This window comes from Pseudomonas sp. GD03903 (genome assembly GCF_029840045.1).
Taxonomy (GTDB): Bacteria; Pseudomonadota; Gammaproteobacteria; order Pseudomonadales; family Pseudomonadaceae; genus Pseudomonas; species Pseudomonas pseudonitroreducens.
Genome location: NZ_JAOCBT010000013.1, coordinates 57672 through 109757 on the forward strand (window position 1 = coordinate 57672; position 52086 = coordinate 109757).

Genomic DNA, 52086 nt, shown 5'->3' on the forward strand with positions numbered 1-52086 from the left:
CCGGCCTGGGCACGCCGCCCGGTGGAAGAGCGCATCGCCGTGCTGGAGCGCTTCGCTGCTGCGCTGAAAGGCCGTTCCGAGGAACTGGCCCGCGCCATCGGCGAGGAAACCGGCAAGCCGCTGTGGGAAGCTGCCACCGAAGTGACCAGCATGGTCAACAAGGTCGCCATCTCGGTCCAGGCCTTCCGTGAGCGCACCGGCGAGAAGAGCGGGCCGCTGGCCGACGCTACCGCCGTGCTGCGCCACAAGCCGCACGGCGTGGTCGCCGTGTTCGGCCCGTACAACTTCCCTGGTCACCTGCCCAACGGCCATATCGTGCCGGCGCTGCTGGCGGGCAACGCCGTGGTGTTCAAGCCCAGCGAGCTGACTCCGAAAGTCGCCGAGCTGACCCTGCAGGCCTGGGTCGAAGCGGGGGTTCCCGCTGGCGTGATCAACCTGGTCCAGGGCGCCCGCGATACCGGCGTGGCGCTGGCGAGCAACGACGATATCGACGGCCTGTTCTTCACCGGTTCCAGCCGTACCGGCAACCTGCTGCACAGCCAGTTCGGCGGCCGCCCGCAGAAGATCCTCGCGCTGGAGATGGGCGGCAACAACCCGCTGGTTATCGACGAAGTGAAGGACGTCGACGCCGCCGTCTACACCATCATCCAGTCCGCCTTCATTTCCGCCGGCCAGCGTTGCACCTGTGCGCGCCGCCTGCTGGTGCCGCAGGGCGCCTGGGGTGACGCGCTGCTGGAGCGCCTGGTGGCCGTGGCCTCGACCATCAAGGTCGGCCGCTTCGACGAGCAGCCGGCGCCCTTCATGGGCTCGGTGATCTCGCTCGCCGCCGCCGAACACCTGATCAAGGCCCAGGACACTCTGCTGGCCAAGGGCGCCAAGCCGTTGCTGGCGATGACCCAGCCGTTGGCCACTGCCGCGCTGCTGACCCCCGGCATCCTCGATGTGACTGCCGTGGCCGAGCGCCCGGACGAAGAATTCTTCGGCCCGCTGCTGCAGGTGATCCGCTACGCCGATTTCGATGCCGCCGTGCGTGAAGCCAACGCTACCCAATACGGCCTGGCCGCCGGTTTGCTGTCGGATTCCCGCGAGCGCTATGAGGACTTCCTCATCGAAAGCCGCGCCGGCATCGTCAACTGGAACAAGCAACTGACCGGCGCCGCCAGCAGCGCGCCGTTCGGCGGCATCGGCGCCTCTGGCAACCATCGCCCGAGCGCCTACTACGCCGCCGACTACTGCGCGTACCCGGTCGCCTCGCTGGAAAGCGACAGCCTGAGCCTGCCTGCAACCCTGACTCCGGGAGTGAGCCTGTGAAGACCGCCTATGAAATGAACTTTGACGGCCTGGTCGGACCGACGCACAACTACGGTGGCCTGTCCTACGGCAACGTCGCTTCGCAGAGCAACAGCCAGGCGGCGTCCAACCCGCGCGAAGCGGCGAAGCAGGGCCTGTCGAAGATGAAGGCGCTGATGGAACTGGGCTTCAAGCAGGGTGTGTTCGCCCCGCAGGAGCGCCCGGCCGTTGCCTCGCTGCGCGCCCTGGGCTTCTCCGGCACTGACGCGGAAGTCATCGCCAAGGCGGCCAAGGAGGCCATGCCGCTGCTGGCCGCGGTCAGCTCGGCGTCCTGCATGTGGACCGCCAACGCCGCCACCGTCAGCCCCAGTGCCGACACCGCCGATGGCCGCGTGCACTTCACCGCCGCCAACCTGAACTGCAAGTTCCACCGTTCCATCGAGCATCCGCAGACCAGCCGCATCCTTGCGGCGATGTTCAATGACGAACAGCGCTTCGCCCACCACGCCGCGTTGCCGGCGGTCGCCCAGTTCGGCGACGAGGGCGCGGCCAACCACACTCGCTTCTGCAAGTCCTACGGCGAAGCCGGCGTGGAGTTCTTCGTGTTCGGCCGCAGTGCCTTCGACAGCCGCTTCCCGGCGCCGCAGCGCTACCCGGCGCGGCAGACCCTGGAAGCCTGCCAGGCGGTCGCCCGCCTGCACGGCCTGAGCGATGACGGCGTGGTCTATGCCCAGCAGAACCCGGCGGTGATCGACCAGGGCGTGTTCCACAATGATGTGATCGCCGTGGGCAACGGCGAGGTGCTGTTCCACCACGAAGACGCCTTCCTCGATACCGAGCGCGTCCTCGCCGAACTGCACGACAAGCTGGGCCGCCGTGGCGGCCGCTTCCGCGCCGTGTGCGTGCCGCGCGACCAGGTCACGGTCGAGGACGCGGTGAAGTCCTACCTGTTCAACAGCCAGCTGCTCACCCGCGCCGACGGCAACATGCTGCTGATCGTCCCGGAGGAATGCCGCAAGAACGAGCGCGTGTGGAACTACCTGTCGCGCCTGACCGCCGAGGACGGCCCGATCCGCGAGGTGAAGGTGTTCGACCTCAAGCAGAGCATGCAGAACGGCGGCGGCCCCGCCTGCCTGCGCCTGCGCGTAGCGCTGAACGACGCCGAGCTGGCGGCGGTCAATCCCGGCGTGATCATGACCCCGACCCTGCACGACACCCTGGTCAGCTGGGTCGACAATCACTACCGCGATCGCCTGGCCGAGTCCGACCTGGCCGACCCGCAACTGCTCGTCGAGTGCCGGACGGCGTTGGATGAATTGACTCAGATCCTTAAACTGGGCTCGGTTTATCCCTTCCAGCTGAACTGAGTGAATGACATGACCGAAAGCCTCCCGCTGATTCTTGAAGACAACAAGGGCGAACGCCGCGAGACCCACACCGCGCGCCTGGCCATCCGCCTGGAAGGGCGCGAGCTGTGGCTGGAGGCCGACGGCAAGGGCGGCCTGGTGATCTACGCCGACTCCCATGAGGACGACGCCGAGATCCCGCTGCTGGTGGTGCGCCCGCAGGCGGTGAACCAGTTGGGCCTGAGCCTCGAGCTGGAAGCCGCCGAAGTCCACGAACATGGTCCAGACTGTGGATGTGACCATCACCACTGATCGCGGAGTCCGCAGCCGCTCCGGCCGCGGGGAATGATGGAGGCGTCCGCATGCTAGCTCTGGGCAAACTGCTCGAACTGACCCTCGCCGGCCGTGAGCCGACGGAAAAGATTCAGCTCACCGCAGACGGCACCCGTTTGCACTGGCTGGCCGAAGGCGCCCTTGAAATCACTCCGCCGGTAGCGCGGGACAATGGCCGCGACCTGCTGCTTTCGGCGGGTATCCATGGCAACGAGACCGCGCCCATCGAGTTGCTCGACCGCCTGGTGCACCGCATCGCCCGTGGCGAGTTGAAGCCGGCGGCGCGGGTGCTGTTCCTGCTCGGCAACCCCGAGGCCATGCGCCGCGGCGAGCGCTACCTGGAACAGGACATCAATCGCCTGTTCTGCGGTCGCCACGAAGAAGGCAGCGGCAATGAAGCGCTGCGTGCTGCGGAGCTGGAGCGTCTGGCCGCGGCGTTCTTCGCCCGTGACGGCCGCCCGCGCCTGCATTACGACCTGCACACCGCCATTCGTGGCTCGAAGATCGAGCAGTTCGCACTGTATCCCTGGGCCAGCGGCCGCGAGCACTCCCGCGAAGAGCTGGCGCGCCTGCGCAGTGCCGGCATCGACGCCGTGCTGTTGCAAAGCAAGCCGGGCATCACCTTCAGTGCCTACACCTACAGTCACCTGGGAGCCGAGGCTTTTACCCTCGAATTGGGCAAGGCCAGGCCGTTCGGGCAGAACCAGTCGGTGAACCTGGACCGCCTGGAAGCCATGCTCGAAGGCGTGATCACCGGCCAGGAGGCAGATAGTGCGCAACTCGATGGTCTGCAGCTGTTCGCCGTTTCCCGCGAAGTGATCAAGCACAGCGACCATTTCCGCCTGCACCTGGACGACGCGGTGGACAACTTCACCGAGCTGGACCATGGCTTCCTGCTCGCCGAAGACATCGGCGGCACCCGCTGGATCGTGGAAGAGCAGGGCGCGCGGATCATCTTCCCCAACCCGCGGGTGAAGAACGGCCTGCGCGCCGGCATCCTGGTAGTCCCCACCGAACTCTGAACTTTTGTAGGAGCGAGCTTGCTCGCGAACCGCCCGCCGCTGAAGTCCCCGGAAAGATGCGTTCGCGAGCAAGGGCTGGGCGCCCCCCTCGATCCTACAGTCACTCCGCCCTTGTTCCACCTCCGGCGAGCGCTTAGCATCGGCCCTTTCCGCCTGATGCCCGAGGAGCCTTGCCATGTCCATCATCGACCTTCGCAGCGACACCGTGACCCTGCCCACCGCCGGCATGCGCGAGGCGATGGCGCGGGCCGAGCTGGGCGATGACGTCTACGGCGAAGACCCGACGGTGAACCGCCTGGAAGTGACCCTGGCCGAGCGCCTGGGGTTCGCTGCCGCGCTGTTCGTGCCCACCGGCACCATGAGCAACCTGCTCGGCCTGATGGCCCATTGCGGCCGCGGCGACGAATACATCGTCGGCCAGCAGGCACACACCTATAAATATGAAGGTGGTGGCGCCGCCGTGCTGGGCTCGATCCAGCCGCAGCCCATCGACGGCGAAGCCGACGGCTCGCTGGACCTGGCCAAGGTCGAGGCAGCGATCAAGCAGGACGATTTCCACTTTGCCCGCACGCGCCTGCTGGCGCTGGAAAACACCATGCAGGGCAAGGTCCTGCCGCTGACCTACCTGGCGGCTGCGCGGGAGATGACCCGCCGTCGCGGCCTGGCGCTGCACCTGGACGGCGCGCGCCTGTACAACGCGGCGGTGAAGCTGGGGGTGGATGCCCGTGAGATCACCCGCCACTTCGATTCCGTCTCTGTGTGCCTGTCCAAGGGCCTGGGTGCGCCGGTGGGTTCGGTGCTCTGCGGCGATGCCGAGCTGATCGGCCGCGCGCGTCGGCTGCGCAAGATGGTCGGCGGCGGCATGCGCCAGGCCGGTGGCCTGGCAGCGGCGGCGCTGTATGCGCTGGATCAGCAGGTCGAGCGCCTGGCCGAAGACCATGCCAATGCCGAAGCGCTGGGCCGTGGCCTCGCCGAGTTGGGCTACAGCATCGAGCCGGTACAGACCAACATGGTCTACGTCGACCTTGGCGAGCAGGCCGGCGCGCTGGGCGAGCACCTGGCCGAGCGCGGCATCCGCGTCAGCCCGGCGGCGCGCCTGCGCCTGGTCACCCACCTCGACGTGAAAAGCGCGGATATTCCTCGAATCGTCGAAGCATTCGCCGCCTTTCGTCGTTCCTGACAGAAATTATTGCGCGATAGGCGTTAACTATCGCGCAAAGACACTACAACCTTGATGCGGGGCCGATATAATGCGGCCCTTTGCCGGCGATTCGTGGCCGCATTTTTCCGTGGAAGAACCTATGAAAAGCGCTGAAATCCGTGAAGCCTTCCTCCGCTTCTTCGAAGAGAAGGGGCACACCCGCGTAGCGTCCAGCTCGCTGATCCCCGCGAACGACCCGACCCTGCTGTTCACCAACGCAGGCATGAACCAGTTCAAGGACTGCTTCCTGGGCCTGGAGAAACGCGCCTACACCCGCGCTACCACCAGCCAGAAGTGCGTGCGTGCCGGCGGCAAGCACAACGACCTGGAAAACGTCGGCTACACCGCGCGCCACCACACCTTCTTCGAAATGCTGGGCAACTTCAGCTTCGGCGACTATTTCAAGCGCGATGCCATTACCTATGCCTGGGAATTCCTCACCTCGGACAAGTGGCTGAACCTGCCCAAGGACAAGCTCTGGGTCACCGTCTACGCCACCGATGACGAGGCCTACGACATCTGGACCAAGGAAGTCGGCATTCCCGCCGAGCGCATGGTCCGTATCGGCGACAACAAGGGCGCGCCTTACGCTTCCGACAACTTCTGGGCGATGGGCGACACCGGTCCCTGCGGCCCGTGCACCGAGATCTTCTTCGACCACGGCGCCGACATCTGGGGCGGCCCGCCCGGCTCGCCGGAAGAAGACGGCGACCGCTACATCGAGATCTGGAACAACGTCTTCATGCAGTTCAACCGCACCGCGGACGGCGTGATGCACGCGCTGCCGGCGCCGAGCGTGGACACTGGCATGGGCCTGGAGCGCATCAGCGCCGTGCTGCAGCACGTCCACTCGAACTACGAGATCGACCTGTTCCAGAGCCTGCTGAAGGCTTCGGCCGACGCCATCGGCTGCGCCAACGATGACGCTCCGTCGCTGAAAGTGGTCGCCGACCACATCCGTTCCTGCGGCTTCCTGATTGCCGACGGCGTGCTGCCGTCCAACGAAGGCCGTGGCTACGTATTGCGCCGCATCATCCGTCGCGCCTGCCGCCACGGTAACAAGCTGGGCGCCAAGGGCACCTTCTTCCACAAGATCGTCGCCGCGCTGGTCGGCGAGATGGGCGAAGCCTTCCCCGAGCTCAAGCAGCAGCAGGCGCACATCGAGCGCGTGCTGAAAACCGAGGAAGAGCAGTTCGCCAAGACCCTGGAGCAGGGCCTGAAGATCCTCGAGCAGGACCTGTCCGAGCTCAAGGGCAGCGTCATCCCCGGCAACGTGGTGTTCAAGCTGTACGACACCTACGGCTTCCCGGTCGACCTGACCAATGATATCGCCCGCGAGCGCAGCCTGACCCTCGACGAGGAAGGCTTCGAGCGCGAGATGGAGGCGCAGCGCGAGCGTGCCCGCTCCGCCAGCGCCTTCGGCATGGATTACAACAGCCTGGTGAAAGTGGATGGCGACACCCGCTTCCTCGGCTACCAGGGTGTTTCCGGCGCCGGCCAGATCATTGCCCTGTTCAAGGATGGCAAGGCCGTCGAGCAACTGAGCGAAGGCGAGGAGGGCGTCGTCGTCCTCGACCAGACTCCGTTCTACGCCGAGTCCGGCGGCCAGGTCGGTGACAGCGGCTACCTGCAGGGTGCCGGCGTGCGCTTCGACGTGCGCGACACCACCAAGGCCGGCGGCGCGCACCTGCACCACGGCGTGGTTGCCCAGGGCAGCCTGAGCGTTGGCGCGGCGGTCAAGGCCGAAGTCGACGCCTCCGTGCGCCAGGCCACTGCGCTGAACCACTCCGCTACCCACCTGCTGCACGCCGCGCTGCGCCAGGTGCTGGGCGATCACGTCCAGCAGAAGGGCTCGCTGGTCGACAGCCAGCGCCTGCGCTTCGACTTCAGCCATTTCGAGGCGATCAAGCCCGAGCAACTGAAGCAGCTGGAAGACATCGTCAACAGCGAGATTCGCAAGAACTCCGAGGTGGAGACCGAAGAGACCGACATCGAATCCGCCAAGAACAAGGGCGCCATGGCGCTGTTCGGCGAGAAGTACGGTGACCAGGTGCGCGTGCTGAGCATGGGCGGCAGCTTCTCCGTCGAGCTGTGCGGCGGCACCCACGTGTCCCGTACCGGCGACATCGGCCTGTTCAAGATCACCAGCGAAGGCGGTGTGGCTTCCGGCGTGCGTCGTATCGAAGCAGTCACCGGCGCTGCTGCGCTGGCGTACCTGAACGGCGCCGAAGAGCAACTCAAGGAAGCGGCCGGTCTGGTCAAGGGCAGCCGCGACAACCTGCTGGACAAGCTCTCCGGTCTGATCGAGCGCAACCGTCAGCTGGAAAAGGAGCTGGAACAGCTCAAGGCCAAGGCCGCCAGCGCGGCCGGCGACGACCTGGCGGGTTCCGCTGTCGACGTTGCTGGCGTGAAGGTGCTGTCTTCCCGTCTCGATGGCCTCGACGGCAAGGCGCTGCTGGCGCTGGTCGACCAACTGAAGAACAAGCTGGGCAGCGGCGTGATCCTGCTGGGCGGCGTGTTCGAGGAGAAGGTCGTGCTGGTGGCCGGCGTGACCCAGGACCTGACCGCCAAGCTGAAAGCTGGCGATCTGATGAAGCAGGCCGCTGCGGCCGTGGGCGGGAAGGGCGGTGGTCGCCCGGACATGGCCCAGGGCGGTGGTGTCGATGCCGGCAAGCTGGACGAGGCTCTGGCACTGGCACTCAAGTTTGTCGAACAGGGCCTCTAAAGGCCCTGAAATACGGGGCCCGCAGCGCGTCCGGCGGGCCTTGGCAGCATGCGGTGATGCATGTTTAATGGGCGCCCTTCAGGAATCAGGCGGCTTTTGAAATGGCTTTGATCGTACAGAAGTTTGGAGGGACCTCCGTCGGCACCGTCGAGAGAATCGAGCAGGTAGCCGAGAAGGTGAAGAAATTCCGTGAAGCGGGCGACGACATCGTCGTAGTGGTGTCCGCCATGAGCGGCGAGACCAACCGCCTGATTGGTCTGGCGAAACAGATCATGGACCAGCCGATTCCGCGTGAGCTGGACGTGATGGTCTCCACCGGCGAGCAGGTGACCATTGCCCTGCTTAGCATGGCGCTGATGAAGCGCGGCGTGCCGGCGGTTTCCTACACCGGTAACCAGGTCCGTATCCTGACCGACAGTTCCCACACCAAGGCGCGTATCCTGAGCATCGATGATGCGAACATTCGCGCAGATCTGAAGGCTGGCCGCGTGGTCGTGGTCGCCGGCTTCCAGGGCGTGGACGAGCACGGCAATATCACCACCCTCGGCCGCGGCGGCTCCGACACCACGGGCGTGGCCCTGGCTGCGGCGCTGAAGGCCGACGAGTGCCAGATCTACACTGACGTCGATGGCGTCTACACCACCGATCCGCGCGTCGTGCCGCAAGCGCGCCGCCTGGACAAGATCACCTTCGAAGAGATGCTGGAAATGGCCAGCCTCGGCTCCAAGGTGCTGCAGATCCGTTCGGTGGAATTCGCCGGCAAGTACAACGTCCCGCTGCGCGTGCTGCACAGCTTCCAGGAGGGTCCGGGCACCCTCATTACCCTTGATGAAGAGGAATCCATGGAACAGCCGATCATCTCCGGCATCGCCTTCAACCGCGACGAAGCCAAGCTGACCATCCGTGGCGTACCGGATACCCCCGGCGTTGCTTTCAAGATTCTCGGCCCGATCAGTGCCGCCAATGTAGAAGTCGACATGATCGTGCAGAACGTCGCGCACGATAACACCACCGACTTCACCTTCACCGTGCACCGCAACGACTACCAGGCCGCCCTGGAAATCCTCAAGCAGACCGCCACCAGCATCGGTGCGCGCGAAGCCACCGGTGACACCAACATCGCCAAGGTTTCCATCGTTGGCGTGGGCATGCGTTCCCACGCCGGCGTCGCCAGCCGCATGTTCGAAGCACTGGCCAAGGAAACCATCAACATCCAGATGATCTCCACTTCGGAAATCAAGGTTTCCGTGGTGATCGAAGAGAAGTACCTCGAGTTGGCGGTCCGTGCCCTGCACACCGCTTTCGAACTCGACGCCCCGGCCCGACAGGGCGAGTAAGGCGAGAACTACCGAAAGGCGCGGCTACCCCGCGCCTTTTGTCGTTTTTGACTGTCTGACAGGAACTTTCTTTCCGGCAGGACTGGTCAATACTTGGGTGAAGGATTCGTGCACTTGATCTATACGAATCTGCCACCATTTCTTTTTTTGCAGACTGCTTATCCCGTAACACGTAAGGAGAAAGGAATGCTGATTCTGACTCGCCGGGTCGGAGAGACCCTGATGGTCGGTGATGACGTCACCGTGACTGTACTGGGCGTCAAAGGAAACCAGGTGCGTATCGGTGTGAATGCGCCGAAGGAAGTTGCTGTGCACCGTGAGGAAATCTACCAGCGCATCCAGAAAGAGAAAGACCAAGAACCAAACCATTAATTTTTCTAAAATTTTTCTTTGCAAACGGGGAAAACATGGATATCATGCGCCCCGTGTTGCGGAGAGGTGGCCGAGTGGCCGAAGGCGCTCCCCTGCTAAGGGAGTACACCTCAAAAGGGTGTCGGGGGTTCGAATCCCCCCCTCTCCGCCATTGCATCCTCTGGTGCGATGAGTTGTCCGGTTACGTAAGTGACTGAAAAGATTGAAAAATCTTGTTGACAGGTCAGAAAAATCGCACTAGAATTTGCGCCCTCATCAGCGCACTCATAGCTCAGCTGGATAGAGTACTCGGCTACGAACCGAGCGGTCGGAGGTTCGAATCCTCCTGAGTGCGCCATATGCGAGGCAACGCGAAGGCGGGGCTTCAGTGGCGAAAGGGCTGAACAGCCATTAGCTGCAACCAGTTGGTGAATCTGGTTAAACTTTACCGACGACGCACTCATAGCTCAGCTGGATAGAGTACTCGGCTACGAACCGAGCGGTCGGAGGTTCGAATCCTCCTGAGTGCGCCATATACGAAAGGGCCTGCAGAAATGCAGGCCCTTTTTCTTTGCCTTCGAAAAAGCAGGATGGCGTAGTCAGCGCTTTGCCTTGCCCATCACGCAGCCATCCTCGTCGAAGGTCACGCTGCGCGCGCCGCGCTTCTTGTCCGCCTCGTAGTGATAGCGCAGCGTTTCGTTGTGCTGGCTGATTCTGTCCGGCCTGCCCAGGGCGCTCTCCACATCTCCTCGGGTCATTCCTGTCTTCACGCGGCCCTCGATGATTGCCTTGCGCCGGATACTGCCGGTGATGCGGTTGCCGCAGCCGTTCTGCTGTTCGCCAACGACCACGACCGACTCCTGCTCGGCTTCCTTGCCATGGTTCTTGCTGCGCGCCACGGGCTTCTGCGCGGTGGATTCCTTCGCTGTCGCCATCGCTACCGGTTCGCCGCTGCCCGGCGTGGGGTTGTTTGCTTGCTGGATTTCCTCCTGTCGCTCCGCAGGGCAGCCATACTGACTGAACAGCACGCTGCCGTCGCTTGCGGTACAGCGGAACACCGAGGCAGCCTCGCTGGTCGGTAGCAGTGAAGTCAGGAGTGAACAGAACAGGGCAGGCAGGCGCATGGTTTGCTCCAGGTTGGCGGGCCTGCCTGGAGCCTAGGAGTCAACGTTGTCAGTCGTAGCCGGGTGTCCTGTGGGAGCTTTCGGGCGTCGAACCGGGCAGTGATTCGGCAGTGAACTTTCGCCCGCAAGCGATTGTTCTGGCCGCCATTTTGTAACGCCTAATGCACCTTGGAGTGTTATCATTTCCCGCATCTGCCCTCGATGGGCGCATGGGACACCACCATGGACTTACCCAGTAGTTACTCAGAACCCCGATTGCGTACACACGACCTGATGTATTGATCCCCTCTGGCCCGTTCTGCCACTGGGGGTGGAGCGTGCTATGACCGAAGTAGAAGCCAAGAAGCCGCAGGAAAGCCTGCAGGACCGCCTCAACCAGGTGGTCGACCTGCTGCACAAGCACAAGCTGGTGGAAGACCTGACGCACCGTCAGGAAGGCCAGCATCAAGACCTCGTCGAAAACCTCGTGCACCGCCAGAACCTTGCCGAATTGCAGCGCAAGATGGACGAGTTGCACCCGGCCGACATCGCCCACATCCTCGAATCCCTTCCGCTGGATGACCGTCTGACGGTCTGGCAGCTGGTCAAGGCCGAGCGCGACGGCGACATCCTCCTCGAAGTGTCCGACTCGGTGCGGGAAACCCTGATCGCCGACATGGACGATCACGAGATTCTCGCCGCCGCCCGCGACATGGACGCGGACGAACTCGCGGATCTGGCGCCGGAACTGCCGCGCGACGTGGTCCACGAACTGATGGAAACCCTCGACCAGCAGCAGCGCGAGCGTGTGCGCTCGGCGCTGTCCTACGAGGAAGACCAGGTCGGCGCGTTGATGGACTTCGAGATGGTCACCATCCGCGACGATGTCAGCCTGGAAGTGGTATTGCGCTACCTGCGCCGTCTGAAGGAGCTGCCGGGGCATACCGACAAGCTCTTCGTGGTCGACTACGACGGTGTGCTCAAGGGTGTGCTGCCGATCAAGCGCCTGCTGGTGAATGATCCGGACAAGGACGTGGCGGAAGTCATGGCCACCGATCCGGTGACCTTCAGCCCTGACGAGGACGGCTACGACGCCGCGCAGGCATTCGAGCGTTATGACCTGATTTCCGCTCCTGTGGTGGACAAGAACGGCAAGCTGATCGGCCGTCTGACCATCGACGAGATGGTCGACCTGATCCGTGAGGAAAGCGAAAGCGAAGTCCTGAACATGGCCGGTCTGCGCGAAGAGGAAGACATCTTCGCCTCGGTCTGGAAATCGGTCGGCAACCGCTGGGCCTGGCTGGCTACCAACCTGGTCACCGCCTTCATTGCCTCACGGGTGATCGGCCTGTTCGAAGGTTCCATCGAGAAGCTGGTGGCGCTGGCCGCGCTGATGCCCATCGTCGCCGGCATCGGCGGCAACTCCGGTAACCAGACCATCACCATGATCGTCCGCGCCATGGCGCTGGACCAGATCCAGACCAGCAGCGCCAACCGTCTGTTGCGCAAGGAGCTGGGCGTTGCTCTGGTGAACGGCCTGGTGTGGGGCGGAGTGATCGGCCTGGTCGCCTTCTATCTGTACGGCAACTGGGAGCTGGGCGCGGTGATGACCGGCGCCATGACGCTGAACCTGCTGCTCGCCGCGCTGATGGGGGTGTTGATTCCGATGACGCTGTTGCGCCTGGGACGCGACCCTGCGATGGGCTCCAGCGTGATGATCACTGCGATGACCGACAGTGGTGGTTTCTTCATCTTCCTCGGGCTGGCCACGCTGTTCCTGATGTAGCGCCAGCTCCGCCGAAAAGGCCGCCCGCGAGGCGGCTTTTTTGTGCCCGCACGCCAGCTCTGGAGAAGAGCAAATCGCGGGCATGAAAAAGCCGGCTCAAGGCCGGCTGTTTCGGGTGTCGCGAACGAATCAGGCGTCGTTCTGCGCCATCTCGGCATCGTGCGCGATCAGGGCGATCAGCGCGTTCTGCTGACGATGGGTCAACTGGCGGAAGCGCTGCAGCAGTTCGCGTTCGTGCAGGCTGAGTTCCGGGCTGTCCAGGCGGATGCCCAGGTTGTCCTGCAGGGCACCTTCCTGCAGCAGGCTCTGTTCGAGACGCGCGATGATCTCGGAGTTCATGCTGCGGTGGTGGCTGCGGGCGACGTCGGCGATACGCTCACGCATGCCTTCGGGCAGACGTACGACGAATTTGTCAGCAGTACGGCTGGAGTAGGTGGGGGTTGCCTGTTTCAATGGGCGCATACTTTAAACCTGTAAGTCAGGGAGGCCGATGCCATGGGTCAGCGTTGTTTCAGGCCCTTTGACAGCGATTTCCAGTGGCCGTTCAGCGCGTCGTCAAAGCTTTTGAAAAATTATCCAATAACTTGACGTCAAACCTTCGGCATATTGTGTCTCGGGTGAAGGCTAAATGCCAGCACCAATCGTCCGAAATGAGACCGCCTAGGCAGACCTTTCTTTGGATGGGAGTTAAAGGGAGGATGGCGATGTGCCCGTTTCAGTCAGCGTAGTCGATATGTACTGTGCGCCTGCCTGCCGTTGGGCAGCCCGATGGGGGCAATTCGTCGCGGATGAGCATGATGGCACAGCGCCCGCTGACGAGTCAGGGGCCGCCGGGCTCAGCGGGCCGCGATATCGTGTTTTCACTGATATCGCACAAGGCTCGGAGTATTATCCGCCCCGCGGATCAGAATTGAAGTAGCGCCGAGCCGCCGGCGTACCGAGAGTTTCATGACCCCAGGCAGACTGATTTTCCTGATGGGCCCTTCGGGTTCCGGCAAGGACAGCGTGTTGCAGGCCGCCAGCGCTCCGCTGGCGGCGATGAATTGCCGGATCGTCCGGCGTGTCATCACCCGCTCCGCCGAGGCGCGGGGGGAGGAGGCGCACTCGGTGAGCGTCGACGAGTTCGCCCGCCTGGAGCGCTCCGGTGCCTTTGCCATGAGCTGGCGGGCCAATGGCCTGCACTACGGTATTCCCCGCGAGATCGATGACTGGCTCGCCGCCGGCCATGACGTGCTGGTCAATGGTTCGCGCAAATACCTGCCCGAGGCTCGTCGCCGTTATCCGCGCTTGATCGCGGTGCTGTTGAAGGTCGATCCCGAGGTGCTGCGCCAGCGCCTGCTCAAGCGCGGGCGGGAGACGCTGGCGGAAATCGAGGAACGCCTGGCGCGCAATACGCACTTTGCCGACGGCCTGCCCGGGCCGCTCGTTGAGCTGGATAACTCGGTGTCCCTGGAGGTCACCGTAGGCCGCCTGCTGGACCTGATCGCTCCGCCGGACGCGCAGGCTGGCTGAGATCAGTCCAGGCTCAGCGACAGGCTGACGCCATGGGGCGCAAACCCCATCGCCGCATAGAAGCGGTGTGCCATTTCCCGATCCTGATGGCTGGATAGCGCCAGCTTGTAGCACTTCCAGTCCCGCGCCCACTCCACGGCCCGGCCGATCAGCGCCTGACCGATACCCTGGCCGCGCGCACGGCTGTCCACCACCATGTCTTCGAGGATCGCCGAGCGGGCGAAGCCATGGGCGATGTGCTCGATCAGATGCAGCGTGCAGGTGCCCAGCAAAACGCCATCGCGTTCGGCGATCAGCGTTACCCGCGAGGGTTGCTGGTTGCCCAGCGCGAGCGCGAGCAAGGCGCTGTCGGGCAGCGGATCGCGCGCGCCCAGTTGCCGAAGCAGCGGGGCGAGGGCCGCCGCATCATCGACCGTGGCGACGCGCACATCGAAGGTGGCGAAGGGGGAATCGGGCAGGGCACCGTCGTCTGTGGTCATGGAGATTCTCCGGCTGACGGCGAAATTATGGATCGCGACGGTGGCGGCGGCATGACAAATCGCCCGTCGGTGGTTAACATGCCGACCCGATTGTCCCGGTAGCTCAATTGGATAGAGCGTCCCCCTCCTAAGGGGAAGGTTGGAGGTTCGACCCCTCTCCGGGACACCACATCATTTCCATGCTTGTACGAGCATGTCCACAAAGCCAGAGCCTTCGCGGTCTGCGCGCCTAGATCATCTCCAAACACGTCCACGCTTCACCATACATAGTCGTTGATGGCTTGTATGGGTATGTGTATGGTCGGCCTTTCCCGAACCTTTCCCATACAAGAAAATGAAGCGCCAGGACATCAAGCGACGCCCCCTGAGTGACACCGTTTTATCCAGCCTTGAGCCAGAAGCCAAGGAGTATCGGGAGAGCTATGGCATCGACCGGTTGTACTTCGTTGTCTCGCCAAATGGCCGCAAGCGCTGGGAGATGAGGCACAAGAAACCAGACGGGAAATGGAGCTGGCTCGGGCTTGGTGGATATCCCGACGTCTCCGCAAAGCTCGCCCGGGAAAAGGCCCTCGAGACGCTGGACCTGGCTTCTGATGGGGTAGACCCGTTCGCACACAAGGCCCAGCAGCGAACCGCCAAGAAATCCCCTGGCGCAGGCACGCTCCGAGTCGTCGCTGAAGAGTGGTACCAGCGCAAGGTTAGCGCCGGACGCGCCGCCCTCACCCTGGACAAGATGCGCCGCTACCTCGACAGCGACATCCTGCCGGCTCTCGGCGATAAGCAGATTTCCGAGGTCACCCGGGCCGACTGCAAGGAGCTGCAGCAGTCCGTCGAGAAGCGCGGCGCAGCTGTTGCAGCCAAGAAGATCCGTGGCTGGCTGAATGAAATCTTCAACTACGCCATCGCACACGACCTTATCGACGACAGCCCAGCTGCGAATCTGCGTGCAATCGCCAAGGTCGCGCCGAAGGAAACGCCGTTCCCCCATCTGCTTGAGCATGAATTGCCTGCATTCCTGCGCGCACTGCGCCAGGCAAATTGCCGAATTAAGGTGCGCACTGCTTTCTGGATGACGCTCTATACAGCCTGCCGGCCGCATATGGCCCGCGACGCAGAGTGGTCGCAGATCGACCTGAAGAAGGGTGTCTGGACTGTTCCGGAAGAGGTTATGAAGATGGGCCGACCGCATGTGTCACCGCTGCCAAAGCAGTTGGTGACCATGCTGACGGAGTTGAAGGAGGTGACGGGGAAGAGCCGATACCTGTTCCCGAGTGATGGCGCCAAAAGCGCAACCATGAGCCAGGTGGCTGTGAACCGGAACTTCATCAAGTCCGGCTATGAGGGACGCATGACTGGCCACGGCTGTCGCCACACGGCCAGCACGCTGTTACGCGAGCATGGCTGGCCGAGCGACTTCGTAGAGACGCAGCTTGCGCATAAGGAGAAGGGGGTAGCAGGGGTCTACAACAAGGCCATGTACCTGTCGCAACGGACAGTCATGATTCAGTGGTATGCGGATTATCTTGAAGCGCTGGAGCTTGGGATGACGCCGGAAATGCGGGAAGAATTTGACGCACGGGTGAAGGTTTAGCCGGCCTTGCGCAGGCTGCCCTTCTGCTTCTCGATCCACTCCTGGATTTCCTTTTCGGAGTAGTAGACCGGAGACTGGCGGTGCTCGCCGTCTTTGAAAGGTCGCGGGAAGTCAGGGTTCTTGGTCAATTCATACACCTTGGAGCGCTTGCGGCCAATCATGGCGCAAACCTCCGGCAGCTTGATCAGTCGATCACTCATGGCAATACCTCATCGCGCCGGCTCTGGCCGGCGAATGGTTGGAGTTGGGGTTATGCTTCGGGCCAGGACCTGGCCTGAGAGGGCGCCCGCGTCGGGCAAGGATGGGGTGGCCTGTCAGGCCGGGTTCTGTCCGCAGTGCGGAGATGTGAGTGGGGTTAGGAGGATGGCGGTGCGGGGAGCGGCATCCAGTGTGTCGTAGTTCCGAGACCGTGGGTATCGCGATGGAATCTCTTTGTGATGAAGAGGTCTTCTTGGACCTTGCGGCCATCCCAGGTTAGGCAGGTCGTCCAAGGATCTGGCGATCTGTCTTCGACCTTGATCCACCCATTCATCTCCCGCCTCCTTCCAGGGCTGCATCCAGTGCAGCGTCGAACCGATCCGCGTGGAAGTAGAAGACATCGCCGCCGTCAGTCGTAGCTACCTCCTGCATCTTCTTGAATCGGTGGGGAGTGATCTTTCTTAGCTCCCGATACCGTTCGGCGTCCTTCTCTGCTTTCTCCAAGCGTTCCAGCAAATCGAGAATGGCTTTTGGGTAAGCGGCATTTCGGAAAGCCATCTGGTTGAAGGCATCAATGTTGACGTGGGTTTTTAGGGAGTCAGCCTTTGTTGGCTCAAGGCAACGCTCCGCCAGCTCCTTCAGCTTGGTGAGGTCGGTCATAGTTCAACTCCTATCCATTTCAGCGCAGCATCCACATCGTCGAAGAGCTTCTGCTTGGGATCATCCTTGCGTACTCTGATGTGCTTCCCGTCGTAGACGGCGCACAAAGTTGATTTCTCCGATTCGCGCAACACTTTCGCTGCGATGAGGGTGCCATTCTTTCTGGCGATGATCATGGCTGTTTCACCTTTATTCCGGCTTGCTGGAGGGCTTCGGTCACTGCCGTCAGGTATTTGCGCCAGTTGAACTCGCCACCTTCCAGACCTTCGTAGTACTCAACGAACTGCTTCCGATCCGGCATCTCCACCTTCAGAGCCGCGCGGCTGGCTTGCCAGACGCTCAGGTATTGAGCCGGTCGCTCCATCAAGTAGCCGCCACTGACAGGATCAGTGATCATCCATGCGGCTGCGCAGTCCTTGTCACCATCAAAGAACTCGCGGATGTACCACTCTTCAAACTCTTCTCGAACGTCAGGCACGGTCAGTCCCTCACTTCAATGCCGGCTTCGCGCAGCAGCTTCACCATCTCTGCGCGCTCCTTCTGTTGAGCCTCGACGTCAACGACGCCTCGGCCATCGCAAACGTGGCACCAGCTGGCTTCCAAGGCATAGCCTCGGCAGGCTGGGCATGGACGAAATTCGGGCATGCGAATGCCTCCCATAAGGGTGTTCGGTTAAGGGGAAGGGTTAGGGATGGAGGATGGTGCGGAGGTCTTGCGCAGTTTGGTCTTCGGCGCTGTTCGGCGGGGCCAGCGCATCAAGAAAGCGCGCAGCTTCTTCGACCAATGCGCGCGGCACCAGCACCTGGTCGGCGGGGATGGCGTAGAGCTTTCTTACCTGATGCCCTTCAGCACGAACTTCATCAACGCGCGCTGGGTGGACCTTTCGCCAGGTCCCGTTATCTAAGTATTGCCATTCGATGACATCAGGCATGGCCGCATCCCTCCTTCTGCCCGAGCATGTCGCGCAGCTGTTCCACAAGCTGCGCCGCTATAAGGTAATTCGGCGCGTCTAAGGCGTCGTACTCCAGATGATCCAGAATCCGCCGCAACAGCCCATCGCTCACCGCCTTGCCGTTTAGGCGCGCCAGTTCGCGGAGAATCCGTGCTCCATCCAGAGCGATTGCTATAGGTTGCTCCTTTGCCTCCTCAATTCGGTCGGCCAATGCGAGAACCATCTGAATCTCTTCAGGCCAAACCACCACCCTTGCGCGCAGGGCTGCGACTTCCTCCCTGAGCGCCTGGGCCTCAGCTTCGAGCTTGGCGTAACCGCGCAGTAGTGCAACAATCCTTCTATCACTTGATCTCGTAAGGCTCTGTATCGCGAACTCAAGTTCATCGGCATCACTCATCAGTCTACCCTCCCTGCGCCGGCGCGGCGGTGAGCAGCTCGGCCGCATGGAATAGAGCGTCGCTCGCACGAAGATCCGAGTAGGCCATGATCGCTTCCCAGTGGCCCTCTGCCTCGTCGTCATCGAAGCCAGCTAACAGTTCCTGTACTGCGATAGTTTGGCCGTGGTCCGGCGCCCCGGAATTGAACATGCCGGCGGCGTTGAGTGAGTACTTCTTGGCCTCAATTTCTACGAGAGCCTTGGCTGATGCCGCAGAATCCGGCACCTGCCCAGCCTGGGCGACCAGTGAGGCGTTGTGCTCGCGCTCCTGCTCGGCGAGGTATTTCCAGTGCTCAATCGCCGGCCAGGGAGATGGGACCACTACGGCGCCCACCGTGATGCCTTCAGGCATCGGCAGTGCATTCAGCTCGGCGGCGTGCTTCTCGGCATCGTCGCGGCTGAACGCTGCGTAGAGGTCATCTGGGCCTTGAGCATGAACCGCCCACAGCTCCGGCGCCGGGGAGGGTTGCGCCAGGGCTGCGCGGGCTTGTTCTGCCTGGCACACTTTGCAGATGCCGGGTCCGCCACAGCGCGCCAGGAAACCATCTGCGCGAGGCGTGACATGGCCGTGCCCCTGCGCGCCCTCTGCCTGCTCGGCTCGCTTTGCATGCTCCCCCTGCTGCGAGGCGAGGAATTCGTCAATGCGCAGACGAAGATTTGCTGGGCTCAGCAAGTCCCAAGTGAACTGTCTGGCATCATTCAGCAGAGCCTCAGCCTGCTCCAGCCGCCCACGCAAAATCTCGTTGTTCTCCACTGCCAGATCATTGGCTACGTCTTCGCGGTTCATGCCCGTACTCCTTGACTGTGCTTCGCCACGAACTCAGTCGCCTCGACGCAAAGCTCATGGGCTATCGGTGAGGCGCTACGGTCCGCGTAGACCTTCAGGCGCCGGATCAGGTTGAGCGCAGCCTCCAGCGGTTCCTGGTGGTGCGAGTAGTCTTCTACGGGCGCGACGATGCGAGCCCTGCTACGTGGTTGCATGGCGGGTTCCTCGCGCCGGGTGGCGCAATGGCATTGAGTTGGATGGGGATTAATCAGACGAGCGCAAGAAGCACCAGTGCTGTTGCAGCCACGATTGGAACTTGGCCATTTCCAGTGGACTTGAGTCGCTCCATCCTTCTGGCCAGCCCATTAACCACTCGTGGTTCGCGGGGCTCGGCCTGCCAAACGCTATGACGAAAGCCCTCGCTGAAGGCCATTTCTGCATTGATTGCGCGGCGTAGTTGGCTTTTGTCGTCGGCGTATGCAAGTAGCCAATGTCTTTCCCGAAGGTGGTCACCACCCAGGTCAGACGCTCCAAGGGAAATTGCGCAGGTGCGGTAACCCATAGATCGGCAGTCTTCTGCGGCATATTCGATTGCGACTTCCGAAACGTTTTCGGCGAAGACGTACCAGGGAGCAACATCTGCCACGACTCGCCGCATCTCCGGCCAAAGGTCGTCAGCGTTGTTTCGTCCAGAAGCGGCAGTGCTGTACTTCTGGCAGGGAAAGCCTCCAGATACGATGCCAGCTCTGCCGCGGTAGGGTCGACCATTGAACGTTCGGATGTCGCTGAAGATTGGAAAGCGTGGTAGCACTTCATCGGCTTGTCGCTGGGTAAGCACTTGTCTGGAGTGAGATCTGTACTCAACAGCGCCGATACATCGTATGCCAAGAAGCGCTGATGCGAGCAATCCTCCTCCGTCTCCTGTGAACAGAGACAACTCATTCATGGTTTCTCCAGTTAGAGCGCCGCCGCGCCGCCGCGCCGCGAGTGCAGCGGATGGCGTGGTGATGGGTTAGCGTTTCCGGAAGGTCTTGGTGAGGTCGCCGTTGATGGAGCGCCCTCTGCGCAGAATTACGTTTGCCAGCGCTGCGCGATCGGCATGGCTGTGCGACGCCTGCCGAAACAGGCCGAAGTAGGAGTTGGCCACTTCCAGAAGGTCGTCTTCTGGAGCCGCTGTCACTCGGCGCAATGCTTCCTTCACCGTTCGCTTCCGCGTGGTTCGGCGCCAGGGCTTGATGACGTGGCCGACGAAGTCGATGCCTCGGTCTACCGGCTGCAGGATGGTCTTCGATGGGTTCAGCCTGGCGCCAAGCCCCGGCAGGAAGGCTTCTATCGCCGCCAGCCAGTCGTTCAACTGCTGCGGCGATTCGTGCAACAGCACGAAGTCGTCTACGTAGCGGATGTAGTGCCTGGCGCGCAGTTGGTGCTTCACAAACTGGTCAAGGTCGTTCAGGTAGATATTCGCGAAGAACTGGCTGCTCAGGTTTCCGATGGGAAGCCCGAGGTGCGCCGGTTGCGCTATCAGGCGCTTGTGCTGCGGCACCTTGTTGAACAGGTGTCTCGGGTTGCGGGTCTCGAAGTTCTCGCGCGGATCGTGCCAGAGAATCTGGAGTGCCAGGCCTTGCCACCAGGTGTCATCGATCAGCCGCACCAACTGATTGGCAAGCACGCGCTTGTCGATGGCGACGAAGAAGTTCGCCAAGTCCATTTTCAGGTAATGGGCCGGGCGGCTCCAGTTCTGGGTTGCGCTGCGCACCTTCGACTCCAACCGCTCAGCAGCGTACAAAGTGCCGCGGCCCGGAATGCATGCGCAGCTATCGGCGATGAACTTCGCCTCAGTGCTGGCGCCTATGTGGTTGTAAAGCAGGTGGTGGACGATCCGGTCCCGGAAAGCGGCGGCCCAGACTTCCCTGGCCTTCGGTCGGGTTACCACGAAGCAAATGGAGCGACCTGGGCGGTAGTCTCCCGACACCAGGTCCTCGTGCAGGTTGATGAGATTCCGCTCCAGGTCCATTTCGAAAGCCAGCGCGCTGTTGCTGTTGCGCTTGGTGCGCCGGCAGTCGTAGTAGGCCTGGACAAGATCGCGGAAGGGATAGGGCGCAACAGTTGGATCTGCGGACGGGGCGGACGCGAAGCTCGTTGTTCTTGTCGTTGTTGTTCTGGTTGCCATCGTTGAAGTTCATGTTGAAGGCGTTGTTGGCGGAGCGCTGCGACCTATCGTGCTATCTACGTCGCCCTGCCGATTGCTCAGCAGGGAAACTGCGCCGGACCTGTCCAGCCATTCCGCTGGTGGTTTCCGTGATGCGCATGGCGGTGGCCCGAAGGCCAGCGGCACGACCAGATTCAATTTGCACAGACCTGACCGCCGTGACGGTCAGATAGCGGGCGCGATTGCGGTGTTGCGTTTCCAGGCATTGGCCTGTTTGCCGATAGAGGCGGTTACCTCCATCGTCATGGCGTGCTGGGAGACGCTGATAAAGCGGTTGTCCTTGAACAGGCGCATGAGCAGCTCGATCACCTGGACTTTCTCGACCAGCAGGGTCAGGTGTGGGCGCTTGTCACGCGCGGCGTTAGCCCTGGCGATGAGCATGAGCACGTCAACGCACTCTTCGATAACCCGGCGGCCCAATGACTGCTTGAGTTCGCGCGGGATGTTCCGGGTGAGGTTCGTGGCCACCTGCAAGAGCCCGCTTGCAGCCTTGTAGATGGAAAGCTCAGTGTGCATCGCCATGGCATTCCCCTCCTTGGGAAGCCGCCCGTTGCCGGGCGGTTAAATGAATGAATTACTGAATGACCTGGCTGCGGACGGGGCGGACGCGAAGCTCGTGGCCCTTGACGGTGATGACCTGGATGCCAACGCCGAAGTACATGTCGAAGGCGCCGTAGGCGGAGCGCTGCGAGCTCGACCAGTACCATTCGGGCCGGAATGCTTGCTGGCCACCAGCCTTGAAGGCCTCGACCGTGGTCTGTACCGGCGATTCCTCGCTGTACAGATCGCCGGGCGGAAGGCTCGAGTGGTTCTCGCCGTCGCGGCCCCAGGCATAGTTCTTGTCGGTGGTCGGCTTCAGGTTGCGGTACTGCAGCTCCTGTACGTCGCGCGCCGGGATAGCCCAGTCGGTATGGCCGCCGATCTCCAGCGCGAGAACCTGCTGCGCCAGTTCGCTACCGGCGGCTGCCATTGCCTCCGTGTTCGCCCGGCTGTCGGTCATGCTGTCCGCGCCTTCGATCTTGACGCCGTACTCACCCCATTCGCCGGTCAGTTCATGCTCGGCGCCGGCGGTGATGGAGACGTAACGCCTGCCATCCTGGAGGTAGAAGCCGGAGACGAAGCCGCCGCCGTAGTGCTGGCCGATCTCGGGAAGGATGGTTGCTGCCTGTGCTGCTGCTTGCATGGTTGATTCCTCTTTTCGGGCAACAAAAAAGGCGCCTATGCGCCCTGGGAAGGTGATGGCCTGGCGGCCAGATGAATTACCGAATGATCAAATGAACACTCTGCGGACGGGGCGGACGCGAAGCTCGTTGCACTTGCCGTGGTTGCCCTGGTAGCCAACGCCGAAGCCCATGCTGAAGGCGTAGTAGGCGGAGCGCTGCGAGCTCGACCAGTAGTAGCAGTCCTTCGCGAACAGGGCGGGGGTGTTCACCCAGCCTTGATACAACTCGGCTGCGGCCGGAAGGTAGAAGTCGGAGTGTCCGTCAGCCTGGTGTTCCGTGCACGTGGTGGCCGCGGGGTGACCGCCCTCATCCAGCAGGGCTTGGGTGTTGGCCAGGCCATCGATCTTGCTGGTGGCCTTCGACTCGTTGCCGCGTCCGCCCCAGGCCCGATCGCCAATGTCTTTGGCAGCAATGACCAGGTAGTGGGCGGGGACGCCATCGCGGGCTGGAACGATGCCGGCGTTGTGGCCACCTTGCCCCGGCCAGTACTCGCCGAGTGCCGGAACAGCCTGGTCGCTGGTGACAGCCTCTACTGCTGGCGTCGGAGCCTGCTGAGTGACGCCAACATGGGCCAGAGCAGCCGCGACGAAGGTGGTTGCAACTACGTGAGCCGGGACCTTCAGAATCAGGCCTTCCGGGGTCTTCACAGTGATCATGTCCTGTTTCATGTGATTACCTTGTTCCTGAGAAAATGGTGTGTGACATGGAATCGTGACTAGTAGCTGGTCAGCTCGGCTAAGGATTCGTCGTCGAGTCGATCGGCTCCGTGTATCAGCCTGCTGATGACGTCCTGCGGCTCGTCGATGCCGAGTCGAGCCATGGTGCGGATGAGCTTGGCGTCGTCGGCGTGGAAGAGGTCGATGCTGATGCGGCGGGAGAGGAGGCGCGCCATGCGTTCCTCCTCGTTCATCTTGTCGCGTTCACGCTGCGCGGCTTTGCGCTCGGCTGCTGTCTTCGCGGCCATTGATCTGCTCCTTCGTCTGCTTCCAGGCGCCGGCCGCTTCGAAGACCTTCACTGCCTGCTCCTCGGTGAGCGAGATCGCGGAAGGAATTGCGATCCAGCCTGAGCCAACGACGTGGTTCGGGTTGCAGTCGCCGACCAAGGCCTTGTAGTGCTCCTCGATCGTGTCGGTGAGGTGTTCGGAGCGGTACAGGCCTTGAGGGGCGATTTCCACCGACTTGTAGTAGCGCTGGCCGAACTGGTCCACGCAGAACGCGCTGATGTAGATCGTCCAACTGTGGGCGATGTCGCAGACCGCATCGGCGATCCGTTGCCCGGGCGGGATGTTCTTGAGGTTCTTCCAGTTCACCATGCCCTGGCGCCCGCTCGGGTCGATGTTGACCACGGCGACGTGGTTCGTGGCCAGCAGCGCGCGGCAGGAGCGCTCCATCCGCCGGCGCATGTCGTTCGGCTTCCGCTTCTTCATAGGGCCTCCGCGAGCTGGCGCAGCAGGCGCCGCTGTGCACGGGTGATCCCGTGCGGGTGGCGTTTCGGGACGGTGTCAGGGTCGATGCGCTCCGAGCGCGGCGGCAGCGGCTTCACCTCGGTGAATCCGGCGACCGGTACCGGCTGGATGCCGGAGGCGGCGACCAGGGCGGCCAGGCGCGCAGCATCCTCCGCCCGGCGCGAGGGGGTGATCTTGCATTCCATGGGGACGGCTCGTGGTGCTGGGCGCCGTTGCGGCGCCCGTGTTGATGGTCAGGCTGCTTTCTGGTGATCCTGGCCGGCGATGTGCCCGGCTTCGATCCAGACCGCCTGCAGCCAGTCCGGCGTCTTCGCCATCGGCTCCTTGAGGGTGCCGGCGATAATTACCGAGTCGATTTCACGATCACAGGTCATGGCGCGCATCAGTGCGATGGCCTGGTTGCGGCTCGGCAGGTCCAGCACGTCGAGGCGGTCCAGCAGCGCCACGCGCAGTACAGAGATCGTCGCGATGGCCAGGGCGATGGTCGTATCGCACCGCCAGCGCTCCGACTCAGACAGCAGGCCGTAAAGCCGGCCGCCGAAGGTCACGTCGATGTCAGCGCTGATCTGCACCGGCGACCAGCCGGCAATTCCGGACAGACGCTTCAGGGTGTCGTTCACCGGGCCGATAGCGTCGGCCAGGATCTCCGCCGGGATGCCGGTCGGCGACAGCGCGTCGGCAATGCCGGTCCACGCGACCACGTCCTGGTGCGCGGCCTGCGCTTTCGCGATCGAGGCCTCGCGCTGGGCGGCGGCCTCCAGGGCTTCCTGCAGGGCCACCAGCTTCGCGCGGCTCGCATCGCGGGTCTGGCGTAGCTCATTGATGGCCTGCTCGCCGTTGGCGATCGCTTCGGCGCTGGGCGCGTCGGCGGACTCGGCTTCCAGGGCCTTGATCTGCTCGGCGGCGGCCACGCACTCGTTCAGGTCGCGCTGGCTGTTCTCCACTGCGCGCTGGGCGCTGGCCAGATAGCCGCGGTACTCCGGCAGTCGGCGGGCGGATTCGGCGTCTGCGATCTGCTCCGGCGGCTGGTGGATCACCAGGGCGCCGGCCTGCAGGTCCACCGCGCCCTGGCAGTGGGGGCAGGTCAGCGGCTGGTGCGGCACGCTGCCGGCCGAAGCGAGCTCGGCGGCCATGACCTTTTCGGACCACTCGTCCTGGTTCTGCTCGTCGGTGGTCAGCTTGTTGCGGCGGCGCGGTTCCAGTTCGACCAGCTCGCGCAGCTTGGCGATGCGCTGGGCGCGGCCGTCGGCAGCCTGGCGGGCCTGCTTGCTGGCGCCGAGGGACTGCTGCGCCTCGGACAGGCCGCTCTCCAGCAGTTGCAGGGCGTCGCGCGCTTCGGCGACCTGGTCATCGGTGACCACGGTGGCCACCAGTTCCGGCGCCCAGTCGATCGCCTTCTCGCTGCCATAGTTCTCGCCGGTGATCGCCTTCCAGGCGCCGCGCGCCTCGCTGGCGTAGGCCTTGGCCTGTTCCACCGCAGCCGGGAAACCGGAGCGGAGCAGGGGCTTTACCTTCTCCACCAGCGCCGCGGCGTGCCCTTTGGCGATCAGGCGCTCCGCGATCTGGTTCGGGCTGGTGCTGGCGCCGCTCAGGTCGAAAAGCACCCGGCGGCGTTCCTTGGCATCCAGGCTGGCGAAGAGGCTGGCGTCGAGCACGTAGGGCAGGAAGGGCAAGTCAGCGAGGGGAGAACCCTTGCCGCTGGGCAGCGCCACGCCGCAGACCTGAACTTCGTAGGCCTCATCCAGCCACTCGACGCGGGCTTCGCCCTTCTTCGCGCCCTCAGTGACCAGCTTGTCCATCTCCTTTTTCAGCGAGACGCGGCGCGGCTGCCCGTTGAAGGCCATGGCGATGGCATCCAGCAGCGAACTCTTGCCGGCGCCGTTGTGGCCGGCCACCAGGAGAACCCGTGCAGAAACATCAAGGGCCGCATGACGCAGCCCTTGGAAGTTGGTGATTTCGAGTTTTGTGATGCGCATGGCTCACTCCAGGTCGAGGGCAATATCCCCCGGCTTCTTGACTACGCGGTAGGTGTTCAGCTCGCGGGCTTCCTCGTTCTCCTGCTCGAGCACGATGACGCCCTGGTCCAGCAGTTGGAGAACGACGCGCTCGGCTTCCTCGGTGGTGAGGGCGAAGCGCGATTGCAGCCAGGCCGCATCGAACACGTCCTTCTTGGTGGCGACCCCGATGGCGATCTCGCCCAAGGTGTGGCCAGCGAAGCGCTCTACGGTGAGTTGCGGCAGGTCCTCGAACTCGGCGTCGACGACGTCGTTGTCGTCTGCTGGTGCACCGCCGCCCCAGGCACCAGGCTCTTCCATTTCGTGATCGCCGCCGTTCAGGTCCAGCGGGTTCTGGTCCGGATCGGCCTTCACGTCCTTCATGCCGTCCAGGAACTCACCAGCGCCGCCGATGATCAGCAGGCAATCCTCGTTCACCGCGTCGAGCAGGTCGTGCTTGTTCGGGCTGGAGTGGTTGACCACGATCACGGCCTTCATCTTGTCCTTGGCCGCGATGGATTCGAGCTTGCCGTAGACCGTTTCACGCTCGGCGCCGGCGGTGGTGTGCACTGCGATGGTGGCCGCGTTGCGCACCTGCTGTTCCAGGCGGTCGATCACATCGGTCTGCTTGGCTTCGGACAGCTTCTGCCACACGTCCGGCAGGATGCGGATTTCCTGAATCAGGCCCTGCAGCAGGCTCTTGCCGAGGGTGTCGGCGGTCATGTGAAGGAAAGCGGCGTTGTTCTGGGTCATGGGGGCGGGTTCCTACTGGTTGGCGATGCGATCGAGGGTGGTGTGCTGGGACTCGCTGAGGAACATCCGCGCGCCGTAGCGCTGGAAGTTGGCGCGCAGGTCGGCGGTGAAGTCCTCTTCCCAGGTATTGGCGGCGCTGAGCTCCGCCGCGCAGAGGAGGCTGGTGAATTCCTCCACGCGGTCGAACTGCTCTTCGATGGTCTGGCTGGCCATGGCCGGTTACCCGAGGTCGAGTGGCGGCTCGTCGTCTCCGCCGCGCTTGCCGGCCTGCGGGTCGGTGATCTCGCCGGTATCGGTGTTCACGCCTTCCGGAGCCTCGCCCAGCGGCTGGTCGTCAACGACGCTGTACTCACCGGTGAGGATCGACGCGTTGTCCTGGTCGAGGCCTGCGTCGGCGCGCTCATCCAGGGTGACGGCGGTCTGAAGCTCGATACTGACCGGGAGGTACTTGAACAGACGGCGGATTGCGGTCTTCTTGGCCATTTCGTCGTAGTGGGAAACCCACGGGCCGTTGTTGCCGGCCTTGCTGGTGGCGCGCACCTTGTCGACGTCGGCCTTGCTCATCACCTCGAACTGGACGCCGCCGTCCTTCAGCTTGGCGACCGCGTAGACATGGGTCATGGGGCCGCGTTCACCCTCGCAGGGGACGTGCTGCACATCCTCGTCCAGGCCGTAGCGGTAGCTGAACTGGTCGTTCTGGTGCACGGTGCGCGCGGTCAGCGAGACGATCTGCCCGGATCGGCGCGCCAGGTCGATCATGCCGCGATAGCCGATGATCAGCTGGACGTTCGCCAGGCCGTCGCTGGCCTTGCCGTTGCCGAAGGGTAGCAGGTAGGCGTGGCCGAGGGCATTGCCCGGCTCCAGGCCGAGCTGGGCGCACTGCATCACGGCGCCGAGGAAGCTCTCCTGGTTGCACTTCGCCAGGGCCGGCACCTTGCGGATCTCGGTGAGCGCGATGCGCGCCAAGCGATCTGCCGTCAGGTGCTTCGGCAGCGCCAGGGCCATCTGAGCCTTGATCTTCGGATCGGTCATGAGGGAAGCCAGCGTCTTCGGCTGGCCGTTGTTGGCGACATTGCCGGTCGCGGCGGCTTTCAGGGCGGTAGCGGACATGCTGGGCTCCGGTTACTTGAGGCGGAAAACGCGGGATTCGCTGGTCTTCTTGAACTGCTCGAACAGCGCGGGGTGGGCTTCCTTGAAGGCGGTCTGATCGAAGCGGCTGGTGCTCTGGGTTTTCCAGGTGAGCACGGGCTTGCCGTTGACGGTCAGGCTGGCGTGGTCTTGCAGGAACAGCTTGATGCGCTCCTCGGCGGACTCGATTTCGTAGTCCAGGCCCTTCGCCTGGGCCTTCAACTCGCGCAAGCGGTTGAACACCTCCACGACCTTGCCGTCGGCCTCGATGCTGGTGCCGGCGTCCCGCTCGAACATCCGGAGGATGTCGCTGACGGCCGTGGCTTCCGGCGGCTCCAGGCGCTGGATGCGCTCCCAGAACTCGACCTCCTTCTGGCGAATGGCCGCGATGGTCTCGTCGTCACGCTCGACCCGGTACACGCGGAAGTCGTCGCCACCGATCAGCACGCCGAAGACGCAGACCTGGCGGCCGGTGACCATCAGGCCGTGCATAGCCTGGGCGGTGTAGTGCACCGGGACGGCGTCGGTCTGCTGCTCGCCCCATTCCTTCGACTTGAAGGGACTGACCGTCTTGATTTCGATGTTCTCGCCGCTGGCGGCCTCGGCGTCGATCTCGGCGGCCAGAAAGTCGTGCTGCTGGTCGCGGTAGCGGTTGCCGCGGCCGACTATCTTCAGGCCGGTCTCTTCGGCCAGCAGGTCGATCACGTAGGGCTCCATCCGCTGGCCGCGCGTGAATATCTTCTGCTTCGCCGGATCGACCGGGCCGGTGCGCGGCTGGACCTTGTCCAGGTACACGTCCAGGGGGGTGCGCCAGGGGCTGATGCCGAGGATGCCGGCGACATCGCTGCCGCCGAGGTACTTGGTGCGGTCGAGCGCGCCGACCGATGCGAGAGCTGCTGCAGTCATGGGGTTCTCACTTCGCGGCGAATGCCGTCGTGGGTTGCTCGCCGGTGATGTGTCCGGCGGTGGCAGGGCCGATGATCAGGAGGATGTAGAGCGCGCAGGCGAGCAGGGCGCCGATGAGGGTGGCTTTGCGCTTGGCGTTCATGACCCCCTCCGCGGCGGCTCGATGTGCAACCAGGTGCGCTGGAGAACGTCGACGGCCTTCTTGGTGCCGCAGTACTTCTCGATCCCGCGCGCTGCTTTGCTGATGACCATCTCGCCGGCCTTCCGGACGTCCTCCGGCGTTGTGCAGCCGCAGGCCCGGAAGTACTGGCCCAGGGCGTGGTCGGCGAGAGCGTCTGCTTCCTTGGCAGTGATCATCTGCGCACCCCCAGACTCTTCCGGCCGTCCTTGATGGTCAGCGCCATGCGGCGTGGCAGGTTCGCCACCAGGGTCTCGCGTGGCAGGCCTAGGGCAGCGGCAACGTCGGCACCGGCCGGCATGATCATCCGTTCGACCTCGGCCAGCTGGTCGTCAATGAGCGAGGTAACAGGGCGCGTGGTCATGATGCAGCCCTCATCTCGGCCCATTCTTCTTCTGCTTCACGGCGCATCTGCTCTTCAGCAGCCTTGGCGTGCTGGGCCGCTAGAGCCTCTGCCATCTCGTTTACTGCACTGACCGGATGGTTGCTCGGGGCGAGCAGCTTCTTCAGGCAGCGAGACGCCTTGGCGATGTCGTAGTTGGCTACAGCCACAAGAAGCTGGCCTAGCATCCCGTCGTCGTCTTCGCAGTCCTCAACACGACGTATAGCTTCTGTCGCCACGGCGTCAGACAGGTCATAGGCCTGCACAACAGACCTTCCGCCGATCTTCAGGTCGTCGCCATAGACCAGTGTCTCTCCGGCATGGGCGAGCCAGTTGGCACCTTCCGTGGTATCAAGGAAGGCTTCCGATTCGTCCGGCAGCATCGCGTCATAGGCTTCCTGTGCGCGCTGGAGTTTTGCGTTCATGGTTAGGTCCTCTGAAATTGTCCGCAGATGTCGAGCGCTCACCGCCATTCCGGTGTGGCTCGCCGAACTTTCTTTCCTTTCGCCTTGTCGACGGCCGCCTGGCAGTCATCGCGCAGGCGGTCATACATGCAGTTGCCGTTCTTGTTCATCTCGGCCAGCAGCGCTTCGATCGTCTCCAGGAGATCCGGAGCGGCTTCGATGAGCTGGGGGCTTGGAACGGGTTTGTTCATGGCTGTTTCCTCGGCTGGCGCCGGCATGCGAATGAACGCTCTCGCCGCCGGGCTGGCCCGATGGGTAGGCGGTGAACGTTCATGCGGATACGGGCGGAAAAAGAACCCGGCCGAAGCCGGGCGAAGGATGGGGGGGTGATGCTTGCGCATCGGGGAGTGATCTGGCCGGGATTCGAACCCGAAAGACTTACGCCAGCTTCGGCAGCGCTACCTGACTGGCCGCACCTCCTTCTGAGGGCACCCTGGTCCGCCGAGTGCAACCACAGATCACTCTCCGATGCGCCCTGGCGGAGCCGTGACAAACCGCCAGGAGCATTGGGCCGGTCTTTCCCGGCTGTCACCGCACAACCATTGAGCCCGTCATGCGGAGGGGCTATCCCTTTTTGTGCTTGGGAGTCCAGCAGCCGGTTAACCCCGGTCAGGATTCGCGAGCTGCGAGCATCGCGTCGGCAAGCTTGTAGCCTTCCTTCGCGATGTCCTCGTTGCTCCAGCCGCAGGACTCGGGGTTGGAGTAGTACCCGGCCATGAAGCCCTGAACTACCTTGCCGGCGAAGTAGTCGCGCAGAGTCATGCCGTTGAAGTCCGGGTCATCCTTCCAGCCCGGAATCGGAAATGCCGGGCCGCCGTCATTCGTACTCATGGTGTTCTCCTGGTTGGTTTCCCGTATGCCCCTCCCGGACGGGCGAGGGGCATCTAGGAAATCGGTGTCTCTGCCCAGTAGCGCGGGCCACGCTGCGCATCGCATGCGGGTCGTTCACACGGTTCGGGCATTTCGCCCTCGATCAGCCGTCTCCGGTCGCCCTGAATACCCAAGGGTCGCCGTCGCGTTGGTAGATGTTTGCCTCAGCACCTATCTGGTCGCCGGTCGCCGCAGAGGCGATGCGTTCTGCTGTTGATGATGCCCACCCGACTTTCTGTCGCCCCACGGGTGGTGGCCGGGGCTGCCTCGCCGCGTTCACGGCTAGCTGTTCATGGCGCATGTTGTGAAAGAGCGCGGCTCGGTGGCCTGGCCCAGTGGTGTATTCGTTGGGCGTGCAATCAAAATACAAAACGTATTTTTATCTGTCAATACGAAATGTATTTGACGTGCCACGCAGGCACAAAAAAGCCCGCACTTGGCGGGCTTGGTCAGATCGGTCGGTTACCAGTCCGTTGCTGGATGAGGCCAGGCGAGCTCGATGGTGCCGTCCTGCTGGCGCGTGATCGTCAGCGCATCCTCCTGCGCAAGCTCGTCGAGCAACCGCAACCAGGCCTCCTCGGGTTCGTCAGGCATCCGGCTGATAACGGATCGGCGCGCGAGCTGGGCAGCCGGGGCCAACAGCTGGCGCTGGATGCGGAGGGCCAGGAGTTCATAGGGGGAGGGTGCGTGATACGCGACTGCTTTGCGGGCCATACGGCTCTCCTTGTCTGTATGGATATACAGTATTTGGAGTGCTGGCGCTTTGCAAGCAGGCAAAGAAAAGCCCGGCTCTAGGCCGGGCATTTCGGATTCTGCTTACTTGGGTAAATGCGAAAGGATAGGAACCAGATATTGCTGCACCACCCACCATCCGGCTGCAAACACAGCTACGCCGACGGTAAGGGCGGCGACAGCTGCTTGCGATCGCGTAATCGCCCCGTCGAGCTTGGTCTCGATTTTGCCCAGGCTGACCTTGATCTCAGTGACGCTTTCATTGAGTCGGTCGAACTGCACTTCAAGCCTGTCGAGTTGTTTACCCATTTCTTCCTCCAGCTTCGCCCGTGCTAGGTCGAGACTTTCTTGGCCTAAGACACTGTCGCTATCCAGGATGCTGCGAATTTCATCCATGATCCGCTTGGTATTTTGTATCGCATCTTCAGTTTTTTCTACTGCGGCGGACCAATCCCTTGTTTTTGCGCGGATTCGGCGGACTGACCTTGTCGTCACAATCTTCTTTTCATTGCCGTCTCCACCATCGTTCCCTTTTCTGTCTTCGTCGTCCGTGGCCACTCTGTCTCCTATAGCACGCCGCGCGGCTGTTTAGCGTCGATGACGCGCCCGATCACTTCCCAGGCATCGTCCATCTCGACCTGCTTGAACTCCTTGTTCAGCGGGACCAGGTACTCGCGGCCGCTGTCGTAGATGTACTGCTTGAACGTGGTCTCTCCGTCGCGGTGCTTCGCGATATAGAACTTGCCACTGACCAGGTCAAAGCCTTCCGGCTGGATGAGGACCGGAGTGCCATCGGGGAAGCTGGGTGGGGTCGGAGACGTCATCGACGGGCCCTTGGTGATGAGCCAGTAGCCATGCGGACCCGCGTTCTCTGTCGAGGGAAGCCAATCCTCGGCGTCACCGGGAATGAAGTTGTCCGGCGAGTCGGCGCGCTGACCTGCTGCGACCCAGCTGATCACCGGATAGGTTTGCGGAGTACGGGACGGCTGTAACGCCATCTCGACGTTCTGCAGGCGCTCGGTCGGTAGCTGAACGCCAAGCGGCGGAAGCCCAAGTACCGACAGCATCAGGTTGATGTCGCCCAGGCCGGGCTCACGCCTTCCATTCAGCCAGTGACCTACGGCGCCTTGGGTTTTCCCAATTCGCTCAGCGAGCTTGTCCTGTGTGACGCCCTGTTCGGACATCGCGCCGCGCACGGCAGTAATCCAATCGTTCATGGGCGAGATGCTACAGCCCGTATTAATCCGCGCAACGCACGCCATGTATTAATCCTTGCCAGAGTCAAATACGAAATGTATTTTTGAAAAAGACATCAACCGGAGGACCGCCATGAGCGCCTTGAAAGCCATCCGCAAGCAGGCGGGTGTAACCCAGACCCAGCTCGCCGAGCGTGTTGGCCTCACCCAGGCCGCGATCGGCCATTACGAGACAGGACGTCGTAAACCCGGTCTCAGCGAATGCCGCCGCATCGTCGCAGCGCTTAATGACCTCGGTGCTGAATGCACCCTGGCTGAAGCGTTCCCCGAACCTGAACCTCAGCAGGCGCCTATGCCTGTGCAACTGGCGTCCTGACCATGGCCACGACTCAATTGGACCAGGATCAGACGATCAGGGCCCGCAAGAACTTCGCCATTCTCTTGCAGCGACTTTCCTCGGTCGGCAATGCGCCGGTCGCGGTTGCAGTCGGTTGCGACGAGGCAACGATCAGCCGGATGAAGCCGGAGAAGTTCCAGCAGTTCTGCGAGATCCTCGCAGTGCTGGACCTGAAGATCGTGCCGAAGGGCATGCGCTGCTTCGACGAGCGCGACATCGAGGCGATCCTCTACCAGGCCAAGCGCTGGATGGATCACGTCCAGGGCGTCGACCAGCTCGTGGCCGACTGACGAATGCCGTCGTTCCTGATCAACGACGACGAGCGCGAGGCGCTCCGGGGCTTGCCGATGCTTGCCCGGGAGATCTACGTATTCGGCCTTCGCCCGTTCATGGACTACCGGACAGGTCTTGTCGGCGAGCGCCGCGGTATCTCGTGGAAGTCGATCGCCGAGGAACTGTACGTCGAACCACACCAGGGCATTAAGGGGGGCGAGCCCTCCGAGAAGGAGCTTCGACGCGCTCATGTTTGGCTAGTGAAGCGTGGCCTCTCAAGCGAAAACCACGGGACTCGGAAGCTGATTTTCGAGCTCTTCAGAGCGACACGGGATCAATCCGCCCGAAATAAAGTGGGCAGTAAGTGGGCAGATGAAGCGGGCAGATATGTGGAAGGTCTGGAGCCCAGCAATAACGGTCCTTTCACGGAAGAAGAGGGCAGAGAAGCGGGAGGGGTGGAATGCTCAAAAGTGGGCACACCTCCGGTAACCGGAGATAACCATACCGTACCTACCGCGCGCGACGATTTCGAAACGCCCTCGACTGCTGGCCAGTGGTGCCAGTTCTTCATCCGGGAGCGCCGCTTCCAAATGCACGTCGTCCAGACCGCCAAAACCATGCCGCTCTTCGCTCAGTGGGTAGAGCGCCGCATCAACACCTCGCAAGTACGAACCGCCATGGAGACCGCCGAAGCGAAGCTCGGCGCAGTGCCAGACACCCCGTTGTACTACCGAAACTTCCTCGAACAGCTGCTGCTGGAAACCCAGCGGCTGTCGCTTGCACAGGAGCAGCGCGATGAGCACACCACCGGACAACAAGGACCTTCCCAAGGCCAAGCCGGCCATCATCCCGCCTCGCGCGGATTCCCTCGTCGACAAGGTCCTCTCTCATCCGTCGATCGAGTCAAAGCCAACAACGCCGCCGCAGAAGCTGCCCGACAGGCTGCTGGAGAGACTCTGGCTGAAGATGGCGGAGATGTACGGCCACCGCTGGACGTCGAGTTTTGGCGACAAGGCTGACCCGGAAAGCGTTTGGGCGACGGTCCTGCATGGGCTGACCGGCGTGCAACTGGCTAACGGCCTGGCCGCCCTGGTGAACAAAGGGACCGAATTCGACTGGCCGCCGCCGGCGAACGTCTTTCGCGCCTTGTGCCTGGAAGTGCATGGCATGCCCACCGACGATGAAGCCTGGGAGCAAGCGCTGCGCGGTATCTACGGCCACGAGGCAGTTCGCATCGCCGCCAAGGCCACCGGCACCTGGGACCTGAAGCACGGCAAGTTGACCGACAAGGCCCTGCACAAGGTCTTCTCCCGCAACTACGCCATCGTCAAAGCCCGCGCCGCCATGGGTAAGCCGCTGGACGAGGAAATCCCGAAAGCGATCGCTCACGACGAGAAGACGCCGATGCAGAAGCAGATGGCGCACTCGCACCGCGAGGCACGTGACATGCTCATGGCCCAGGGGCTGCCCAGCGATCCGAAGCAGGCAAGGGCGCTGCTGCTGGCGAAGATGGGGTGCGCCCGTGAACCTGGTAGAGATCGCACTGCTGCTGATCCTGGCCAGCCTCCCGAGCATCGGCTGGCTGCTCGCATTCCTCGATCGGCGCCGCACCGCAGCCTGGGAGGAATACAACCGAGACCGCTTGGCTCGCAAGGCGCAGGTCGAGCGCGATTCGCGGAGGTCGTTGTGATGGACCTTCGCCCCGTGCTGTTCACGGTACCGGGCGAGCCGGTGGGGAAGGGAAGGCCGCGCATCGGTCGCGTCGGCAGCCACGCCCGGATGTTCACGCCGACCAAAACTGTGGCCTACGAAGGCCTGGTAGCCATGGCCGCCCAGGAAGCGCTCGCGGGTCGTTCCCTGATCGCCGGCCCCGTTCTCATCGAGCTTCGGATGTTCCATCCCATTCCCCGGTCTTGGTCGAAGAAGCGCCAAGCCATGGCACTGGTCGGCGAGGTCATGCCCACCGTGAAGTGTGACGCCGACAACTGCCTGAAGGCGGTATGCGACGCGCTCAACGGCGTGGTGTGGAAGGACGATACTCAGGTCGTCAACGTGATGCTGACGAAGCGGTACGCCGAGGTGCCGCGCGTCGAAGTGAAGATTGTTCCGCTGATGGCTGAAGGGGCGCAGAGATGAAGTTCAGGGGTGTGTTCAAGCATGCGGATGGTGGCTTCATCGCCAAGATCGGGCACGAAGGGAAGCAGGTGTATCTCGGCTGGTTCGATGGATTCGAAGCGGCACGGCGGGCTCGGCTGGACGCCGAGGTCCGGCTGTTCGGAGCGGTGTTTGATCGTCGCGAGATTGAGGTGGGCGAGGACCACGCCAAGGTTCCGCTGCATGGCCGCAACGGTGCCTTCTACGGCTACGCCCTGGTCGACCTGGATGACCTGCCGAAGGTGGCTGCGACGGCTTGGACGGTTGACGCCCGCGGCTACGTGGCCGGCAGACCAGAGGGCATGAAGTCCTCGGTGACCATTCACCGTTGGATCATGTTCGGAGATGCGAAGGGAAGCGGGGTGGACCACCGCGACGGCGACAAGCTGAACAATCGCCGGTGCAACCTGCGGGAAGCGACCCAGGGCGAGAACGCCAAGAACACGCGCCTGGCCAAGAACAACTCCAGCGGCTTCAAGGGTGTGTCGAGGACTGCAGAGGGCCGCTGGCGTGCCCGAATCACCGTTGGCCGTAAGGAAGTCAGGCTCGGCAACTTCGACACTCGGGAAGAGGCAGCGGCCGCATACGACCGGGCAGCGCTGCAACTGCACGGTGAGTTCGCATCGCCGAACAGCGAAACGCCGGGCGTGCGAGTGAAAGTCGTCCCTCTGATCGAGGGCGAGCAGTGACTACGGGAAACTACAGGGGAGGGGTGGTATGAAGCTCATCAGCGCACGGCAGGCGTGGCACGACGCCTTCTACGAGAATCGGAGCTCAGTGCTGGCGGTCGCGGCCGACAAGGCTGCGCTGGGCAAGGAGGGCCGGGTGGCCAACGAGACGCACCCTGACCGCAAGGACACCAACGGGCGCAGCGCCCACATGCTGGCGGCCGGGCTGGTGCAGGCTGCAATTCGCACCCTGCCGAAGCCCCTGCAGCACTTCGGGCACACGCTGTACTCGCCGCTGGCGACCGGCGATGACGTGGCAATTGCCCACGGCCTGGTCTGGATCGGCGCCGGCCTCGGACAGCTCACGCAGCGCCAGGGCGAGCGTGCCTACTGGATGGCGCTGGCGGCGATCAACTCGCACAAGCGCGCAGTGAACGGCCGCGACACCCTGGGCCCGGGCGACGTCTGCCTGTTCATCGAGGAGCGCCTGGGCTGCCGTATCGACCCCTGCAACTGGGCGCGGGACTATGCCAGCACCTGGGAGCGGCTGGCGCGCCACGTTGACAGGCTCGATGCGCAGGCGTTGAAGCCGGTGGCGGATGTGGTCGCCAATGAGCAGGGCTGGCGCAAGGGGCCAGGCTGGCGCTGGCTGCAGGAGGATCGTGACGTTGTCGCCGAGCAGCGCGCCGAGCTGTACGCCCAGCGCCGCGAGCAGCTGCAGCAGCGCCTAGTCGAGCGGCTTCGCGGTATGTCCAACCAGCAGTTGGCGGCTTGGGCCGCGCGGATGAAGCGCTACAGCGATGCCTACCGAGCCGAGTGGGCCGATGACATATACGAGCAGCCGGACGTACACCAGCGCTACCACGACCGCGTGGCGGCCTACTGGAGCCAGAAGGAGCGTCTGAAACAGGTCGCTTGACGATTTGAAGAGCTTTCCGATACTGTTTCGCCATCGTGCACAACTACACCCCGCACGAAACAATCATCGAAACCCGGCCCTCGCGCCGGGTTTTTTGTTTTCAGCGGAGGACCAGATGGAACCCACGACCTCCATCGGTATTGGCGCGCTGTTTGCCAAGTACAGCGTGACCATCGCCGGGTTCTGGGGCTCCATCCTCTCGCTCGGCTTCCTGAAGGACCTGACGCGGTTGCAGGCCGCTCTGGCGGTCTTCACCGGCCTCGGGTGCTCCACCTACTGGACTCAGCCAGTCGCTGGCTGGCTCTCCCGGACCTACATCATCCCCCTGGATGACCCCTTCCTCGCCGGCGTCGCCTTCACCATTGGCCTGCTGGCCATGAACGTGATCCCCGGCATGAAAGCCTTTGCGGAGCGCTTCCTGACGCCCCGAGGTGCCTGACCATGATGAACTCGATCCTCATGGGCTTGGACGCCGTGCTGTGCATTCTGGTGGTACTGGCCGCGCTGGAGTTCCTGCGCGCCGTCCACCTGTTCGAGCATCCAATCCTGAGCCTGTCGTTCTACCTGGTCGCCATCGGAGCCTTCGGCTTGCTGGTCGAGCTGGCCAAAGGCTACTGGGTAAGCCCCTGGGCGGTGGTGATGCACCTCGGCATCGTCAGCTACGCCTGGTCGCGCCGGAAGCAGATATTCCGCGCTGACTGGTCCTGGGATGGCGTAGATCGCCGGCGACAGCACCGATAAGAGAGATTCCCCATGGCGCTCACCAACAAGCAGCGCCGCTTCGTCGAGGAGTACCTCGTCGACCTCAACGCGACGCAAGCAGCGATCCGTGCAGGGTACAGCGAGCGGCGCGCCTCCGAGATCGGCTACCAGAACCTGCGCAAGCCTGAAATCGCCGCAGCGGTTGAGGCCGCGATGCAAGCGCGTGCAAGCCGGACTGAAATCGATGCGGACTACGTGCTGCGCCGGATGGTCGAGATCGACCAGATGGACGTCCTGGACATCATGACGGACGACATGCAGCTGAAACCCGTCAGTCAGTGGCCCAAGGTCTGGCGCCAGTACCTGAGCGGCTTCGACCTGGCCGAAATGTTCGAAGGCCGCGGCGACGACCGCGAGATGGTCGGCCTGCTGAAGAAGATCAAGTGGCCGGACAAGGTGAAGAACCTGGAGCTGCTTGGCCGCCACTTCGGCATGTTCACGGACAACGTGGCGCTGAGCGGCAAGGGCGGAGGCCCCATCCAGTCGGTCACGGCGGTCACCGACCCGCAGGAGGCCGCGAAGATATACCAGCAACTGATGAGTTCCTGATGCCTATCCCGTTCCCCTTCGACTTCCGCAAGCCGGACTACGTCGAGGTGTTCGAGTGGCGCGCGGAGCGTCTGCTGCGGATTCGGCGTGATCCGAGTGTGTTGCCGGCGCTGAAGCTGTTCTACCGGGACAACCCGGCCCAGTTCATCATCGATTGGGGCATGACCTTCGACCCGCGCAACGTCGAGCGCGGTCTGCCGGCGATGATCCCCTTCCTGCTGTTCCCGAAGCAGGAGGAGTGGGTCGAGTGGTTCATGGCGCGTTGGAAGGCGCAGGAGCCAGGGATCACCGAGAAGACCCGTGACATGGGCATGTCATGGCTCACCGTCGGCCTGGCCGATACGGTATGCCTGTTCCACCACGGCGTGGTGGTCGGCTTCGGCTCCCGCAAGGAGGAGTACGTCGACAAGATTGGCTCCCCCAAGAGCTTGTTCTGGAAGGCTCGCGAGTTCATGCGCCTGCTGCCGTCGGAGTTCCGCGGCGGCTGGGAAGCCGGCAAGCACGCCCCGCACATGCGCATCATGTTCCCTGGCACCGATTCGGTGATCACCGGCGAGTCCGGCGATGGCATCGGCCGGGGCGACCGCTCCAGCTTCTACATCGTCGACGAATCGGCCTTCCTTGAGCGCCCGCAGCTGGTCGACGCATCTCTGTCGGCAACCACCAACTGCCGCCAGGACATCTCGACGCCCAACGGCATGGGCAACTCCTTCGCCCAGCGCCGGCACAGCGGGAAGATCAAGGTCTTCACCTTCCACTGGCGCGACGACCCGCGCAAGGATGAGGCCTGGTACGCGAAGCAGGTCAGCGAGCTTGACCCCGTCGTCGTGGCCCAAGAAATCGATATCAACTACTCGGCCTCGGTCGAGGGCGTTGTCATCCCGTCCGCCTGGGTGCAGGCCGCCATCGGGGCGCACATCAAGCTCGGCGTGCAGCCGACCGGCATGCGCCGTGGCGCCATGGACGTTGCGGACGAGGGGGCGGACAAGAACGCCTTCGCTGGCCGCCACGGCTTCCTGCTCGACTTCCTCGAATCGTGGTCCGGTAAGGGCGGCGACATCTACGGCTCAGTGGTGCGTGGCTTCGCGATTTGCGAAGCACGGGACTATGAGGGCTTCGACTACGACGCCGATGGCCTCGGTGCCGGCGTGCGCGGCGATGCCAGGGTGATCAACGAAGCGCGCCACGAGGAAGGCAAGCGCCGCATAGATGACTCTCCATTCCGCGGCTCCGGCCCCGTGTTCGACCCTGAAGGCGAGATGGTCAAAGAGCGGAAGAACAAGGACTTCTTCGCGAACGCCAAGGCTCAGGCCTGGTGGGCGCTCCGGATGCGGTTCCAGGCGACCTACCGCGCCGTGGTCGAGGGCATGGACTTCGACCCCGACGACATCATCAGCATCGACCCATCGCTCTCCGAGCTGGCGCCGCTGACGATGGAGCTTTCCCAGCCGACCTACACGATCAACCAGGTGGGCAAGATCGTGATCGACAAGGCCCCCGAGGGCACGAAATCGCCGAACCTCGCTGACGCAGTGATGATCTGCTACCAGCCGGCAACCCGAGCATTGGACATCTGGAACAGGCTGGCAGGCTGATGAGCAAGAAGAACGCACGGCAACAGCAGCGCCTGGCAGCCAAGGTGACCCACGACACCGACCGGGCCCGCAAGTCGTTCGTCACCCGCGACAGCTTCGAGAACTTCGCCGCGCGCGTCGGCCTGCAGGCCAACAACCAGAACGCCGCTTCGCACTACACCTTCGACCTGGTCAGCCGCAACCGCGTGCAGATGGAGGCGGTCTACCGCTCCAGTTGGATTGCCGGCATGGCCGTGGACCTGGTGGCGCAGGACATGACCCGATCCGGTATTGAGCTGGTGTCGGACATGGAGCCCGAGGACAAGGACAAGCTGAACCAGGCGCTGGAGCGCCTGCAGGTCTGGAACCAGCTGTGCGACAACGTGAAGTGGTCGCGCCTCTACGGCGGCTCGATCGCCGTGATGCTGATCGATGGCCAGGACGTCAGCACGCCGCTGCGGCTGGACACGATCACCAAGGGCCAGTTCAAGGGACTGCTGGTGCTTGACCGCTGGCTGGTGCAGCCGTCGCTGGAGAACCTCGTCACCGAACTGGGACCGAACCTCGGCAAGCCGAAGTTCTACACCGTGGTGGCCGATGCCCAGGCGCTGATCAACCAGAAGATCCACTACACCCGCGTGATCCGCCTGGAAGGCGTCCAGCTCCCGTACTGGCAGCGCATCGCCGAGAACGGCTGGGGCCAATCGGTGCTGGAGCGGCTGTGGGATCGCCTGATCGCATTCGACAGCACCAGCTCTGGCTCCGCGCAGCTCGTCTACAAGGCGCACCTGCGGACCTACAAGGTCGAGAAGCTTCGCGAGATCATCGCGATGGGCGGCAAGACCTTCGAGGCCTTCGTCAAGCAGATGGAAATGATCCGTCTGTACCAGTCCAACGAGGGGCTCACCCTCATGGATGCGTCCGACGAGTTCGAGGCGCACCAGTACAGCTTCTCCGGCCTGGCCGAGCTGATGCTGAGCTTTGGCGAGCAGATCTCCGGCGCGCTGCAGATTCCGCTGGTTCGCCTGTTCGGTCAGTCCCCTGGCGGCCTGAACAGCGCCGGTGACAGTGACCTGCGCACCTACTACGACAACGTAGCGGCCTGGCAGGACAGAGACCTGCGTCCGGGCGTGACCACGCTGCTGGAAGTGGTGGCGCGCTCTGTGCTGGGTAAGGAAATGCCCGAGGGCTGGGACTTCCAGTTCCGCCCGCTCTGGCAGCTCACCGACACCGAGAAGGCGGACATCGGTAGCAAGGACACCTCGTCGATCGTCGAGGCCTACGACGCCGGGATCATCAGCCGGGCGACGGCGCTGAAGGAAATGCGCCAGTCCAGCCAGACCACCGGCCTCTGGTCGAACATCACCGACGAGGACATCAAGGAAGCGGAGAACGACCCGCCACCTGGTGCCGAGACCTTGGGCCTGCCTGATGCGAACGATCGATCGGAAAAAGAAATCTCGGAATCCGGTCAGGACCAGCCGGGCGGAGCGTGAGTACCAGCGCAGCCTGACCCAGGTGGCGCGGCAAGTCGGCTCGATCATCAACGGCTTCCCGCCGGGTGATCCTGCCGCCGACCCGACCATCAGCCAGATCCTGCGCCGGTACGCCGACGCGCTGAATGATTGGGCCATCGCCAAGGGCGGCCGGATGATCGCCGACGTGAACCAGCAGGACCGCAAGGCCTGGGCTGCGCGCACCGAGGAGATGTCGAAGGCGCTGCGGGACGAGATCCTGCACGCCGACACCGGCGCTGTGATGCGCGGGCTGCTCGCAGAGCAGGTGACGCTGATTAAGAGCATCCCTCTCGAAGCTGCCCAGCGCGTGCACACGCTGACCATTCAGGGCATCGAGGACGCCACCAGGTCGAACGAGATCGCCAAGGAGATTCAGCGCTCCGGCGAGGTCGCCACCAGCCGCGCGCAGTTGATCGCCCGTACCGAGGTATCGCGCACCGCTGCGACGCTGACCGAGGCGCGCGCGAAGGCAACCGGCAGCGAGGGCTACATCTGGCGCACCGCTCACGACGGCACCGTGCGCAGCTCCCACAAGGACATGGCTGGGAAGTTCGTGCTCTGGTCCGACCCGCCCACCCTGGACAAGCTCACCGGCCACGCCGGATGCCTGCCGAACTGCAGGTGCTGGCCTGAGCCAGTAATCCCCGAATGACACCCGCCGCCTGGCGGGCTTTTTGTGAGTGCACACCATGCAGGTAAGGACGCAAGACGACGCCGGCCGCTGGTTCACGCCCGAGACTCTGAGCGCTCGCCAGCGGATGACGCCGGAAGGGTTCCTGCTGTGTGAGGCGGTTCCCATCGCGCGCACCGGCACGCTGATCTACGACGAGAGCGAAATCCCGGTAGAGGGCGGCCCGGGCGGCCTGGTGACTATCGAGCGCAACGCCGACGAGGTGTTCCGCCCCGAGACGATGGCCAGCTTCGAAGGAAAGCCGGTGACGCTCTCGCACCCCGACGAGTTCGTGACCCCGGCGAACTGGAAAGAGCTCACGGTTGGCATCACCCAGAACGTGCGACGCGGCGCCGACGTCGAGTCAGACCTGGTGCTGGCGGACCTGCTCATCACCGATGCCGCTGCTATCGCTTTGGTGCGCAGCGACAACGACCCCAACAGCGAACGTTTGCGGCAGGTCTCCTGCGGCTACGACGCGGACTATGAACAGCTGGCTCCCGGCCGAGGGCGTCAGACCAACATCGTGGGCAACCACGTAGCACTGGTAGAGCGTGGCCGCTGTGGCCCGCGCTGCGCAATCGGAGACTCCGACACCATGAGCAAGACCAAGAAACGCAGCTTCGCCGATCGCCTGCGCGCGGCCTTCATGTCCAAGGACGCCGAGGCAGCCGAAGAGCTGGCGAAGGAAGCCGAAACCGCTGATGAGGAAGAGAGCGAGGAGGAGAAGGAGTCGGGCAAAACCGGCGACGCAGCCTCCAAGCTGATCCTCAAAGAGCTCCGCGCCCTGTCGGCCCGTGTCGGCGACATGGAAGCGAAGATGGAAGAGAAGACCGAGGACGATGACGAAGAGGACTCCGAAGAGACTACTGACGACGTCCTCGAAGCCGAGAAGGCCAAGGAAAACCCCGAGGCTGGCGGCGAGACCTACACCGGTGACAGCGCCGCGCTGACCGACCTTCGCTCCCGCGCCGAGATCCTAGTTCCGGGCATCACCTTCGGCACCCGCGACGGCAAGGTGAAGGTCGCCGACCACATCTGCAGCTGCCAGCGCCAGGCGCTGACCAAGGCGATGGCCAATGACGACGGCAAGGCCGTGGTCGAGCCGTTCCTGTTCGGCCGTGCCCTGGACAAGCTGACCGCCGACCAGGTGGCCGCCGCCTTCAACGGTGCGAGCGAACTGGCCAAGGTCCGCAACAACGACAAGGCTGCGCGCACTGCTTCCGCCACTCGTGACTTCGGCAAGACCAAATCGATCGCCGATATCAACGCCGCAAACCGCAAGCACTGGCAGGGCCAGGGCAACAACTGAGGACCACCCGATGAGCAACGCATTCCTGTACCGCATGCCGGCGGGCATTCCGGGTGATGTCACCCGTGCCAGCCAATCCACCATCGAACCGGTATTCCTGAACCCGTCGCTGCCGTTCACCGGCTTCGGCCTGTTCGGGAAAATCGCCAGCGAGAAGTTCGTGCCCTTCGGCGCGGGCGACACCGCCGGCGTCGAGTACGGCCTGCTGGTTCGTCCGTACCCGATCACCGGCGGCTCCGGTTCCGACCCGCTCGGCACCTCCACGCCGCCCACCAAAGGCGTCGCCGATGTTCTGCGCCGCGGCTACATGACCGTGAAGCTGAACGCCGGCACCGCCGCGAAGGACGGACAGGTGTATGTCCGCGTGGCCGCCGCTGCCGCCGGAAAGCCGATCGGTGGCATCGAGGCTGCGGCCGACTCCACCAACACCGTGGCGATCACCACCGCAACCTTCATGGGCCCGGCGGATGCCTCTGGCAACGTCGAAATCGCCTACAACATCTGACGGAGATAGCTCGATGAGCAACCTGATCCTGCCGCGCGCTATCAAACGTGCGCACACCCGCGACTCGATGATGACTTTCGACGCGGCAACCATCGACTCCACCGGCGTGTTCCTGATCGGTGAACTGGAGCGCCTGGACCAGAACCTGCACGGCCCGTTGGCGTCCGTGACCTGGTCGCGTGACATCCAACTCCGCGAGGACGTGTCGATCGCGGACGAGATGTCCAGCTTCACCAACAGCACCTTCGCTGCCGTGGGAGGTACCAGTCCGAACGGCAAGGCCTGGATCGGCAAGGACTCCAGTTCCATCGCCTCTCTGGCGCTGGACATCGGCAAGACCGCGAGCCCGCTGACCCTATGGGGCATGGAGCTGTCGTGGACCCTGCCGGAACTGGCTTCTGCCCAGCAGCTGGGCCGCCCGGTGGACTCCCAGAAGTTCAGCGGCATGCAGCTCAAGCACAACATGGACACCGATGAGCAGGTGTACATCGGTGATGCCGACCTGGGCGTAACCGGGCTGGTGAACGCCGCAACTGTCACCAACGTCAGCAACGCGGTCACCGGCAACTGGCTTACCGCCACTCCGGCGCAGATCCTGGCCGACGTGAACGACCTGCTGAACAGCGTGTGGGCCGCTTCTGGCTTCTCCATCTGCCCCAGCGAACTGCGCCTGGACCCGGTCAACTACAGCCGCCTGGTGAGCCGCATCGTCTCCGACGCCGGTAACATCTCGGTGCTGGAGTTCCTGCGCGTCAACAGCCTGTCAAACTCCATCAATGGCCGCCCGCTGAACATCCAGCCGCTGAAGTGGCTCACCAACCGCGGCACCAGCAACACCAACCGCATGATGGCCTACACCAACGAGCAGGATCGCGTCCGCTTCCCGCTGGTGCCGCTGCAACGTACCCCGCTCGAGTACCGCGGAATCCGCCAGATCACCACCTACTACGGCCGCCTGGGCGTGGTGGAAGTGGTCTACCCGGAGACCATCGGCTACCGCGACGGCATCTGAGGAGAGCATCATGGCCAAGCGCAACGTGCTCAAGGCGTTCAAACTGAACACCCCGGAAGGCATCATCGACTTTGCGACCGGCACTCAGGACATCGAGGACAAGCACCTCGACCACTGGTTCGTTCAGGCGCATCTCGAGCCGATCAAGGAAAAAGCCAAGGTGGACCCAGATGCCGAGGCCAAGGCCAAAGCGGAGGCGGAAGCCAAAGCTAAGGCTGAAGCCGAGGCGAAAGAAAAAGCCGATGCCGAGGCCAAGGCCAAAGCGGAGGCGGAAGCCAACAAGAAGGCCTAATCCATGGACGCCACCAAGTTCCGCCAGGACTTCCCCGAGTTCACCGACCCCGTGAAATACCCGGATTCGGCGGTGAATCTCTGGCTGGACTTGGCCAGCATGACGCTCCCAGCTGACCGCTGGTGCGACTACCTGGACATCGGCATGGAGCTGTTCGCGGCGCACAACCTGGCGCTGGCAGCCGGTAACCAGGCAACGGCCGCGGTTGGTGGTGTGCCTGGGCAAGTGAAGGGCCCGCTCACCAGCAAGGCAGTCGACAAGGTCAGCGCCGGCTACGACAGCGGCGCGGCGACCCTGGAAGATGGTGGATTCTTCAACCTGACCACATACGGCATCCAGTTCCTGCAGCTGGCCCGGATGGTGGGTACAGGGGGCATCCAGCTGTGACGCTCAAGGTCACGAAGGACACCGTCGGGCAGGTGCTGGCCTCGATCCAGCGCCTTGTCGGGCAGGAGGTCCTCGTCGGCATACCGGCCAGCAAGGCCGAGCGCAGCGATGAAGACCCTCAGCCAATGAACAACGCCCAGCTGGGCTACGTGCACGAGAACGGCTCGCCGGCACAGAACATTCCGGCGCGACCCTTCCTGATCCCTGGCGTCGAAGACACCCAGGAGAGCTATACCAGCCACCTGCAGAAGGCAGTGACCGCTGCCTTGAACGGCGACAACACCAAGGTGCAGACGGAGCTGAACGCCGCCGGCCTGGTCGCATCTTCTGGCGCGCGCCACAAGATCACCACGGGCGACTTCGAGCCCTTGTCACCTGCAACCGTCCGTAACCGGCGGAAGAACCGCAGCACCAAGTCAATGCGGGCGGCCGAGAAGAAATACCTGGAACTGATCGCGAACGGTGCCACGCCGGAGCAGGCCCAGGACGAGGCGGGCATCCGGCCGCTGATCAATACCGGCCAGCTTCGCAACTCGCTCACCTACGTCATCCGCAAGAAGGAATAGCCCTGTGGCCCAGCTCGACGTCACTGAAATCCTCCTCGATCCGGATTTCATGGACATGGGGTTGGTCTGCAAGCGCTCAGCCCAGACCGTTGGTGACAACGGCCGGGCGACCAATGCCGTGACCTCCACGCCTTTTGCTGGAGTGGTCACCAGCGACAAGGGCGACATCCTCGAACGGATCGCTGGCGGCGAGCGCAAGAAAGGCTCCATCACTATCCACACGATGTTCCGGCTCACGGCCGGCAGCGGCGAGGAGATCATCGCCGACGTCGTCACCTGGCAGGGCCGCGACTACACCGTGGCCAACGTCAACGACTACAGCCACTTCGGTCGCGGCTTCGTAGCCGCCTCCTGCGACCTCCTACCCCTGGCGGGATAACCCATGGCGAACACCTCAGCATCCGGCGGGTACCTGACGCCGGCGGGCATTCCTACGCCCGCAGACGAGGCGCTGGAGGACATCCTGCAGCCGATGGTGGTCGGGATCACTGGCCTACCGGGCAAGATGGTCCGCCCGCGCTGGCAGCCGGGAAACCCCAAGCAGCCCGAGCCGAACACCAACTGGTGTGCGATCGGCGTGATGCACACCAAGCAGGACGCCAACCCGGCGATCGAGCACGACGGCACCGGAGACGGCGCCGACCAGTACCAGCGCCACCAGGACGTGATCCTGCTGGCCACCTTCTACGGGCCCAACGCCCAGGCCTATGGCCAGCTGCTGAGCGACGGCATGTACGTTCCGCAGAACGGCGAGGCGCTACGAGCGCTGAACATGGCCTTCGTCGAGGCAGGCGAGCTGATCGCCGCGCCAGACCTGATCAACCAACAGTGGGTCCGCCGCTACGACCTGCGCATCCGGCTTCGCCGGAAGATCGAACGCACCTACCCGGTGCTCAACATCCTGTCCGCTGATACCCCCGTCATCACCGGCTGACTCCATCGGAGAACTCAATGCAAACTCTCGCCGTTTCGGACGTGGTGAGCGTCCAGGTCGTCATGTCTCCCAAGGCGGCAGCCACCCGAGACTTCGGTGCGCTGCTGATCCTCGGCTCATCGCCGGTGGTCGACGTTAACGAGCGCATCCGCCAGTACACCAGCCTGGATGGCGTAGTGGCCGATTTCGGCACTGCCGCGCCCGAGTACCTGGCCGCGAACCTTTACTACAGCCAGTCGCCGCAGCCTGAAACGCTGTTCGTCGGTCGCTGGGCGAAGGCTGCGACCTCCGCCCTGTTAAAGGGCGGAGCGCTGTCCGAGGCCCAGCAGGACCTGGCGAACTTCACAGCGGTGACCACCGGCGGCATGAAGATCACCATCGACGGCACCCTGAAGACCCTCAGCGCCGTGGACCTTTCGGCCGTCACCAATCTGAACGGCGTTGCCTCGGCCGTGACCGCGAAGCTGGGCGCCTCTGGCGTCTGCGTCTGGAATGCGACCTTCGACCGCTTCGAGATCACCAGCAACACCACCGGTGCCACCTCGACCATCACCTACGCCGAAGCACCGACCTCGGGTACCGATATCTCGGCGCTGCTCGGCCTGGTGACTGGCGTAGCTTCGGCCCCGGTGAACGGCGTCGCCGCCGAGTCGCTGGTGGATGCTGTTACTGATATCGCCGGCATGTCGAATGCCTGGTACGGCCTGCTGGTCGCTGACTCGACCCTGAGCGAGAGCGACGTGCTGGCGGTGGCTGCCTTCATCGAGGGATCCGGGCAGTCGCGCATCTTCGGCTACACCACCCAGAACCCGCTGGCGCTGGACGGAACCAGCACCACAGACATCGTGGCGAAGCTGAAGGCCGCGAACTACAAACGCACTTTCGACCAGTTCTCCAGTAGCAGCCCGTATGCCGCGGCCTCGATCTTCGGCCGGGCGTTCACCGTGAATTTCCAGGGCAACAACACGACCATCACCCTGAAGTTCAAGCAAGAGCCGGGCGTCACCGCCGAGGGCCTAAACGAGACTCAGGCCGCCGCGCTGAAGGCAAAGAACTGCAACGTCTTCGTCAACTACAGCAACGACACCGCCATCATCCAGGAAGGCGTGATGGCGAACGGTTACTTCTTCGACGAAGTGCACGGCCTGGACTGGCTGCAGAACGACCTGCAGACCGCCGTATACAACCTGCTGTACACCAGCACCACCAAGATTCCACAGACCGACCAGGGCGTTAACCGCATCGTCACCACCATCTGCCAGCGCTTGGACCAGGCTGTAGCGAACGGTCTGGTGGCGCCTGGCCAATGGAACGGCCCTGAGTTCGGTGCACTGAAGACCGGCCAGTTCCTGAGCACCGGCTACTACGTCTACGCACCGCCGGTGGCGACCCAGTCGCAGGCCGATCGTGAGGCGCGGAAGGCCCCTGTCATCCAGGTGGCGGTCAAGCTGGCCGGCGCCGTCCACTTCGTCGACGTCATCGTCAACGTCAACCGCTGATCGGAGCGCACTGAATGAGCACCTACAGCTTTATCGATGTCAACGCGACCCTGGTTGGTGCCGGGGCCGTGATCGACCTGGGCGCCGGCTCCGCGAACGCGGAAGAGGGCATCTCCATCGTTGCGGCAGCCGACAAGAACACCATGCTGATCGGCGCCGACGGGGAAGGCATGCACTCCCTGCACGCTGACAAGTCCGGCCAGGTAACCGTTCGCCTGCTCAAGACTTCGCCGAAGAACGCCCAACTGATGGCCCTCTATGACGCCCAGTCGCTAAGCTCTTCGGCATGGGGCAACAACGTCATCACCGTCACCAACTCGGCCAACGGCGACACCACTGTTGCGCGCTACTGCGCCTTCAAGAAGCGCCCGGACCTGAACTACCGGAAGGATGGCGACATCGTCGAGTGGACCTTCGACTCGACCAAGATCGACGGCATCCTGGGGACCTACTGATGGCTGAGTTCAGCGTAAACGGCCAGAGCTACCGCAGTGCCAAGATCGACGCCATGCGACAGTTCCACCTGTCCCGCAAGCTTGCGCCGATCATCCCGACCTTGATTCCAGTCTTCCTGCAGCTTGCCGAGACCACGAAGGCGTCCGGAAAACCGCTGAGCGGCGATGATATGTCCTCGCTCTCCGGTCTGCTTGAGCCCTTCGCCGAGGGCATCGCCAGCATGTCCGATGAGCACGCCGAGTACATCCTCGGCACCTGCATGTCGGTGGTACAGCGTCAGCAGGGTACGGCCTGGATGACGGTGTGGAACGGCGGGCAGAAGGTCTGCATGTTCGATGACATCGACGCAGGAGCGATGATCCAGATCGGGTTCCAGGTGATCCGGGAGTCCCTCGGCCCTTTTATCTCCGGGCTCCTCTCGACATCGATGCTCCAGACGGGCCAGCGATAGAGCTATCCAGGCTGCCTGATGGCGAGGACTGGCTGCTGTCCCCGGTGGGAGAGGGGATGTGCAGGTACGAGTCCTTGCTTGACGGAACCCTGGGGCTGCACGACATCGCCCTTATGAACGACTACCTCCTCATGCGCGCACAGAACAATGCGCGCATGCGCAAGGCGATGGAGAACCAGTAGATGTCCGACGTGATCAAGGAATTCCTGGTCGGTCTCGGGTTCAAGGTCGACGAGAAGGGGCTGAAGACATTCACCAAATCGATCGACGGCGCCACCACTGCGGTCACTCGGCTTGTGACCACCCTGGCTGGGGCGTCTCTGACTGTAGCAGCGGGTGTATCGGCCTTCGCCTCGAACCTTGAGGACCTGTATTTCGCGTCGCAGCGCATCGGCTCCTCGGCGAATAGCATCAAGGCCGCCGAGTATGCAGCACGCGACCTCGGGGCAACGGCCAATGAGCTGCGTGGATCGCTGGAAGGTCTCGCTCGCTTCCTGCGAGATAACCCAGGTGGCGAGGGCTTCCTACAGAGCCTGGGTGTCGAAACCCGCGACATCAACGGGAACATCAAAGACACGACGGATCTGCTGTCCGGTCTCGGCCAGCAGCTGCGGAGCATGCCGTGGTACCAGGCGCGCCAGTACGCCTCGGTCCTTGGCATCGACGAAAACACGCTCCGGGCGATCATCAACGGTGACTTCGCTCGGAAGGTCGAGCAGAACAGGAAGACCCTCGCCGGTAGCGGACTTGACCAGGCAACCAAGGACGCTCATGCGTTCATGGAGCAACTGCGGGACGTCGGCCTGCAGTTCGAGAACATGTCGATCCAGGTGCAGGCGCAACTGATGCACCGGCTCGGCCCTGAGCTGGAGAAGTTCGCCACCTGGTTCGAGAAGAACAGCCCGATGATCGCCTCGCGCATCGTCGATGTCATCGAAAAGCTGCTGCAGCTTGCCCAGGACTCAGGGCCTTATCTCCAGAGCATCTATGAGTTCTTCGTCAAACTGGACGAAGCAACGGATGGGTGGAGCACCAAGATCATCGTCCTGCTCGGCCTGATGAAAGCTCTTGGCCTGACGTCCGTCGTCACGGGCATTCTGAATCTGGCGGCGGCGTTCTTCAGACTCGGCACTGGTATCGGCTCTGCCGCCGCTGCAGCTGCGGCCCCTGCGCTGACCTCGCTGCTGGGAACCGCGGCGGTGGGCGCTGGCGCTTTGCTCTACTCCTCGTCGCTCAACGATGGGGAGGACGAAGAGGTGCGCGCACGGAAGCGCGCCGAAGATGATGCTGCCGGTGATTTGCGTGGGGGCACCGGCATGGCGGCCCGCGTCACCAACTTCTTCGAAGGTCTGGGGTGGACCAAGGAGCAGGCAGCCGGGATCTCGGCGAACCTGTCGGCCGAGTCCAGCTTCGACGCTACTGCTGTCGGCGATGGCGGACAGGCTTATGGCGTTGCGCAATGGCACCCGGATCGCCAAGACGCATTCCGCCGATGGGCTGGTAAGGACATTCGGCAGTCGACGCTCGAGGAGCAACTGCGCTTTGTTCACCACGAGCTGACGCAGGGCAACGAGAAGCGTGCTGGCGACCTGCTCCGGCTGGCGAAGTCAGCAGGCCAGGCTGGGAGTGTCGTTTCCCGTCATTATGAACGTCCGGCAGATAAGGACGGGGAGGCTGCAAAGCGCTCCGTCAGTGCCGAGAAAATCCTGGCGGCTACTCAGCAGATCGCCGATAGAGCTGACCTTGACCGGGCGTTACTGGCTGAGCAAGCGAAGGCGCAGCAGCCTGTTGTGGTGCAGATGGACTCTGCTGAACAGGCTGATTTCGAGCGCGCCAGGCTGGCGGCCCAGGCTGATGATGCTGCTCAGGCTCTGATCCGGGCCAACGCCGCATCCCAGTTCGACTCTCGATCTCCGGATCGCCTCGCGGCTCAGGCGGCAATGGCTCGGCCTGCTCAAGGAAATCAGGTGGTGATCCACCAGAAGACGGACGTGAATGTGAGCGGAAGCGCTGACCCAGCATCCACGGGGCAGGCAGTGGCCGGCGCTCAGGGCCGCGTGAACGAGGAGCTCGTCCGTAACATGACCTCAGCGGTGAACTGAAATGCCCAACTTCGCAGGCCTGATCTCGATCGACCCGAAGCGCTCCATCGGGCCCATCACCGCGATGGTCACCCTGGAGGAGCTCGGGACCGACAACCTGCAGATCACCGAGCACCCAGTGGAGCTCGGCGCCAACATCAACGACCACGCCTTCAAGCAGCCCTCCGAGGTAGTGATTCGCTGCGGATGGAGTAACTCCAGCCTGGGCAATCTCTTCTCGGGGTTGCGCCAGGCGGTTTCGTCCATCTTCGGTGGTTCCGCCTTCGGATCAGACTACGTCTCAGGCGTATACAACCAGTTGCTGGCGCTGCAGGAGTCGCGAATCCCGTTCGATGTGTCGACCGGGAAGCGGACCTATCAGAACATGCTGATGCGCAGCCTGGCGCTGACGACGGACCCAACAACCGAATACGCCCTGATGTGCACGGTGGTCTGCCGGCAGGTGATCATCGTGCAGACCCAGGCGACAACGCTGCCGCCGCGCGATGCTCAGGCGAA

Annotated in this window: 68 protein-coding genes and 4 tRNA genes (2 of these 72 running past the window's edge); 40 read left to right on the forward strand and 32 right to left on the reverse strand. The window is 63.2% G+C overall.

The annotated features are described in order from the left end of the window. The 11 genes from astD to N5C91_RS20155 form a co-directional block, all read left to right on the forward strand. A protein-coding gene (gene astD / locus N5C91_RS20105; RefSeq protein WP_279831513.1) for a succinylglutamate-semialdehyde dehydrogenase crosses the window boundary here: on the forward strand, nucleotides 1-1311 show its 3' portion. Its footprint begins 156 nt before the window's first position; 1311 of the gene's 1467 nt are visible here — the last part of the coding sequence; the start codon falls outside the window, past its left edge; the stop codon is at nucleotides 1309-1311. 14 nt (nucleotides 1312-1325) lie between these two features. Continuing rightward, complete coding sequence (gene astB / locus N5C91_RS20110; protein WP_236198854.1) at nucleotides 1326-2657, forward strand: N-succinylarginine dihydrolase; 1332 nt, start codon at nucleotides 1326-1328, stop codon at nucleotides 2655-2657. A 9-nt stretch (nucleotides 2658-2666) separates the two neighbouring features. Continuing rightward, complete coding sequence (locus N5C91_RS20115; RefSeq protein ID WP_054907334.1) at nucleotides 2667-2948, forward strand: hypothetical protein; 282 nt, start codon at nucleotides 2667-2669, stop codon at nucleotides 2946-2948. A gap of 50 nt (nucleotides 2949-2998) precedes the next feature. After that, nucleotides 2999-3991, forward strand: a complete 993-nt coding sequence (gene astE / locus N5C91_RS20120; protein WP_279831518.1) for a succinylglutamate desuccinylase — start codon at nucleotides 2999-3001, stop codon at nucleotides 3989-3991. Between the two features lie 175 nt (nucleotides 3992-4166). Then, nucleotides 4167-5171, forward strand: coding sequence for a low-specificity L-threonine aldolase (gene ltaE / locus N5C91_RS20125; protein ID WP_279831520.1), 1005 nt, complete (start codon nucleotides 4167-4169; stop codon nucleotides 5169-5171). A gap of 121 nt (nucleotides 5172-5292) precedes the next feature. Next, nucleotides 5293-7917, forward strand: coding sequence for an alanine--tRNA ligase (gene alaS, locus N5C91_RS20130; RefSeq protein WP_236173019.1), 2625 nt, complete (start codon nucleotides 5293-5295; stop codon nucleotides 7915-7917). Nucleotides 7918-8018: 101 nt separating this feature from the next. After that, on the forward strand, nucleotides 8019-9254 hold the full coding sequence (locus tag N5C91_RS20135) for an aspartate kinase (RefSeq protein WP_054907248.1): 1236 nt from the start codon (nucleotides 8019-8021) through the stop codon (nucleotides 9252-9254). A 186-nt stretch (nucleotides 9255-9440) separates the two neighbouring features. Then, nucleotides 9441-9626, forward strand: coding sequence for a carbon storage regulator CsrA (gene csrA / locus N5C91_RS20140; protein WP_003085981.1), 186 nt, complete (start codon nucleotides 9441-9443; stop codon nucleotides 9624-9626). A gap of 60 nt (nucleotides 9627-9686) precedes the next feature. After that, nucleotides 9687-9777: transfer RNA gene (locus N5C91_RS20145), tRNA-Ser, on the forward strand. Nucleotides 9778-9886: 109 nt separating this feature from the next. After that, nucleotides 9887-9963 (forward strand) — tRNA-Arg (locus N5C91_RS20150). 98 nt (nucleotides 9964-10061) lie between these two features. Beyond that, nucleotides 10062-10138 (forward strand) — tRNA-Arg (locus tag N5C91_RS20155). Nucleotides 10139-10204: 66 nt separating this feature from the next. On the opposite strand, the gene N5C91_RS20160 is transcribed toward N5C91_RS20155, so the two are convergent. Then, nucleotides 10205-10729, reverse strand: a complete 525-nt coding sequence (locus N5C91_RS20160) for a DUF4124 domain-containing protein (protein ID WP_236198502.1) — start codon at nucleotides 10727-10729, stop codon at nucleotides 10205-10207. Between the two features lie 322 nt (nucleotides 10730-11051). Here N5C91_RS20160 and mgtE point away from each other — a divergent pair, with 322 nt between their 5' ends. Then, nucleotides 11052-12494, forward strand: a complete 1443-nt coding sequence (gene mgtE / locus N5C91_RS20165) for a magnesium transporter (RefSeq protein WP_054907250.1) — start codon at nucleotides 11052-11054, stop codon at nucleotides 12492-12494. Between the two features lie 129 nt (nucleotides 12495-12623). On the opposite strand, the gene amrZ is transcribed toward mgtE, so the two are convergent. Next, the gene (gene amrZ / locus N5C91_RS20170) at nucleotides 12624-12956 is read right to left on the reverse strand and encodes a transcriptional regulator AmrZ (RefSeq protein WP_017517196.1); all 333 of its coding nucleotides are present in this window, start codon (nucleotides 12954-12956) and stop codon (nucleotides 12624-12626) included. Nucleotides 12957-13442: 486 nt separating this feature from the next. Between amrZ and phnN the strand changes: the two genes are divergently transcribed. Further along, entirely contained in the window at nucleotides 13443-14006 is a 564-nt protein-coding gene (phnN, locus tag N5C91_RS20175; protein WP_279831526.1) for a phosphonate metabolism protein/1,5-bisphosphokinase (PRPP-forming) PhnN, read from the forward strand. 2 nt (nucleotides 14007-14008) lie between these two features. On the opposite strand, the gene N5C91_RS20180 is transcribed toward phnN, so the two are convergent. Continuing rightward, entirely contained in the window at nucleotides 14009-14485 is a 477-nt protein-coding gene (locus N5C91_RS20180; protein WP_279831527.1) for a GNAT family N-acetyltransferase, read from the reverse strand. Between the two features lie 92 nt (nucleotides 14486-14577). Here N5C91_RS20180 and N5C91_RS20185 point away from each other — a divergent pair. Next, nucleotides 14578-14654 (forward strand) — tRNA-Arg (locus N5C91_RS20185). A 165-nt stretch (nucleotides 14655-14819) separates the two neighbouring features. Next, entirely contained in the window at nucleotides 14820-16076 is a 1257-nt protein-coding gene (locus N5C91_RS20190; protein ID WP_279831529.1) for a tyrosine-type recombinase/integrase, read from the forward strand. Here the strand turns inward: N5C91_RS20190 and N5C91_RS20195 are convergent. The 29 genes from N5C91_RS20195 to N5C91_RS20335 form a co-directional block, all read right to left on the reverse strand. Beyond that, complete coding sequence (locus N5C91_RS20195; protein WP_279831532.1) at nucleotides 16073-16276, reverse strand: AlpA family phage regulatory protein; 204 nt, start codon at nucleotides 16274-16276, stop codon at nucleotides 16073-16075. The genes N5C91_RS20190 and N5C91_RS20195 overlap by 4 nt on opposite strands. Before the next feature lie 328 nt (nucleotides 16277-16604). Further along, complete coding sequence (locus N5C91_RS20200) at nucleotides 16605-16934, reverse strand: hypothetical protein (RefSeq protein WP_279831533.1); 330 nt, start codon at nucleotides 16932-16934, stop codon at nucleotides 16605-16607. Next, nucleotides 16931-17110, reverse strand: coding sequence for a hypothetical protein (locus N5C91_RS20205; RefSeq protein WP_279831534.1), 180 nt, complete (start codon nucleotides 17108-17110; stop codon nucleotides 16931-16933). The genes N5C91_RS20200 and N5C91_RS20205 overlap by 4 nt, the downstream gene beginning before the upstream one ends. Further along, a complete protein-coding gene (locus N5C91_RS20210) occupies nucleotides 17107-17412 on the reverse strand; it encodes a hypothetical protein (RefSeq protein WP_279831535.1) in 306 nt (101 codons plus the stop codon). The genes N5C91_RS20205 and N5C91_RS20210 overlap by 4 nt, the downstream gene beginning before the upstream one ends. 207 nt (nucleotides 17413-17619) lie before the next feature. After that, nucleotides 17620-17865, reverse strand: a complete 246-nt coding sequence (locus tag N5C91_RS20215; protein ID WP_279831536.1) for a hypothetical protein — start codon at nucleotides 17863-17865, stop codon at nucleotides 17620-17622. After that, nucleotides 17858-18283 (reverse strand): hypothetical protein, encoded by a 426-nt coding sequence (locus N5C91_RS20220; protein ID WP_279831537.1) that lies wholly within the window; start codon nucleotides 18281-18283, stop codon nucleotides 17858-17860. Before N5C91_RS20220 ends, N5C91_RS20215 begins: the two co-directional genes overlap by 8 nt. 4 nt (nucleotides 18284-18287) lie before the next feature. Continuing rightward, on the reverse strand, nucleotides 18288-19109 hold the full coding sequence (locus N5C91_RS20225) for a hypothetical protein (protein ID WP_279831539.1): 822 nt from the start codon (nucleotides 19107-19109) through the stop codon (nucleotides 18288-18290). Nucleotides 19110-19356: 247 nt separating this feature from the next. Beyond that, nucleotides 19357-20034, reverse strand: coding sequence for a DNA cytosine methyltransferase (locus N5C91_RS20230; RefSeq protein ID WP_279831540.1), 678 nt, complete (start codon nucleotides 20032-20034; stop codon nucleotides 19357-19359). Between the two features lie 66 nt (nucleotides 20035-20100). After that, nucleotides 20101-21258: an RNA-directed DNA polymerase gene (locus N5C91_RS20235; RefSeq protein WP_279831541.1), complete on the reverse strand. Its 1158-nt coding sequence runs from the start codon at nucleotides 21256-21258 to the stop codon at nucleotides 20101-20103. Nucleotides 21259-21462: 204 nt separating this feature from the next. After that, nucleotides 21463-21819, reverse strand: a complete 357-nt coding sequence (locus N5C91_RS20240; RefSeq protein WP_279831543.1) for a four helix bundle protein — start codon at nucleotides 21817-21819, stop codon at nucleotides 21463-21465. A gap of 52 nt (nucleotides 21820-21871) precedes the next feature. Then, complete coding sequence (locus N5C91_RS20245) at nucleotides 21872-22480, reverse strand: DUF1566 domain-containing protein (protein WP_279831544.1); 609 nt, start codon at nucleotides 22478-22480, stop codon at nucleotides 21872-21874. A gap of 87 nt (nucleotides 22481-22567) precedes the next feature. Continuing rightward, nucleotides 22568-23188, reverse strand: a complete 621-nt coding sequence (locus N5C91_RS20250) for a DUF1566 domain-containing protein (RefSeq protein ID WP_279831546.1) — start codon at nucleotides 23186-23188, stop codon at nucleotides 22568-22570. A 47-nt stretch (nucleotides 23189-23235) separates the two neighbouring features. Continuing rightward, nucleotides 23236-23484, reverse strand: a complete 249-nt coding sequence (locus N5C91_RS20255) for a hypothetical protein (protein ID WP_279831547.1) — start codon at nucleotides 23482-23484, stop codon at nucleotides 23236-23238. Beyond that, entirely contained in the window at nucleotides 23441-23947 is a 507-nt protein-coding gene (locus tag N5C91_RS20260; protein ID WP_279831548.1) for a hypothetical protein, read from the reverse strand. Before N5C91_RS20260 ends, N5C91_RS20255 begins: the two co-directional genes overlap by 44 nt. Then, nucleotides 23944-24171, reverse strand: coding sequence for a hypothetical protein (locus N5C91_RS20265; protein ID WP_279831549.1), 228 nt, complete (start codon nucleotides 24169-24171; stop codon nucleotides 23944-23946). Before N5C91_RS20265 ends, N5C91_RS20260 begins: the two co-directional genes overlap by 4 nt. Before the next feature lie 48 nt (nucleotides 24172-24219). Then, the gene (locus tag N5C91_RS20270) at nucleotides 24220-25962 is read right to left on the reverse strand and encodes an AAA family ATPase (RefSeq protein WP_279831550.1); all 1743 of its coding nucleotides are present in this window, start codon (nucleotides 25960-25962) and stop codon (nucleotides 24220-24222) included. A gap of 3 nt (nucleotides 25963-25965) precedes the next feature. After that, on the reverse strand, nucleotides 25966-26733 hold the full coding sequence (locus N5C91_RS20275; protein WP_279831552.1) for a cell division protein FtsK: 768 nt from the start codon (nucleotides 26731-26733) through the stop codon (nucleotides 25966-25968). 12 nt (nucleotides 26734-26745) lie between these two features. Then, entirely contained in the window at nucleotides 26746-26946 is a 201-nt protein-coding gene (locus tag N5C91_RS20280) for a hypothetical protein (RefSeq protein WP_279831554.1), read from the reverse strand. A 6-nt stretch (nucleotides 26947-26952) separates the two neighbouring features. After that, a complete protein-coding gene (recT, locus tag N5C91_RS20285) occupies nucleotides 26953-27843 on the reverse strand; it encodes a recombination protein RecT (protein ID WP_279831555.1) in 891 nt (296 codons plus the stop codon). A gap of 12 nt (nucleotides 27844-27855) precedes the next feature. Further along, on the reverse strand, nucleotides 27856-28767 hold the full coding sequence (locus N5C91_RS20290) for a lambda-exonuclease family protein (protein WP_279831556.1): 912 nt from the start codon (nucleotides 28765-28767) through the stop codon (nucleotides 27856-27858). Nucleotides 28768-28774: 7 nt separating this feature from the next. Further along, complete coding sequence (locus N5C91_RS20295; RefSeq protein WP_279831557.1) at nucleotides 28775-28909, reverse strand: hypothetical protein; 135 nt, start codon at nucleotides 28907-28909, stop codon at nucleotides 28775-28777. Then, the gene (locus tag N5C91_RS20300; RefSeq protein WP_279831559.1) at nucleotides 28906-29124 is read right to left on the reverse strand and encodes a hypothetical protein; all 219 of its coding nucleotides are present in this window, start codon (nucleotides 29122-29124) and stop codon (nucleotides 28906-28908) included. Before N5C91_RS20300 ends, N5C91_RS20295 begins: the two co-directional genes overlap by 4 nt. Next, nucleotides 29121-29309 carry a hypothetical protein gene (locus N5C91_RS20305; protein WP_279831561.1) on the reverse strand — a complete coding sequence of 63 codons (189 nt, stop codon included), beginning with the start codon at nucleotides 29307-29309 and terminating at the stop codon, nucleotides 29121-29123. The genes N5C91_RS20300 and N5C91_RS20305 overlap by 4 nt, the downstream gene beginning before the upstream one ends. Then, complete coding sequence (locus N5C91_RS20310; protein WP_279831563.1) at nucleotides 29306-29752, reverse strand: hypothetical protein; 447 nt, start codon at nucleotides 29750-29752, stop codon at nucleotides 29306-29308. The genes N5C91_RS20305 and N5C91_RS20310 overlap by 4 nt, the downstream gene beginning before the upstream one ends. Nucleotides 29753-29790: 38 nt before the next feature. After that, a complete protein-coding gene (locus tag N5C91_RS20315) occupies nucleotides 29791-29982 on the reverse strand; it encodes a hypothetical protein (RefSeq protein ID WP_279831564.1) in 192 nt (63 codons plus the stop codon). Between the two features lie 418 nt (nucleotides 29983-30400). After that, on the reverse strand, nucleotides 30401-30622 hold the full coding sequence (locus tag N5C91_RS20320; RefSeq protein ID WP_279831566.1) for a hypothetical protein: 222 nt from the start codon (nucleotides 30620-30622) through the stop codon (nucleotides 30401-30403). Nucleotides 30623-31123: 501 nt separating this feature from the next. After that, a complete protein-coding gene (locus N5C91_RS20325; RefSeq protein ID WP_279831567.1) occupies nucleotides 31124-31375 on the reverse strand; it encodes a DUF1654 domain-containing protein in 252 nt (83 codons plus the stop codon). Nucleotides 31376-31477: 102 nt separating this feature from the next. Then, nucleotides 31478-31951 carry a hypothetical protein gene (locus N5C91_RS20330; RefSeq protein ID WP_279831568.1) on the reverse strand — a complete coding sequence of 158 codons (474 nt, stop codon included), beginning with the start codon at nucleotides 31949-31951 and terminating at the stop codon, nucleotides 31478-31480. Between the two features lie 8 nt (nucleotides 31952-31959). Further along, complete coding sequence (locus N5C91_RS20335; protein WP_279831569.1) at nucleotides 31960-32610, reverse strand: LexA family transcriptional regulator; 651 nt, start codon at nucleotides 32608-32610, stop codon at nucleotides 31960-31962. A 112-nt stretch (nucleotides 32611-32722) separates the two neighbouring features. Between N5C91_RS20335 and N5C91_RS20340 the strand changes: the two genes are divergently transcribed. The 25 genes from N5C91_RS20340 to N5C91_RS20460 all read left to right on the forward strand — a co-directional run. Next, nucleotides 32723-32965 (forward strand): helix-turn-helix transcriptional regulator, encoded by a 243-nt coding sequence (locus tag N5C91_RS20340; protein WP_024765186.1) that lies wholly within the window; start codon nucleotides 32723-32725, stop codon nucleotides 32963-32965. 2 nt (nucleotides 32966-32967) lie between these two features. Further along, nucleotides 32968-33276 (forward strand): CII family transcriptional regulator, encoded by a 309-nt coding sequence (locus N5C91_RS20345; protein WP_024765187.1) that lies wholly within the window; start codon nucleotides 32968-32970, stop codon nucleotides 33274-33276. Nucleotides 33277-33279: 3 nt separating this feature from the next. Continuing rightward, nucleotides 33280-34278 (forward strand): hypothetical protein, encoded by a 999-nt coding sequence (locus tag N5C91_RS20350; RefSeq protein WP_279831572.1) that lies wholly within the window; start codon nucleotides 33280-33282, stop codon nucleotides 34276-34278. 667 nt (nucleotides 34279-34945) lie between these two features. Continuing rightward, nucleotides 34946-35395 carry a RusA family crossover junction endodeoxyribonuclease gene (locus tag N5C91_RS20355; RefSeq protein ID WP_279831674.1) on the forward strand — a complete coding sequence of 150 codons (450 nt, stop codon included), beginning with the start codon at nucleotides 34946-34948 and terminating at the stop codon, nucleotides 35393-35395. Next, on the forward strand, nucleotides 35392-36102 hold the full coding sequence (locus tag N5C91_RS20360; RefSeq protein ID WP_279831573.1) for an AP2 domain-containing protein: 711 nt from the start codon (nucleotides 35392-35394) through the stop codon (nucleotides 36100-36102). The genes N5C91_RS20355 and N5C91_RS20360 overlap by 4 nt, the downstream gene beginning before the upstream one ends. Nucleotides 36103-36130: 28 nt before the next feature. After that, entirely contained in the window at nucleotides 36131-37000 is an 870-nt protein-coding gene (locus N5C91_RS20365) for a hypothetical protein (protein ID WP_279831575.1), read from the forward strand. 115 nt (nucleotides 37001-37115) lie between these two features. After that, nucleotides 37116-37439 (forward strand): peptidase M48, Ste24p, encoded by a 324-nt coding sequence (locus N5C91_RS20370; RefSeq protein ID WP_279831576.1) that lies wholly within the window; start codon nucleotides 37116-37118, stop codon nucleotides 37437-37439. Between the two features lie 2 nt (nucleotides 37440-37441). Then, a complete protein-coding gene (locus N5C91_RS20375) occupies nucleotides 37442-37741 on the forward strand; it encodes a hypothetical protein (protein WP_081754108.1) in 300 nt (99 codons plus the stop codon). A 12-nt stretch (nucleotides 37742-37753) separates the two neighbouring features. Continuing rightward, nucleotides 37754-38311 (forward strand): terminase small subunit, encoded by a 558-nt coding sequence (locus N5C91_RS20380; RefSeq protein WP_279831581.1) that lies wholly within the window; start codon nucleotides 37754-37756, stop codon nucleotides 38309-38311. Next, complete coding sequence (locus tag N5C91_RS20385) at nucleotides 38311-39906, forward strand: hypothetical protein (protein WP_279831583.1); 1596 nt, start codon at nucleotides 38311-38313, stop codon at nucleotides 39904-39906. Before N5C91_RS20380 ends, N5C91_RS20385 begins: the two co-directional genes overlap by 1 nt. Then, nucleotides 39906-41381 carry a DUF1073 domain-containing protein gene (locus N5C91_RS20390; protein ID WP_279831585.1) on the forward strand — a complete coding sequence of 492 codons (1476 nt, stop codon included), beginning with the start codon at nucleotides 39906-39908 and terminating at the stop codon, nucleotides 41379-41381. The genes N5C91_RS20385 and N5C91_RS20390 overlap by 1 nt, the downstream gene beginning before the upstream one ends. Continuing rightward, nucleotides 41317-42054, forward strand: coding sequence for a phage minor head protein (locus tag N5C91_RS20395; protein ID WP_279831587.1), 738 nt, complete (start codon nucleotides 41317-41319; stop codon nucleotides 42052-42054). The genes N5C91_RS20390 and N5C91_RS20395 overlap by 65 nt, the downstream gene beginning before the upstream one ends. A gap of 37 nt (nucleotides 42055-42091) precedes the next feature. Next, complete coding sequence (locus tag N5C91_RS20400) at nucleotides 42092-43384, forward strand: DUF2213 domain-containing protein (protein ID WP_279831589.1); 1293 nt, start codon at nucleotides 42092-42094, stop codon at nucleotides 43382-43384. A gap of 10 nt (nucleotides 43385-43394) precedes the next feature. Beyond that, on the forward strand, nucleotides 43395-43889 hold the full coding sequence (locus N5C91_RS20405; protein WP_279831591.1) for a hypothetical protein: 495 nt from the start codon (nucleotides 43395-43397) through the stop codon (nucleotides 43887-43889). A gap of 13 nt (nucleotides 43890-43902) precedes the next feature. Then, on the forward strand, nucleotides 43903-44901 hold the full coding sequence (locus N5C91_RS20410) for a DUF2184 domain-containing protein (RefSeq protein ID WP_279831594.1): 999 nt from the start codon (nucleotides 43903-43905) through the stop codon (nucleotides 44899-44901). 10 nt (nucleotides 44902-44911) lie between these two features. Then, nucleotides 44912-45193, forward strand: a complete 282-nt coding sequence (locus N5C91_RS20415; protein ID WP_279831596.1) for a hypothetical protein — start codon at nucleotides 44912-44914, stop codon at nucleotides 45191-45193. A 3-nt stretch (nucleotides 45194-45196) separates the two neighbouring features. Beyond that, on the forward strand, nucleotides 45197-45580 hold the full coding sequence (locus N5C91_RS20420) for a DUF4054 domain-containing protein (protein WP_279831598.1): 384 nt from the start codon (nucleotides 45197-45199) through the stop codon (nucleotides 45578-45580). Then, nucleotides 45577-46146 carry a hypothetical protein gene (locus tag N5C91_RS20425; RefSeq protein ID WP_279831599.1) on the forward strand — a complete coding sequence of 190 codons (570 nt, stop codon included), beginning with the start codon at nucleotides 45577-45579 and terminating at the stop codon, nucleotides 46144-46146. The genes N5C91_RS20420 and N5C91_RS20425 overlap by 4 nt, the downstream gene beginning before the upstream one ends. Before the next feature lie 4 nt (nucleotides 46147-46150). Next, nucleotides 46151-46525 (forward strand): hypothetical protein, encoded by a 375-nt coding sequence (locus N5C91_RS20430; RefSeq protein ID WP_279831600.1) that lies wholly within the window; start codon nucleotides 46151-46153, stop codon nucleotides 46523-46525. A gap of 3 nt (nucleotides 46526-46528) precedes the next feature. After that, complete coding sequence (locus tag N5C91_RS20435) at nucleotides 46529-47080, forward strand: hypothetical protein (protein WP_279831601.1); 552 nt, start codon at nucleotides 46529-46531, stop codon at nucleotides 47078-47080. A gap of 17 nt (nucleotides 47081-47097) precedes the next feature. Beyond that, on the forward strand, nucleotides 47098-48579 hold the full coding sequence (locus N5C91_RS20440; RefSeq protein ID WP_279831603.1) for a DUF3383 domain-containing protein: 1482 nt from the start codon (nucleotides 47098-47100) through the stop codon (nucleotides 48577-48579). A 14-nt stretch (nucleotides 48580-48593) separates the two neighbouring features. Next, nucleotides 48594-49034 carry a phage protein gene (locus N5C91_RS20445; protein WP_279831604.1) on the forward strand — a complete coding sequence of 147 codons (441 nt, stop codon included), beginning with the start codon at nucleotides 48594-48596 and terminating at the stop codon, nucleotides 49032-49034. Then, nucleotides 49034-49486: a phage tail assembly chaperone gene (locus N5C91_RS20450; protein WP_279831605.1), complete on the forward strand. Its 453-nt coding sequence runs from the start codon at nucleotides 49034-49036 to the stop codon at nucleotides 49484-49486. The genes N5C91_RS20445 and N5C91_RS20450 overlap by 1 nt, the downstream gene beginning before the upstream one ends. 182 nt (nucleotides 49487-49668) lie before the next feature. Continuing rightward, on the forward strand, nucleotides 49669-51588 hold the full coding sequence (locus N5C91_RS20455) for a phage tail tip lysozyme (RefSeq protein ID WP_279831607.1): 1920 nt from the start codon (nucleotides 49669-49671) through the stop codon (nucleotides 51586-51588). Between the two features lies 1 nt (nucleotide 51589). Continuing rightward, a protein-coding gene (locus N5C91_RS20460) for a phage baseplate protein (protein ID WP_279831609.1) crosses the window boundary here: on the forward strand, nucleotides 51590-52086 show its 5' portion. The gene runs 100 nt beyond the window's last position; 497 of the gene's 597 nt are visible here — the first part of the coding sequence; it begins with the start codon at nucleotides 51590-51592; its stop codon lies off the right edge, out of view.

Bases quoted from the DNA above. Each gene is read 5' to 3' on its own strand.
- astB (WP_236198854.1), top strand. From the start codon at position 1,326: ATGAACTTTGACGGCCTGGTCGGACCGACGCACAACTACGGTGGCCTG.
- N5C91_RS20115 (WP_054907334.1), top strand. From the start codon at position 2,667: ATGACCGAAAGCCTCCCGCTGATTCTTGAAGACAACAAGGGCGAACGC.
- astE (WP_279831518.1), top strand. From the start codon at position 2,999: ATGCTAGCTCTGGGCAAACTGCTCGAACTGACCCTCGCCGGCCGTGAG.
- ltaE (WP_279831520.1), top strand. From the start codon at position 4,167: ATGTCCATCATCGACCTTCGCAGCGACACCGTGACCCTGCCCACCGCC.
- alaS (WP_236173019.1), top strand. From the start codon at position 5,293: ATGAAAAGCGCTGAAATCCGTGAAGCCTTCCTCCGCTTCTTCGAAGAG.
- N5C91_RS20135 (WP_054907248.1), top strand. From the start codon at position 8,019: ATGGCTTTGATCGTACAGAAGTTTGGAGGGACCTCCGTCGGCACCGTC.
- csrA (WP_003085981.1), top strand. From the start codon at position 9,441: ATGCTGATTCTGACTCGCCGGGTCGGAGAGACCCTGATGGTCGGTGAT.
- N5C91_RS20160 (WP_236198502.1), bottom strand. From the start codon at position 10,729: ATGCGCCTGCCTGCCCTGTTCTGTTCACTCCTGACTTCACTGCTACCG.
- mgtE (WP_054907250.1), top strand. From the start codon at position 11,052: ATGACCGAAGTAGAAGCCAAGAAGCCGCAGGAAAGCCTGCAGGACCGC.
- amrZ (WP_017517196.1), bottom strand. From the start codon at position 12,956: ATGCGCCCATTGAAACAGGCAACCCCCACCTACTCCAGCCGTACTGCT.
- phnN (WP_279831526.1), top strand. From the start codon at position 13,443: ATGACCCCAGGCAGACTGATTTTCCTGATGGGCCCTTCGGGTTCCGGC.
- N5C91_RS20180 (WP_279831527.1), bottom strand. From the start codon at position 14,485: ATGACCACAGACGACGGTGCCCTGCCCGATTCCCCCTTCGCCACCTTC.
- N5C91_RS20190 (WP_279831529.1), top strand. From the start codon at position 14,820: ATGAAGCGCCAGGACATCAAGCGACGCCCCCTGAGTGACACCGTTTTA.
- N5C91_RS20195 (WP_279831532.1), bottom strand. From the start codon at position 16,276: ATGAGTGATCGACTGATCAAGCTGCCGGAGGTTTGCGCCATGATTGGC.
- N5C91_RS20200 (WP_279831533.1), bottom strand. From the start codon at position 16,934: ATGACCGACCTCACCAAGCTGAAGGAGCTGGCGGAGCGTTGCCTTGAG.
- N5C91_RS20205 (WP_279831534.1), bottom strand. From the start codon at position 17,110: ATGATCATCGCCAGAAAGAATGGCACCCTCATCGCAGCGAAAGTGTTG.
- N5C91_RS20215 (WP_279831536.1), bottom strand. From the start codon at position 17,865: ATGCCTGATGTCATCGAATGGCAATACTTAGATAACGGGACCTGGCGA.
- N5C91_RS20220 (WP_279831537.1), bottom strand. From the start codon at position 18,283: ATGAGTGATGCCGATGAACTTGAGTTCGCGATACAGAGCCTTACGAGA.
- N5C91_RS20225 (WP_279831539.1), bottom strand. From the start codon at position 19,109: ATGAACCGCGAAGACGTAGCCAATGATCTGGCAGTGGAGAACAACGAG.
- N5C91_RS20230 (WP_279831540.1), bottom strand. From the start codon at position 20,034: ATGAATGAGTTGTCTCTGTTCACAGGAGACGGAGGAGGATTGCTCGCA.
- N5C91_RS20235 (WP_279831541.1), bottom strand. From the start codon at position 21,258: ATGGCAACCAGAACAACAACGACAAGAACAACGAGCTTCGCGTCCGCC.
- N5C91_RS20240 (WP_279831543.1), bottom strand. From the start codon at position 21,819: ATGGCGATGCACACTGAGCTTTCCATCTACAAGGCTGCAAGCGGGCTC.
- N5C91_RS20245 (WP_279831544.1), bottom strand. From the start codon at position 22,480: ATGCAAGCAGCAGCACAGGCAGCAACCATCCTTCCCGAGATCGGCCAG.
- N5C91_RS20250 (WP_279831546.1), bottom strand. From the start codon at position 23,188: ATGAAACAGGACATGATCACTGTGAAGACCCCGGAAGGCCTGATTCTG.
- N5C91_RS20255 (WP_279831547.1), bottom strand. From the start codon at position 23,484: ATGGCCGCGAAGACAGCAGCCGAGCGCAAAGCCGCGCAGCGTGAACGC.
- N5C91_RS20260 (WP_279831548.1), bottom strand. From the start codon at position 23,947: ATGAAGAAGCGGAAGCCGAACGACATGCGCCGGCGGATGGAGCGCTCC.
- N5C91_RS20265 (WP_279831549.1), bottom strand. From the start codon at position 24,171: ATGGAATGCAAGATCACCCCCTCGCGCCGGGCGGAGGATGCTGCGCGC.
- N5C91_RS20270 (WP_279831550.1), bottom strand. From the start codon at position 25,962: ATGCGCATCACAAAACTCGAAATCACCAACTTCCAAGGGCTGCGTCAT.
- N5C91_RS20275 (WP_279831552.1), bottom strand. From the start codon at position 26,733: ATGACCCAGAACAACGCCGCTTTCCTTCACATGACCGCCGACACCCTC.
- N5C91_RS20280 (WP_279831554.1), bottom strand. From the start codon at position 26,946: ATGGCCAGCCAGACCATCGAAGAGCAGTTCGACCGCGTGGAGGAATTC.
- recT (WP_279831555.1), bottom strand. From the start codon at position 27,843: ATGTCCGCTACCGCCCTGAAAGCCGCCGCGACCGGCAATGTCGCCAAC.
- N5C91_RS20290 (WP_279831556.1), bottom strand. From the start codon at position 28,767: ATGACTGCAGCAGCTCTCGCATCGGTCGGCGCGCTCGACCGCACCAAG.
- N5C91_RS20295 (WP_279831557.1), bottom strand. From the start codon at position 28,909: ATGAACGCCAAGCGCAAAGCCACCCTCATCGGCGCCCTGCTCGCCTGC.
- N5C91_RS20300 (WP_279831559.1), bottom strand. From the start codon at position 29,124: ATGATCACTGCCAAGGAAGCAGACGCTCTCGCCGACCACGCCCTGGGC.
- N5C91_RS20305 (WP_279831561.1), bottom strand. From the start codon at position 29,309: ATGACCACGCGCCCTGTTACCTCGCTCATTGACGACCAGCTGGCCGAG.
- N5C91_RS20310 (WP_279831563.1), bottom strand. From the start codon at position 29,752: ATGAACGCAAAACTCCAGCGCGCACAGGAAGCCTATGACGCGATGCTG.
- N5C91_RS20315 (WP_279831564.1), bottom strand. From the start codon at position 29,982: ATGAACAAACCCGTTCCAAGCCCCCAGCTCATCGAAGCCGCTCCGGAT.
- N5C91_RS20320 (WP_279831566.1), bottom strand. From the start codon at position 30,622: ATGAGTACGAATGACGGCGGCCCGGCATTTCCGATTCCGGGCTGGAAG.
- N5C91_RS20325 (WP_279831567.1), bottom strand. From the start codon at position 31,375: ATGGCCCGCAAAGCAGTCGCGTATCACGCACCCTCCCCCTATGAACTC.
- N5C91_RS20335 (WP_279831569.1), bottom strand. From the start codon at position 32,610: ATGAACGATTGGATTACTGCCGTGCGCGGCGCGATGTCCGAACAGGGC.
- N5C91_RS20340 (WP_024765186.1), top strand. From the start codon at position 32,723: ATGAGCGCCTTGAAAGCCATCCGCAAGCAGGCGGGTGTAACCCAGACC.
- N5C91_RS20345 (WP_024765187.1), top strand. From the start codon at position 32,968: ATGGCCACGACTCAATTGGACCAGGATCAGACGATCAGGGCCCGCAAG.
- N5C91_RS20350 (WP_279831572.1), top strand. From the start codon at position 33,280: ATGCCGTCGTTCCTGATCAACGACGACGAGCGCGAGGCGCTCCGGGGC.
- N5C91_RS20360 (WP_279831573.1), top strand. From the start codon at position 35,392: ATGAAGTTCAGGGGTGTGTTCAAGCATGCGGATGGTGGCTTCATCGCC.
- N5C91_RS20365 (WP_279831575.1), top strand. From the start codon at position 36,131: ATGAAGCTCATCAGCGCACGGCAGGCGTGGCACGACGCCTTCTACGAG.
- N5C91_RS20370 (WP_279831576.1), top strand. From the start codon at position 37,116: ATGGAACCCACGACCTCCATCGGTATTGGCGCGCTGTTTGCCAAGTAC.
- N5C91_RS20375 (WP_081754108.1), top strand. From the start codon at position 37,442: ATGATGAACTCGATCCTCATGGGCTTGGACGCCGTGCTGTGCATTCTG.
- N5C91_RS20380 (WP_279831581.1), top strand. From the start codon at position 37,754: ATGGCGCTCACCAACAAGCAGCGCCGCTTCGTCGAGGAGTACCTCGTC.
- N5C91_RS20385 (WP_279831583.1), top strand. From the start codon at position 38,311: ATGCCTATCCCGTTCCCCTTCGACTTCCGCAAGCCGGACTACGTCGAG.
- N5C91_RS20390 (WP_279831585.1), top strand. From the start codon at position 39,906: ATGAGCAAGAAGAACGCACGGCAACAGCAGCGCCTGGCAGCCAAGGTG.
- N5C91_RS20395 (WP_279831587.1), top strand. From the start codon at position 41,317: ATGCGAACGATCGATCGGAAAAAGAAATCTCGGAATCCGGTCAGGACC.
- N5C91_RS20400 (WP_279831589.1), top strand. From the start codon at position 42,092: ATGCAGGTAAGGACGCAAGACGACGCCGGCCGCTGGTTCACGCCCGAG.
- N5C91_RS20405 (WP_279831591.1), top strand. From the start codon at position 43,395: ATGAGCAACGCATTCCTGTACCGCATGCCGGCGGGCATTCCGGGTGAT.
- N5C91_RS20410 (WP_279831594.1), top strand. From the start codon at position 43,903: ATGAGCAACCTGATCCTGCCGCGCGCTATCAAACGTGCGCACACCCGC.
- N5C91_RS20415 (WP_279831596.1), top strand. From the start codon at position 44,912: ATGGCCAAGCGCAACGTGCTCAAGGCGTTCAAACTGAACACCCCGGAA.
- N5C91_RS20420 (WP_279831598.1), top strand. From the start codon at position 45,197: ATGGACGCCACCAAGTTCCGCCAGGACTTCCCCGAGTTCACCGACCCC.
- N5C91_RS20435 (WP_279831601.1), top strand. From the start codon at position 46,529: ATGGCGAACACCTCAGCATCCGGCGGGTACCTGACGCCGGCGGGCATT.
- N5C91_RS20440 (WP_279831603.1), top strand. From the start codon at position 47,098: ATGCAAACTCTCGCCGTTTCGGACGTGGTGAGCGTCCAGGTCGTCATG.
- N5C91_RS20445 (WP_279831604.1), top strand. From the start codon at position 48,594: ATGAGCACCTACAGCTTTATCGATGTCAACGCGACCCTGGTTGGTGCC.
- N5C91_RS20450 (WP_279831605.1), top strand. From the start codon at position 49,034: ATGGCTGAGTTCAGCGTAAACGGCCAGAGCTACCGCAGTGCCAAGATC.
- N5C91_RS20455 (WP_279831607.1), top strand. From the start codon at position 49,669: ATGTCCGACGTGATCAAGGAATTCCTGGTCGGTCTCGGGTTCAAGGTC.